The 57,671-nt window shown below is 54.0% G+C and carries 54 protein-coding genes and 1 pseudogene (1 of these 55 running past the window's edge); 12 read left to right on the forward strand and 43 right to left on the reverse strand.

The genetic code is table 11. The annotated features are described in order from the left end of the window. The 5 genes and pseudogenes from RO22_RS22455 to RO22_RS22475 all read right to left on the reverse strand — a co-directional run. A pseudogene (locus RO22_RS22455) lies at positions 1 to 757 on the reverse strand (electron transfer flavoprotein subunit beta/FixA family protein); the annotation flags it as partial. Between the two features lie 145 nt (positions 758 to 902). Next, the gene (locus RO22_RS22460) at positions 903 to 2,291 is read right to left on the reverse strand and encodes a hypothetical protein (RefSeq protein ID WP_022523329.1); all 1,389 of its coding nucleotides are present in this window, start codon (positions 2,289 to 2,291) and stop codon (positions 903 to 905) included. Then, complete coding sequence (locus tag RO22_RS22465; protein ID WP_022523328.1) at positions 2,288 to 2,758, reverse strand: PaaI family thioesterase; 471 nt, start codon at positions 2,756 to 2,758, stop codon at positions 2,288 to 2,290. The genes RO22_RS22460 and RO22_RS22465 overlap by 4 nt, the downstream gene beginning before the upstream one ends. Beyond that, positions 2,755 to 4,356, reverse strand: coding sequence for a class I adenylate-forming enzyme family protein (locus RO22_RS22470; protein ID WP_009287813.1), 1,602 nt, complete (start codon positions 4,354 to 4,356; stop codon positions 2,755 to 2,757). The genes RO22_RS22465 and RO22_RS22470 overlap by 4 nt, the downstream gene beginning before the upstream one ends. Then, on the reverse strand, positions 4,356 to 5,507 hold the full coding sequence (locus RO22_RS22475) for an acyl-CoA dehydrogenase family protein (protein ID WP_022523327.1): 1,152 nt from the start codon (positions 5,505 to 5,507) through the stop codon (positions 4,356 to 4,358). The genes RO22_RS22470 and RO22_RS22475 overlap by 1 nt, the downstream gene beginning before the upstream one ends. A 218-nt stretch (positions 5,508 to 5,725) precedes the next feature. On the opposite strand from RO22_RS22475, the gene RO22_RS22480 reads away from it, so the two are divergent. The 7 genes from RO22_RS22480 (at position 5,726) to RO22_RS22510 (ending at position 13,018) form a co-directional block, all read left to right on the forward strand. Continuing rightward, the gene (locus tag RO22_RS22480; protein ID WP_022523326.1) at positions 5,726 to 7,249 is read left to right on the forward strand and encodes a 3-hydroxyacyl-CoA dehydrogenase; all 1,524 of its coding nucleotides are present in this window, start codon (positions 5,726 to 5,728) and stop codon (positions 7,247 to 7,249) included. Positions 7,250 to 7,275: 26 nt separating this feature from the next. Next, positions 7,276 to 8,484, forward strand: a complete 1,209-nt coding sequence (locus tag RO22_RS22485) for a 3-oxoadipyl-CoA thiolase (RefSeq protein ID WP_009287810.1) — start codon at positions 7,276 to 7,278, stop codon at positions 8,482 to 8,484. A 102-nt stretch (positions 8,485 to 8,586) separates the two neighbouring features. Beyond that, the gene (locus tag RO22_RS22490; protein WP_027959572.1) at positions 8,587 to 9,408 is read left to right on the forward strand and encodes an IclR family transcriptional regulator; all 822 of its coding nucleotides are present in this window, start codon (positions 8,587 to 8,589) and stop codon (positions 9,406 to 9,408) included. 93 nt (positions 9,409 to 9,501) lie between these two features. Next, positions 9,502 to 10,632: an MlaE family ABC transporter permease gene (locus RO22_RS22495; RefSeq protein ID WP_022523323.1), complete on the forward strand. Its 1,131-nt coding sequence runs from the start codon at positions 9,502 to 9,504 to the stop codon at positions 10,630 to 10,632. Beyond that, positions 10,632 to 11,456 (forward strand): ABC transporter ATP-binding protein, encoded by an 825-nt coding sequence (locus RO22_RS22500; RefSeq protein ID WP_039859896.1) that lies wholly within the window; start codon positions 10,632 to 10,634, stop codon positions 11,454 to 11,456. Before RO22_RS22495 ends, RO22_RS22500 begins: the two co-directional genes overlap by 1 nt. A 6-nt stretch (positions 11,457 to 11,462) precedes the next feature. Continuing rightward, positions 11,463 to 12,404: an MlaD family protein gene (locus RO22_RS22505; RefSeq protein WP_041159455.1), complete on the forward strand. Its 942-nt coding sequence runs from the start codon at positions 11,463 to 11,465 to the stop codon at positions 12,402 to 12,404. After that, positions 12,401 to 13,018: an ABC-type transport auxiliary lipoprotein family protein gene (locus RO22_RS22510; RefSeq protein ID WP_041159456.1), complete on the forward strand. Its 618-nt coding sequence runs from the start codon at positions 12,401 to 12,403 to the stop codon at positions 13,016 to 13,018. Before RO22_RS22505 ends, RO22_RS22510 begins: the two co-directional genes overlap by 4 nt. A 39-nt stretch (positions 13,019 to 13,057) precedes the next feature. Here RO22_RS22510 and RO22_RS22515 read toward each other — a convergent pair whose 3' ends face one another. The 10 genes from RO22_RS22515 to RO22_RS22560 form a co-directional block, all read right to left on the reverse strand. Next, entirely contained in the window at positions 13,058 to 14,920 is a 1,863-nt protein-coding gene (locus RO22_RS22515; RefSeq protein ID WP_041159457.1) for a protein kinase domain-containing protein, read from the reverse strand. An 11-nt stretch (positions 14,921 to 14,931) separates the two neighbouring features. Continuing rightward, positions 14,932 to 16,194, reverse strand: coding sequence for a 2-oxo acid dehydrogenase subunit E2 (locus tag RO22_RS22520; protein ID WP_041159458.1), 1,263 nt, complete (start codon positions 16,192 to 16,194; stop codon positions 14,932 to 14,934). Positions 16,195 to 16,232: 38 nt separating this feature from the next. Then, positions 16,233 to 17,210 (reverse strand): alpha-ketoacid dehydrogenase subunit beta, encoded by a 978-nt coding sequence (locus RO22_RS22525; protein WP_041159459.1) that lies wholly within the window; start codon positions 17,208 to 17,210, stop codon positions 16,233 to 16,235. Between the two features lies 1 nt (position 17,211). Continuing rightward, positions 17,212 to 18,414 (reverse strand): thiamine pyrophosphate-dependent dehydrogenase E1 component subunit alpha, encoded by a 1,203-nt coding sequence (locus RO22_RS22530; RefSeq protein WP_041159460.1) that lies wholly within the window; start codon positions 18,412 to 18,414, stop codon positions 17,212 to 17,214. 182 nt (positions 18,415 to 18,596) lie between these two features. Then, on the reverse strand, positions 18,597 to 19,382 hold the full coding sequence (locus tag RO22_RS22535; RefSeq protein ID WP_041159461.1) for an ABC transporter permease: 786 nt from the start codon (positions 19,380 to 19,382) through the stop codon (positions 18,597 to 18,599). Continuing rightward, positions 19,363 to 20,325: an ABC transporter ATP-binding protein gene (locus tag RO22_RS22540; RefSeq protein ID WP_022523315.1), complete on the reverse strand. Its 963-nt coding sequence runs from the start codon at positions 20,323 to 20,325 to the stop codon at positions 19,363 to 19,365. The genes RO22_RS22535 and RO22_RS22540 overlap by 20 nt, the downstream gene beginning before the upstream one ends. After that, positions 20,322 to 21,521: an ABC transporter permease gene (locus RO22_RS22545; protein ID WP_041159462.1), complete on the reverse strand. Its 1,200-nt coding sequence runs from the start codon at positions 21,519 to 21,521 to the stop codon at positions 20,322 to 20,324. The genes RO22_RS22540 and RO22_RS22545 overlap by 4 nt, the downstream gene beginning before the upstream one ends. A gap of 48 nt (positions 21,522 to 21,569) precedes the next feature. Continuing rightward, on the reverse strand, positions 21,570 to 22,496 hold the full coding sequence (locus RO22_RS22550) for an ABC transporter substrate-binding protein (RefSeq protein ID WP_009287804.1): 927 nt from the start codon (positions 22,494 to 22,496) through the stop codon (positions 21,570 to 21,572). A gap of 115 nt (positions 22,497 to 22,611) precedes the next feature. Further along, on the reverse strand, positions 22,612 to 24,006 hold the full coding sequence (cysS, locus tag RO22_RS22555) for a cysteine--tRNA ligase (RefSeq protein WP_022523312.1): 1,395 nt from the start codon (positions 24,004 to 24,006) through the stop codon (positions 22,612 to 22,614). 19 nt (positions 24,007 to 24,025) lie between these two features. Further along, positions 24,026 to 25,705, reverse strand: coding sequence for a glutamine--tRNA ligase/YqeY domain fusion protein (locus RO22_RS22560; protein ID WP_041159463.1), 1,680 nt, complete (start codon positions 25,703 to 25,705; stop codon positions 24,026 to 24,028). A gap of 155 nt (positions 25,706 to 25,860) precedes the next feature. Between RO22_RS22560 and RO22_RS22565 the strand changes: the two genes are divergently transcribed. Together RO22_RS22565 and RO22_RS22570 are read left to right on the forward strand one after the other, a co-directional pair. Next, on the forward strand, positions 25,861 to 26,361 hold the full coding sequence (locus RO22_RS22565) for a peptidylprolyl isomerase (RefSeq protein WP_022523310.1): 501 nt from the start codon (positions 25,861 to 25,863) through the stop codon (positions 26,359 to 26,361). 13 nt (positions 26,362 to 26,374) lie between these two features. Beyond that, positions 26,375 to 27,148 carry a UDP-2,3-diacylglucosamine diphosphatase gene (locus tag RO22_RS22570; protein WP_022523309.1) on the forward strand — a complete coding sequence of 258 codons (774 nt, stop codon included), beginning with the start codon at positions 26,375 to 26,377 and terminating at the stop codon, positions 27,146 to 27,148. An 81-nt stretch (positions 27,149 to 27,229) separates the two neighbouring features. Here RO22_RS22570 and RO22_RS22575 read toward each other — a convergent pair whose 3' ends face one another. From RO22_RS22575 to RO22_RS22610, 8 genes are all read right to left on the reverse strand, one after another. Continuing rightward, positions 27,230 to 29,050, reverse strand: coding sequence for a SurA N-terminal domain-containing protein (locus RO22_RS22575; protein WP_039859817.1), 1,821 nt, complete (start codon positions 29,048 to 29,050; stop codon positions 27,230 to 27,232). 126 nt (positions 29,051 to 29,176) lie between these two features. After that, positions 29,177 to 29,449 carry an HU family DNA-binding protein gene (locus RO22_RS22580; RefSeq protein ID WP_007114333.1) on the reverse strand — a complete coding sequence of 91 codons (273 nt, stop codon included), beginning with the start codon at positions 29,447 to 29,449 and terminating at the stop codon, positions 29,177 to 29,179. A 194-nt stretch (positions 29,450 to 29,643) separates the two neighbouring features. Continuing rightward, positions 29,644 to 32,055: an endopeptidase La gene (gene lon, locus RO22_RS22585; RefSeq protein WP_027959583.1), complete on the reverse strand. Its 2,412-nt coding sequence runs from the start codon at positions 32,053 to 32,055 to the stop codon at positions 29,644 to 29,646. Between the two features lie 289 nt (positions 32,056 to 32,344). Further along, the gene (gene clpX, locus RO22_RS22590; protein ID WP_022523306.1) at positions 32,345 to 33,625 is read right to left on the reverse strand and encodes an ATP-dependent Clp protease ATP-binding subunit ClpX; all 1,281 of its coding nucleotides are present in this window, start codon (positions 33,623 to 33,625) and stop codon (positions 32,345 to 32,347) included. A 74-nt stretch (positions 33,626 to 33,699) separates the two neighbouring features. Continuing rightward, positions 33,700 to 34,317: an ATP-dependent Clp endopeptidase proteolytic subunit ClpP gene (gene clpP, locus RO22_RS22595; RefSeq protein ID WP_009287800.1), complete on the reverse strand. Its 618-nt coding sequence runs from the start codon at positions 34,315 to 34,317 to the stop codon at positions 33,700 to 33,702. A 69-nt stretch (positions 34,318 to 34,386) separates the two neighbouring features. Continuing rightward, positions 34,387 to 35,739 (reverse strand): trigger factor, encoded by a 1,353-nt coding sequence (tig, locus tag RO22_RS22600; protein ID WP_022523305.1) that lies wholly within the window; start codon positions 35,737 to 35,739, stop codon positions 34,387 to 34,389. A gap of 260 nt (positions 35,740 to 35,999) precedes the next feature. Then, a complete protein-coding gene (locus RO22_RS22605; protein WP_022523304.1) occupies positions 36,000 to 36,377 on the reverse strand; it encodes a hypothetical protein in 378 nt (125 codons plus the stop codon). Between the two features lie 3 nt (positions 36,378 to 36,380). Next, positions 36,381 to 36,845 carry a flavodoxin gene (locus RO22_RS22610; RefSeq protein WP_041159464.1) on the reverse strand — a complete coding sequence of 155 codons (465 nt, stop codon included), beginning with the start codon at positions 36,843 to 36,845 and terminating at the stop codon, positions 36,381 to 36,383. A gap of 142 nt (positions 36,846 to 36,987) precedes the next feature. Between RO22_RS22610 and RO22_RS22615 the strand changes: the two genes are divergently transcribed. Further along, entirely contained in the window at positions 36,988 to 37,200 is a 213-nt protein-coding gene (locus RO22_RS22615) for a DUF2788 domain-containing protein (protein WP_022523302.1), read from the forward strand. Positions 37,201 to 37,369: 169 nt separating this feature from the next. On the opposite strand, the gene RO22_RS22620 is transcribed toward RO22_RS22615, so the two are convergent. The 13 genes from RO22_RS22620 to RO22_RS22680 all read right to left on the reverse strand — a co-directional run bounded on the left by RO22_RS22620 (position 37,370) and on the right by RO22_RS22680 (position 49,822). After that, positions 37,370 to 37,669, reverse strand: a complete 300-nt coding sequence (locus tag RO22_RS22620; RefSeq protein ID WP_022523301.1) for an integration host factor subunit alpha — start codon at positions 37,667 to 37,669, stop codon at positions 37,370 to 37,372. 128 nt (positions 37,670 to 37,797) lie between these two features. Continuing rightward, positions 37,798 to 40,179 carry a phenylalanine--tRNA ligase subunit beta gene (pheT, locus tag RO22_RS22625; RefSeq protein ID WP_039859814.1) on the reverse strand — a complete coding sequence of 794 codons (2,382 nt, stop codon included), beginning with the start codon at positions 40,177 to 40,179 and terminating at the stop codon, positions 37,798 to 37,800. Between the two features lie 26 nt (positions 40,180 to 40,205). Further along, a complete protein-coding gene (gene pheS, locus RO22_RS22630) occupies positions 40,206 to 41,225 on the reverse strand; it encodes a phenylalanine--tRNA ligase subunit alpha (protein ID WP_022523299.1) in 1,020 nt (339 codons plus the stop codon). Positions 41,226 to 41,384: 159 nt separating this feature from the next. Then, a complete protein-coding gene (gene rplT / locus RO22_RS22635) occupies positions 41,385 to 41,738 on the reverse strand; it encodes a 50S ribosomal protein L20 (RefSeq protein ID WP_007114344.1) in 354 nt (117 codons plus the stop codon). Positions 41,739 to 41,802: 64 nt separating this feature from the next. After that, the gene (gene rpmI, locus RO22_RS22640) at positions 41,803 to 41,997 is read right to left on the reverse strand and encodes a 50S ribosomal protein L35 (protein ID WP_027959586.1); all 195 of its coding nucleotides are present in this window, start codon (positions 41,995 to 41,997) and stop codon (positions 41,803 to 41,805) included. 82 nt (positions 41,998 to 42,079) lie between these two features. Further along, positions 42,080 to 42,571: a translation initiation factor IF-3 gene (gene infC, locus RO22_RS22645; protein WP_009287797.1), complete on the reverse strand. Its 492-nt coding sequence runs from the start codon at positions 42,569 to 42,571 to the stop codon at positions 42,080 to 42,082. 60 nt (positions 42,572 to 42,631) lie between these two features. Next, positions 42,632 to 44,554: a threonine--tRNA ligase gene (thrS, locus tag RO22_RS22650; RefSeq protein ID WP_009287796.1), complete on the reverse strand. Its 1,923-nt coding sequence runs from the start codon at positions 44,552 to 44,554 to the stop codon at positions 42,632 to 42,634. A 221-nt stretch (positions 44,555 to 44,775) separates the two neighbouring features. Further along, positions 44,776 to 45,645 (reverse strand): OmpA family protein, encoded by an 870-nt coding sequence (locus tag RO22_RS22655; RefSeq protein WP_022523297.1) that lies wholly within the window; start codon positions 45,643 to 45,645, stop codon positions 44,776 to 44,778. Between the two features lie 334 nt (positions 45,646 to 45,979). Then, a complete protein-coding gene (locus tag RO22_RS22660; RefSeq protein ID WP_022523296.1) occupies positions 45,980 to 46,447 on the reverse strand; it encodes a DUF2489 domain-containing protein in 468 nt (155 codons plus the stop codon). 123 nt (positions 46,448 to 46,570) lie between these two features. After that, entirely contained in the window at positions 46,571 to 47,488 is a 918-nt protein-coding gene (gene cyoE, locus RO22_RS22665) for a heme o synthase (RefSeq protein WP_022523295.1), read from the reverse strand. Positions 47,489 to 47,502: 14 nt separating this feature from the next. Further along, positions 47,503 to 48,555: a COX15/CtaA family protein gene (locus RO22_RS22670; RefSeq protein ID WP_009287793.1), complete on the reverse strand. Its 1,053-nt coding sequence runs from the start codon at positions 48,553 to 48,555 to the stop codon at positions 47,503 to 47,505. A 32-nt stretch (positions 48,556 to 48,587) separates the two neighbouring features. After that, entirely contained in the window at positions 48,588 to 49,097 is a 510-nt protein-coding gene (locus tag RO22_RS22675; protein ID WP_041159465.1) for a hypothetical protein, read from the reverse strand. A gap of 5 nt (positions 49,098 to 49,102) precedes the next feature. Beyond that, positions 49,103 to 49,822, reverse strand: coding sequence for an SURF1 family protein (locus RO22_RS22680; RefSeq protein ID WP_041159466.1), 720 nt, complete (start codon positions 49,820 to 49,822; stop codon positions 49,103 to 49,105). On the opposite strand from RO22_RS22680, the gene RO22_RS22685 reads away from it, so the two are divergent. Beyond that, on the forward strand, positions 49,821 to 50,012 hold the full coding sequence (locus tag RO22_RS22685; protein ID WP_022523292.1) for a DUF2909 family protein: 192 nt from the start codon (positions 49,821 to 49,823) through the stop codon (positions 50,010 to 50,012). The two genes, RO22_RS22680 and RO22_RS22685, sit on opposite strands and share 2 nt — an antisense overlap. Before the next feature lie 5 nt (positions 50,013 to 50,017). Here the strand turns inward: RO22_RS22685 and RO22_RS22690 are convergent, their stop codons facing one another. The 5 genes from RO22_RS22690 to RO22_RS24355 all read right to left on the reverse strand — a co-directional run bounded on the left by RO22_RS22690 (position 50,018) and on the right by RO22_RS24355 (position 54,669). Next, complete coding sequence (locus RO22_RS22690) at positions 50,018 to 50,878, reverse strand: cytochrome c oxidase subunit 3 (protein WP_022523291.1); 861 nt, start codon at positions 50,876 to 50,878, stop codon at positions 50,018 to 50,020. Next, a complete protein-coding gene (locus tag RO22_RS22695; protein ID WP_022523290.1) occupies positions 50,875 to 51,534 on the reverse strand; it encodes a cytochrome c oxidase assembly protein in 660 nt (219 codons plus the stop codon). The genes RO22_RS22690 and RO22_RS22695 overlap by 4 nt, the downstream gene beginning before the upstream one ends. Positions 51,535 to 51,575: 41 nt before the next feature. Next, a complete protein-coding gene (gene ctaD / locus RO22_RS22700; RefSeq protein WP_009287788.1) occupies positions 51,576 to 53,210 on the reverse strand; it encodes a cytochrome c oxidase subunit I in 1,635 nt (544 codons plus the stop codon). 45 nt (positions 53,211 to 53,255) lie between these two features. Then, complete coding sequence (gene coxB, locus RO22_RS22705; protein ID WP_009287787.1) at positions 53,256 to 54,368, reverse strand: cytochrome c oxidase subunit II; 1,113 nt, start codon at positions 54,366 to 54,368, stop codon at positions 53,256 to 53,258. A 127-nt stretch (positions 54,369 to 54,495) separates the two neighbouring features. After that, positions 54,496 to 54,669: a DUF2970 domain-containing protein gene (locus tag RO22_RS24355; RefSeq protein WP_081742603.1), complete on the reverse strand. Its 174-nt coding sequence runs from the start codon at positions 54,667 to 54,669 to the stop codon at positions 54,496 to 54,498. 169 nt (positions 54,670 to 54,838) lie between these two features. Between RO22_RS24355 and RO22_RS22710 the strand changes: the two genes are divergently transcribed. Beyond that, a complete protein-coding gene (locus RO22_RS22710) occupies positions 54,839 to 55,051 on the forward strand; it encodes a hypothetical protein (protein WP_022523287.1) in 213 nt (70 codons plus the stop codon). A gap of 27 nt (positions 55,052 to 55,078) precedes the next feature. Here the strand turns inward: RO22_RS22710 and hrpB are convergent, their stop codons facing one another. Together hrpB and RO22_RS22720 are read right to left on the reverse strand one after the other, a co-directional pair. Continuing rightward, positions 55,079 to 57,517 (reverse strand): ATP-dependent helicase HrpB, encoded by a 2,439-nt coding sequence (gene hrpB / locus RO22_RS22715; RefSeq protein ID WP_041159467.1) that lies wholly within the window; start codon positions 57,515 to 57,517, stop codon positions 55,079 to 55,081. Between the two features lie 7 nt (positions 57,518 to 57,524). Beyond that, positions 57,525 to 57,671, reverse strand: the 3' end of a protein-coding gene (locus tag RO22_RS22720; RefSeq protein WP_041159468.1) for a TetR family transcriptional regulator C-terminal domain-containing protein. Its footprint extends 543 nt past the window's final position; only the last 147 of its 690 coding nucleotides appear in the window; its start codon lies off the right edge, out of view; it ends in the stop codon at positions 57,525 to 57,527.

The following is a 57,671-nucleotide window of genomic DNA, read 5'->3' on the forward strand; positions in this document are numbered from 1 at the left end:
CGACTCTACTTTGAGCAGACTGACCTTGGAGGCGACCTCGATGCCGTAGTCGGCGGGGGTTTTCACATCCAGCGGTTTTTTCTTGGCCTTCATGATGTCAGGCAGCTTGGCGTAGCGCGGCTCATTCAAACGCAGGTCGGTGGTGACAATCGCCGGCAGCGTCAGCGCGATGGTTTGCAGCCCCCCGTCGATTTCACGCGTCACATTAAGCTTTTTATCACTTCCGTCCCCGCTAATTTCCACTTCCGAGACAAAGGTGCCTTGCGGCAGGCCGGTCAGCGCGGCGAGCATTTGGCCGGTCTGGTTGTTGTCGGTGTCGATGGCCTGCTTGCCCAGCACCACCAACCCCGGCTGCTCCTCTTCGACCACTTTGGCCAGCAGCTTGGCCACGGCCAGGGATTCGGCGCTTGCCCAGCACCACCAACCCCGGCTGCTCCTCTTCGACCACTTTGGCCAGCAGCTTGGCCACGGCCAGGGATTCGGCGCGCTCGTCGGTTTCGATATGCAGGGCGCGGTCTGCCCCCAGCGCCAATGCCGTACGCAGCTGCTCTTGGGCGGCTTTGGGCCCTACCGTGACGGCGACGACTTCTGTCGCCACGCCCTTTTCTTTCAAGCGTACCGCCTCTTCCACGGCAATTTCGCAGAAGGGGTTCATGGCCATTTTGACGTTGGTAAGATCCACGTCCGAATGATCCGCCTTAACGCGGATTTTGACGTTGTAGTCGATGACGCGTTTCACCGCGACGAGTACTTTCATAAGGGGTGCTCCTGGCGATTAATAATATTTAATCTTGCTTTAATCATGTTTCAATTTTGCACAGCAGAATTCTGTTTCACTTTATAACAAGGACATTAAAAAAACACCGCACAAAGGTCAAGCGCTTCCGCATTCTTACCCCCCTTTAAAAGGGTGCCCATACAAACCACGCTGCCAATAGCGGAATCGAGGCGACCAGAAATTTGCCGTTCCAGCGGTAGCCGATACGCGTGGCGGGCACACCGGTAAATCGGGATAAAATCAGCATTGATGCCGTCATCGGCGACGACATTAGCGCCAGCGCCCAACCCACCATCAGCGATGCACCTATCAGTGCGGGTGTTAGTCCCTCAATAGCTAACTGCGGTAGCAGCCCCACCAGCAGCGTTACCGTCACGATAGGATTAACGCCTACCTGGGCCAGCCCTACCACCATCAGCATTGCCAGTACGGCATTGAAGGCGCCCCACTGGTTCAACACGGTTAGTAGCGGCGCCAACTGTTGAGTGTCCACCAGTCCAACGCATAAGTGCCCCAAATAGCCCGCCGCCCCTAGCACCACGATCTCATTGGCACTGGGCGAAAGCAGCCACGGCAACTGACGATGCACCGCGCTAACCGCGGCAGGCAGCCCACCGAAGCCAAGCCTACGCCGCTGCCAGGCAAGCCAAACCAGCGCCCCCGTGGGCGCACCTAAAAGCGCGGCAATGGGTAAGCGCAGTTCTAATAGCCAGGCAAGGCTAAACACCAGCGCCACAATCCCTAGCAGCAACACACTGAACTGGGCCAACGGGCGCAATGAAGGGGCAGCTACCAAGGCTTTATTGGCAGGGGGATGTGGCCCGGTGAGAAAATCCACGGCCCAACCCGCCAGAAAAATTAGCACTGCGGCACCCAAAATATACGGCGCAAGCGCCAGCCAGGTAACCTGAGGAAGGCTAGACAGCACCACCGCCACCCCAATACCCATAGGGGAGATCAGTGGCGCCAGGGAAAACCCGCGTAGCAACGCCAACATCATGCGCCGCTGGCGAGCTTCTCGCACCCAGGCACGCCCTTGGGCTGCGCCTAGGGTGTTACTCTTCTCAATCATGGCGGCAAATAAGTTAAGCACGCCGATATTGAGAATAATCCCAAACAGCGCAGAGCCGAGCGATAAAATCGGGTAGCGGCGGCTAGGCGGTTGAAGCAGCATACTTTGCCCACAGCGACGCACCAGGCGTGAACGGTAGGCCGGCAAACGTAGCATGCTCAACGCCACCACAAAGGTAGCAAAAAACGCAAAACGTCCACTGGCTTCAAACAGCAGTTGGCTTGGGTTTGGTGAACGCCAGAGCGCTAACAGCGACACTATCCCCGCGACTAGCAGTAACCCTTTGGCCATCCGCGTTAGCTTGCCAGCAAGCGTTAATAGATAGAGCGCCAGCGCGGCAATCCCGACGGCTTGCCAAAACAGGCTGCCGACCACCAGATGAAACAGCGTTGCCAAGGTGACCAGCAGTAACAGAGAAACCCGCAGGCGGGCTGGTTTCACTCAGCCTTCTCCCTGGGTGTTTTTTCCGGGAAGCCTTCAGACGATTCACTGCCACTGCGGCGCCGAAATGAACCTTCACCCATGGCCACTAAATTGCCTTTCTCATCAACGATCTCACCGCTGCTCATATAGATTTTCTGTCCGCCGCCGCGCACCGTGCCTATTGCCTTCAACACACCTTGCCGGGCGGGGCCCACAAAAGTCGTGGTTAATGAGAGCGTCATTCCCCGGCGTATATTGCCCGGTACGTCGCAGTGCAGACCGGCAAGGCTTAAAGCGCTATCCAGCATTGAAGCCAATACGCCGCCGTGAACATTACCGCTGCGGTTTAGATGTTTGGGCTCGATAGTGAGCTCCACCACGGCACGATCTTGCTGCCACTCAACCACCTGCATACCTAGCAACTCGTGATAGCCCATAAGTGCTTGTTGAGGCGTATCTGGCCTGTGTATTTGCGAAGAACTCATGAGGCGCTCTCCTGCTGGGCTAAATCCCGCAGCCGCCCTTTAAGAATTTTGCCGCTGGCAGTGGAAGGTAGCGTATCCATCAATACAATTTGAGTAGGTCGTTTGTAAGGCGCCAACCGTTCGGCGATAAACGCCTTTAGCTCCGCCACATCAACGTCAACGCCTGGCTCACACTGCACAAACGCCACGACTTCTTCATTACCGGCGATTTGACGCCCCACTACGGCGGTAAGCGTTACCGCAGGGTGCTCGTTAATCACCGCTTCCACATCCGGCGGGTAGATATTGAAGCCAGAGCGGATAATCAGCTCTTTGCTACGCCCTACAATATAGAGTTGGTCATGGTGATCGAGTTTGGCGATATCACCGGTATTGAGCCAACCATCTTCGGTTAGGGTGGCGCGGGTAGCTTCCGGCTGGCGGAAGTAACCCTTCATAATATTAGGCCCGCGCACCCATAGTTCACCCACTTCATCTCCAGGCTGCTCGGCAGTTCCGCTGTCGCTAAGCGGTTCCAGGCGGTACTCAAGTAAAGGCAATACCCGGCCAACGGTGCTAGTTGCATGGTGGTCATCGATGCGGGTCTGGCTGATGGTAGGGCTGGCCTCGGTTAAACCGTAGCCGTTATGCAGCGTCAGCCCAAAGGCTGCCTCTACCCGCACTTTGGTGTCGCTATCTAACGGTGAACCTCCTGCTGACATATAAATTAGATCAGGCGCTTCTAACGGGCGCTGTTCACGTTTTAAAAACTCTAACGCCCGGGCATACATCGCCGGCACTCCCTGGAGAACGGTAATGTGCTCCTGCTTTAGCGTCGCCAACATATGGGCGGCATCGAAGCGCGGCACGGTATACAGGCAGGCGCCGTTATAGAGCGACCCCATACATACCGAAGAGAGGCCAAACACATGAGACATGGGCAGCACGCCGTAGACCCGCTGCCCTTCGCTTAAATGACGCATGCCCCCAGAGATTGAGGCAATATACAGAATGCCACGATGGGTCAGCATGACGCCTTTAGGTGTGCCAGTGGTGCCTGAGGTGTAGATCATCGCCGCCACCTGCTCGGCCCCGCTCGCGCAGACCGGCTCGGGCTCACTGTCATACAGCGGCGAAATGGCCAGCCCACCCAACTGAGGGTGTTGGTAGCGGTCAGCCGCGTGGCGCTCGGCGTGCTGGCACGCCTCTGGGGATGCTTCACAGGTATAGAAGACTCGCCGGGGCAGGCAGTTGCCCTGAATCAGGTCAACTTCCTGTGCTGACAGGCGCGAGTTCACAATCGCTACCCAGACATCCAATTCACTGGCGGCCAGCAGCAGCACGACCAGAGCGCGACAGTTTTCACTCACCGTCATAATCCGGTCGCCAGGGCGAATGCCCAATGCGCTTAACCAGCCATAAGCGGCGTGTATTTCTTGACCAAGCTCCGCATAACTCCAGCGCACAGTGCCATCCACTATAGCCGGGTGCTCGCCAAGCAGCTTGGCATTTTCAAGCACGCGGGTACTGAGGCGCTCGGGAAGCTCGGCCACCAGCTCGCTGGCAAGGCGCCCAAAAATAGCCTCGTCCGGCGCTTGGTAGGAAACCGATAAAGCCATTAGGACGCCTCCCGCACCATGTTGCGAGCAATGACGATTTGTTGAATCTGGGTGGTGCCTTCGTAAATACGGAATAGCCGCACATCGCGGTAGAAACGCTCAACCGCGTATTCCGACATGTAACCCGCCCCACCGTGAACCTGCACCGCGCGGTCTGCGACACGGCCCACCATTTCGGCGCAGAACAGTTTGCAGCAGGAGGCCAGTGTCGAAACATTTTCGCCATTGTCTTTACGCCGTGCAGCGTCCATCACCATGGTTTTGCCTGCATAGGCTTCGGTTTTGCTATCCGCCAACATGGCTTGGATCAGCTGATGCTCGGCAAGCGCCGCGCCAAACTGCTTACGCTCCATGGTGTAGCGCAGCGACTCTTCCACTAAGCGCTCGGCCACGCCTACACAGACCGCCGAAATATGCAGCCGCCCACGATCCAGCACCTTCATCGCCGTTTTAAACCCTTGTCCCTCTTTCCCGCCAATAATATTTTCAGCGGGCACCCGGCAGTTGTCGAAAATAATATCGCAGGTATGGGCGCCCTTCTGGCCCATCTTGTTATCCGCAGGGCCGCGTACCAGCCCTGGCGTGTTACCTTCGACGATAAAGGCTGAGATCCCGCCCGCACCTTTATTCTCTGGGTCAGTACGCGCCATCACGGTAAACAGATCGGCTTCTGGGCCGTTGGTGATATAGCGCTTGGTGCCGTTCAAGATATAGTCATCGCCATCCCGCACCGCCGTCGTGCGCAGGCTGGCGGCGTCGGAGCCGGAATCGGGCTCGGTGAGACAAAACGAGCTAAGAATCTCGCCCGTGGCCAAGCGTGGCACATACTTGGCTTTCTGCTCATCAGTACCATCAATCAAAATACCCTGGGCGCCGATGCCATTATTAGTGCCAAACACCGAGCGAAAGGCAGGCGAGGTTTTACCAATCTCCATCGCCACCAGCGCTTCTTCCTCCATCGTCAGGCCTAGGCCGCCGTACTCTTCTGGAATCGATAGCCCGAAAAGCCCCATCTCTTTCATTTCCGCAAGAATTTCCGGGGGTACTGCATCCTCTTCGGCTAGGCGTGCCTCATTAGGAATTAAGCGCTCACGGACAAAGCGGGCGATGGTATCGACAAGCTGATTAATTAATTCGGGATCGCGAATCATGACGGCTCCTGGTGGCAACGGGTTTTATAGTTAGAGTTATCATTCGAAGTAGCGCTGGGCGTGGACAGTGCGTGCATTTTGCATAGCAAAACTATTGTCCACTATTCTTGTCAGGCACTTTTGCATAGCCTAGGATGGCAGTCAATAATTGAAACACTATTTTGCAATGCAGAATCACAATGCTAAATATGTACCCATTTGCAGAGAGGACTTAGCGTATGGCTAGCGAATCAACACCTCCCCCCTTTACCACGCTTGGCATCGTCGGCACCGGCGCCATGGGACGTGGCATCGCACAGTTGGCTGCCCAGGCCGGTCTAGACGTCATACTTTTTGACGTTAAAGAGGATGCCGCACAAGAAGCGAAAGCCTTTATTAATGGCTTATGGCAGAGAAGTGTCGAAAAGCAGCGCATTAACGCAGAACAGGCGCAGCACTATAGTGAACGGTTGATTGAAGCCAGCGAGCTTGCCGCGCTCGCTCCCTGCGATATTGTGGTGGAAGCCATTGTCGAGAAGCTGGAGGCCAAGCAGGGGCTGTTTAGCGATTTAGAAGCAATCCTCAGCCAGCAGGCTGTGTTGGCGACCAATACCTCTTCACTCTCCGTCACGGCCATTGCCGCCGCCTGCCAGCACCCTGAGCGGGTTATTGGCTTTCACTTCTTTAATCCCGTGCCGCTGATGAAGATTGCCGAGGTCATCCCGGGCTTGCGTACCACCGATGAGGTGACTCAGCAGGTCAATGCTCTAGGACAAGCCATGGGCCACTTTACGGCCCAAACCACCGATACACCTGGGTTTCTGGTTAACCATGCCGGGCGTGCCTTCGGTACTGAAGCGCTGCGACTGCTAGGCGAAAGCGTCGCTGACCCGGCCACCATTGACCGTATTATGGTTGATCAGGGCGGATTCCGGATGGGGCCCTTTACCCTGCTTGACCTTACCGGGCTGGACGTTTCCCACGCCGTGATGGAGTCGGTGTATCACCAGTATTATGAAGAAGCACGTTTTCGCCCTTCACCGTTAACCCGACAGCGCTTGGCCGCGGGCTTGCTGGGGCGTAAAACTGGCGAAGGTTTTTACCGCTACGAGGAAGGCAAGCAGCAGATGCCGGATGAGCCTGTCATCAAGCCTACCTCACCTTGCCCGGTATGGATTAGCCAGGATGACCCCGAGAGCGCCAAAGCACTCACCGGGCTGGTGAATGCGGCGGGCTGGCCGTTAGAAACCGGCACGCAGCCCACTGAACAGGCGCTCTGTCTGCTTACCCCTTTCGGCGAAGATGCCACCAGCTGTTCGCTGCGCCAGGGGTTAGATGCCAAGCAGTGTGTGGCGGTGGATATGCTCGCAGGACTCGATAAACGCCGTAGCCTCATGGCTACGCCTATTACCCACTCCACTTTCATTCAAGCAGCGCAAAACCTGCTCAATCATAACGGTACGCCGGTAAGCACTCTGCAGGACAGCAACGGCTTCGTTCTTCAGCGCATTATTGCCTGCATCGTCAACGTCGGTGCCGACATTGCCCAGCAAGGCGTGGCAGAACCCACGACGATCGACCGAGCGGTTGAGCTGGGTTTGGGCTACCCTTTCGGCCCGCTACGCATGGGCGACCATTACGGAGCCACGCGCATCATGACGATATTGACCAACCTGCTTGAGGCCACCGGCGACCCACGCTATCGGCCTAGCCCCTGGCTGCGCCGCCGCGCCGCGCTGCAAATGTCGTTAACCGCCGCTTAACCCTACCAATAACAAGGAGCATCACCATGCAAGACGCCTATATTTACGACGGTTTACGTACCCCTTTTGGTCGCCACGGTGGCAGCTTAGCGGCTATTCGCCCAGATGAGCTGTTGGGGCTGACGCTTAAAACACTGGTAGCCCGCAACCCATTCGCGCCAGCAAGCTATGAAGAGGTGCTGGCAGGCTGCACCAACCAAGCGGGGGAAGACTCCCGAAACGTAGCCCGTCACGGCGCACTGTTGGCAGGTCTGCCCATCGAAGTGGCAGGGCAAACCGTTAACCGGCTTTGCGGCAGTGGCTTGGCAGCGATGATGGATGCGGCCCGGGCGGCACGGCTAGGTGAAGGCGAGCTGTTTTTAGCAGGCGGCGTTGAGTCCATGTCCCGTGCACCTTATGTGTTGGGTAAAGCGGACTCCCCCTATGCCCGCAACCAGCCGCTGTACGACACGGTGATTGGCTCACGCTTTCCCAACCCCTGGATTGCTAAGGAGTACGGCAGCCACAGCATGCCGGAAACTGCTGATAACATTGCCCACGACCTGAATATTAGCCGCGATGAAAGCGACACCTTTGCCGCCCGCTCTCAGGCCCGCTACGCCCAAGCGCTGGCCTCAGGTTTCTACGACGGCGAGATGTTTGGCGTAGAGGTGCCCCAAGGGCGTAAACAGCCGCCACTGTTGGTGGAAAAAGACGAACACCCCCGCCCACAAAGCAGCGAAGACAAACTGGCCCGACTGGGCTCGCTATTCGAGGGTGGCGTGGTCACCGCCGGCAATGCCTCGGGCCTGAATGACGGCGCCGCTGCCATGATTGTCGGCACCAAGGCCGCCGGTGAACGTGTGGGCCTAGCGCCGCGCGCGCGCATTGTCGCCAGCGCCGTTGCCGGTGTGGCTCCGCGGGTTATGGGGTTAGGGCCAGTACCCGCTTCACAAAAGGCGTTGGCGCGTGCAGGGCTTACCCTTGAGCAGATGGATGTGATTGAAATCAACGAAGCGTTTGCCGTTCAGGTGCTTGGCTGCGTGCAGCAGTTGGGTCTCTCCGTTGATGATCCACGCTTGAACGCCAACGGCGGCGCTATCGCCATTGGTCATCCTCTGGGGGCATCAGGAGCACGCTTGGCGCTTACGGCTCTCCGACAGCTTGAAGCGACCGGTGGGCGCTATGCGTTGGTCACCATGTGCATCGGCGTCGGTCAGGGCATTGCCACGATTATCGAGCGTCTGGACAGCTGATTTAGTGTCAAACAGCCGCTATTTCGTTGAGAGGCATGAACGCTGCGTCTAAGTAGATATGCGATACTGGGCGCCATAAGCCACCTATTGTTGGGATATTGAATGCACCCCACCGACACTGATGCTGACGACCCGCAGTTGCCAGGAAAAGATCGTAACTTTGTGACTGCCCTCGCGCGCGGTTTAGAGTTACTGCGCGCCTTTGGCGCAGGTGAAGAGTATTTAGGCAATGCTGAGCTCTCCAACCGTACGAGTATCCCTCGCCCGACGGTGTCACGTTTAACCTATACCCTGACGCAGTTGGGCTATCTCCAACACAATACCCACCTGGAAAAGTACCGCCTTGGGCCAGGTGTCTTAGCCTTGGGATATCGCTTTCTCGCCAATATGGGCATTCGCGAAATTGCTCGCCCGCATCTGCAGAAATTTGCTGATGCCACCGACTGTAACGTTAGCCTGGGCGGGGCCGACCGCAGTGACATGGTTTATTTGGAAACCTGCCACGGCCATGGCCCGCTAATCATTCGCCTGGACACGGGCTCCCGCCTGCCCATTGCCACTTCCGCCATTGGTCGTGCCTGGCTATGCGGTTTGTCTGACGAACGGCGCCAGCAGGTGCTCCAAGAGTTGGCCAGCGAGTATGGTAGCGACTGGCCGCGTTATGAAGCGGGTATACAACAGAGTTTCAAAGACTATGCACAGTACGGTTTTTGTCTCTCTGAGCAGGATTGGCAGCGCGATATTAGCGCGGTGGCGATGCCGCTAATTTTAGAAGATGGCGCCGAGGTCATGGCGATTAACTGCGGCGGCTCCAGCCTGCGCTTGGATCATGACCGCTTGGTTAATAACTTAGGCCCACGTCTCAAAGAAGTCGCTAATCAGATTAAGCAGGAACTAGCGCCAAGAAACCGCTCGGCAAGGTAAATTCAAGCTAGGGAGACTTTAACTAACGCCCGTTTGAATGCATCATAGACTTCTAAACAAGCGCAGCGATACCAAGAGCGCCGAGGAGTGGGGATGCCAAGCGAGTGGATAGCGCGTCATGATCAAACAGTCACCCTTAAAGGCGAGTGGACACTTGCCAATTACCGCTATATCAAAGCGGCGCTTAATCACAGTGAAACTCGAACCGAACTTGGCAAGCCAACGGGTGCGACGGTTTCGTTAGACGCAATAACTCGCCTTGATACCGCCGGTGCCATACTCATTGTAGAGCTGATTGGCGTTGAGAAAGCACAGGCGGTAGCGGATTGGGCAGCAGAACTGCCGAAAGAGCAGCAGGCGCTGCTGGTGCGTATTGCCGAAGCCATGGAAGCGCCGCTTGACGTTGATCCCCCCTCCTATTCGCGTATTAGCCAAGCGCTTGCCAGCGTGGGCCAACACATGGCGGGGCTTTGGTCTCAGCAGCGCCAGCTGCTGGCCTTTATTGGTCTCGTCGTGGCTACCCTATTCCATCTGGCATTGCGGCCACGCCACTGGCGCCTAACGGCCACCGTTGCCCATATTCAGCAGAGCGGTCTTAATGCCGTACCCATCGTCGCGCTACTCACCTTTATGGTGGGTGCCGTTGTGGCTTTCCTTGGCGCTACCGTTTTGCAGGATTTTGGCGCCACGATTTATACCATCGATCTTGTTGCGTTCTCATTCTTACGAGAGTTCGGCGTTCTGCTTGCTGCAATTTTATTAGCGGGACGAACCGCCAGCGCCTTTACTGCCCAGATCGGCGCCATGAAATCCAATGAAGAGATTGATGCCCTGCAGGCCCAAGGGCTAGATCCTATCGAGCTTTTGGTGCTGCCACGGGTAATGGCGATGTTAATTAGCCTGCCCATGCTAGCGTTTGTGGGCATGCTCAGCGGCTTAGCGGGTGGTGCCATGGTCACCTCTTTGTCACTGGATATTTCACTTACCCAGTTCATGGCCACGCTGCAAAAAGACGTATCGGTGACACACTTTTTGGTAGGGCTTAGCAAAGCACCGGTGTTTGCCTTTGTGATCGCCGTTATCGGCTGCCTTGAAGGCTTTAAGGTCAGCGGCAGTGCGCAGTCGGTGGGAGAACACACTACGTCAAGCGTCGTTCAGTCGATTTTTATGGTGATTCTGATTGATGCCGTCGCCGCGCTATTCTTTATGGAGATGGGCTGGTGATCAATTCAGATAAACCGACAGAGCAAAACGACCTACCGGTCATTAAGGTTCGAGGCTTGGTGAACCACTTTGGCGCTCATGTGGTTCACGAAAATTTAGATCTGACCCTTGAACGCGGGGAAATCCTCGGCGTTGTAGGCGGTTCTGGTACCGGCAAATCAGTGCTGTTACGCAGCATCGTTGGTTTGAAGCGCCCCAATGACGGCACGGTTGAAGTCCTAGGCACAACCCTTAACGAGCTTAACGAGGCACAGCGCAGTCAAATAGAGCGGCGCTTTGGTGTACTGTTTCAACGCGGTGCGCTGTTCAGCTCGTTGAACCTGCAAGAAAATATTGCCCTACCGCTAATTGAACACGCCAGGCTACCCCGTGAAGACGCCGAGCATCTTGCCAGGGTAAAGCTAGCGTTGGTCGGGCTGCCGCCACAGGCCGCGCTGCAGTTTCCTGAGTCGCTGTCTGGCGGCATGGTCAAGCGCGCCGCCCTTGCCCGTGCCTTAGCGCTTGATCCTGACATCCTGTTTCTTGATGAGCCCACGGCGGGGCTTGACCCTATTGGCGCTGCGGCCTTCGATCAGTTGCTGGTCACCCTTCGCGATGCGCTGGGTTTCAGCGTATTCCTGGTCACCCATGACTTGGATACGCTCTACGCCGCCTGCGACCGGGTAGCGGTACTCTCACAAAAACGCGTATTAGTCGTAGATACCATTGATAAAGTGGCGGACACCGACGACGAGTGGATTCAAGACTACTTTCACGGCCCGCGTGGTCGAGCCGCTCAGCGTGCTCATACCGGCTCTTCAAATAATGCAAACGTCCAGGAGTGACTGCACATGGAAACACGGGCGCATCACGTTTTAATCGGTCTCTTCACGCTGGCCACTGCCGCTGGCGCGCTGCTGTTTGCACTTTGGATGAGCTATGCAGCGGGCGAACGTAGCTACCAGCCTTATCGTATTCTATTTGAGCGCAGCGTTAGCGGCTTATCGGTCGGCAGCCGAGTGCAGTATAACGGTATTGAGGTGGGGGACGTCACCGAGCTTAACCTTAATCCTGATGACCCTCGGCAAGTGATTGCCCATATCCGCGTCTACGATGACGCACCGATTAAGACAGACACCCGGGCAAAACTTGCCTTTGCCAGTATCACCGGCAGCATGTCCGTGCAACTTCACGGCGGCACCCCTGAAGCCCCACTGCTAATTGACCAAACCAATATCGAAGCACCGTTTATAAACGCAGACCCTTCGCCCATCGCTACGCTGTTTGATGAGGGCGAAGATATGATCGAAAACATCAATTCAATCCTGCAAAACGTCAACGAACTGTTTGACGATAATAACCGTGACCAGGCAGGCAGTATTTTAACCAACATTGCTCAGATCACCGAAATGATTGCCGCCCAGCAGAACGCCCTAGACCAGAATATGGCGCTTTTCGGCGAAGCCACTCGCCAGGCAACTAACACGCTTAGCAGCATCGACGAACTTAGCCAGGAAGCGACACAGCTACTGCGTCAAGATGGCCGGCTGGTAATGGAGAGCGCCGCTGATGCGAGTCGCGATGTGGCCCGGGCAGCTCAACGCATTGAGCAGTTAGTGGAAACTAACGCTGGTGCCATCGAAGGCAGCCTGCAGGGCGCGCAAGATATTGCCCCAGCGCTCTCTTCGCTACGCTCCACGCTCGATACATTGGATCGTATTACCCGCCAGCTAGAGGAGAGCCCAACAGACTTTTTCCTGGGCCGTGATCAGGTAGAGGAGTTCCGCCCATGACATTACGCTCCACCGCCATCGCTTTAGTTAGCGCTGCGCTGCTACTCAGCAGTGGCTGTTCGATTCTGCCCGAAAGTAAGCCAGCGACGCTGTATCGTCTGCCCAGTAGCGATATACAGCCCGTCACATCAGATTCTATGACCACCCGCCAACGCCTGGCGGTGGCGGCCCCACAGGCGGGGCATTTACTGAGTAGCAACCGCATTTTAGTCTACCCGGAGGGCAATATTGTTAATGTCTACGAAGGTGCCCGCTGGCAAGAGAATGCCCCTGCTTTACTCCAATCGCGCTTGATCACTGGGTTACAGCAGAGCCGCCTATTCGCCAGCGTGGGTAGCGATAGCCTGCCTTCCGAGCTATTGCTACTGAGTGAACTACGTCACTTTCAGAGCGACTACGCTACCCGTCCGCCCACGGTGAAGGTTCAGCTCGATGTTCAGCTCGTCAGCACTCAAAACCGCGCTTCAATCGCTACTCAGAGCTTTACCACCAGCGCACAATCTATAAGCACCAATATTCCTGATGTGGTTGATGCATTTGGTGCTGCTAGCGACGAACTTACTGAGCAGTTGGTCAACTGGCTGGCCAATCAGCAGGAAGCCACCATTGACTAAGCTAGAACTGACTAAACCAGACCTAACTAAGCCGTGTAATTAGGACGTTGTTGCCCTTCGGACATACTCCCGCGGGTCGCGGGGGTAGTAGCGCTCTGGCTGGCTTTCCAGGTGCGCAAAGTAGCGGGTATCCTTGTACGGCATTTTCATGTAGCCCGAGACGCCTAGGCCCTCGATTTGGTCTACCGAGGCGAGAATGCGCGCCAGCAGCGTGCGGAACTCGCCCTCTCGAGCCGGATCCAGCAGACGATAGTAGCTATGTATTTTGAGGTGTTGTGGCAGCGCTTCAAAAATGATCATGCCGGTATGGTGAATGTCATTGAGCTGCTGCAGCACATGCATAATCGCCTCGGGCAGCACCAATAGCTCTTCTGGGTCGGGGCCATCTTCGAAGTAGCTGTGCTGACGGGTGCGATCCTCAAGCTCCGGTACTGCGCTCAACTCGTAGCCTATCGCCATGCTGGGTTCGCTTACGAAGGCTTCATCCACGGAAGTACGTTCTAAGTGCAGTGTTTGCCGGGCATTAAACAAGCAGCTTTTAAACACGCCCTGACGATGAATCGCCCGCGCCAAGTGCACCATATTATTGACCGCTTCAATAAAGGCGGGCTTCAGCGTCGGGTCGTGTAAATTTAACGACGAGTCGATATACACACCTTCCCGCTCCCAGCGTACCGCCAAGCCCCCCACTACCGGATATTTTCCCAGGCGGCTCACCGACGCCAAAAAGGCCTTTTCGGTTTCCCCCATACCCTGCATAAACTGCTTGTAGTAGCGGTCTAACTGCACATCATTGACATCATTCAGGGTTTCTTGGGCATGCTCTTCCTGTGAAAAGACTTCGCGTAGAAAGGCTTTGCGCGAGCTATATACCACGGTATCGATCTCCTGATGCGCAGGACGCGCCCATACCGGTACCAGCGGGACACTGAGCGATGTGGGCAGATCGATCATTACTACCCTGGCCATTCGCGGCATGTTTTTTAAAAAGTAGTCGCCCGCTTTGCGCCGCACCTGAGGGTTAGGGTCGAGCATGCCATCCAGGGTGCGGGCAAACTCCATTGGCAACCCCAGCGAACTGGCGGGAATCGCCCGATGGCCAAATCGACACGACTGCGCCGACGCCAGCGCATACAGGGTACCCGCCGCGCCCTGCTCGTCGAATCGCGGCGATGACAGTGCGCCGTTCAACTGCTCTTCGCCGATAAAGTAAACATCACCCAGGCGGGCATTGGTTTGCTGCAAATTATCCGACATCAGCTCCATCACGTTGGCGCCCACAAACTGCAGCTGCGCGTCTAGTTGGGCAAATACCGATGAGCCCCAGTCGATTAGCGCAATAGACTCCTGCTCGGCGTCATACACCAAGTTAGAAGGCTTAATATCGCCATGCACCACCGGACGTGCCTGGGGGCCTGACTCCCGCCGCAAGGCAAGCAGGATGTCGGCCAACTGCTCCGCAATGCGCACAATCAAGCGTGGAGAGAGGCGCCCCTGCTTAAGCGATACCTGCTCTAAATTCCAGCCGGGGGCACGCTCCATTACCAGAATGGACTGCCCCCGGGAGCGCTGGTAAGCAATAAGACCTGGAATGCGTGGATGGGACACCTGTTCCAGCATAAACGCCTCTTCTTCGAGGCGCTCCTGCAAGTGCACAGGTAGGGTAATGCGGGAGAATTTAAAGACATAATGCGCTTTAGCGCCTTGGTGGACGGTGCTGCCGGCAAATACAAAACCGTAGGCGCCCTTGCCAATGAGCTCGATGCCCTGATAGCCCAACTGGGAGAGCTGCGCCTGGCATAGCGCCACCCAGTCTTTAAGCTTACGGGCATCGTGATGGCTCAGCAGATAGACCGACTGCTCTTCAGGTATATAAAACTGCTGAAGCGGTGCCTGGGACATAAGTCGCCTTGCTAGCCCAAGTGAAGCAGCATGGTTTCAGGGGCTTCGAGAAAGCCTTTCCAGACATTACAGAAACGCGCAATGGTACCACCGTCAATAAAGCGGTGATCGCCCGCCCAGGTGATAGTCATGATCGCCCGGCGCTGCACCGCACCCTGCTCATCAAAGCGCGGTAGCCACTGGGTTTTACCAATTGCCACAATGGCGGCCTCTGGCGCGTTAATGATCGGCGCGGCGTAGGTACCTCCCAACGCCCCAATATTGGAAATACTAATGGTGCCTCCTTTTAGATCCACCTGATCAACCCGCCCATCCCGCGCCGAGGTGGTTAGCCGGCCGACTTCCCGGGCAATTTCCAACAGGGTTAAGCGCTCAACGTTTTTAACATTGGGCACCATCAGGCCCGTCTTGCTATCCACCGCCATACCGATATTGCACTGAGGGTAGTAGTACAGCTCATCACCAGCCGCATTTAACTGGGCATTAACGATGGGCTCTTCAGCGACGGCTAGCGCCATGGCTTTCATAAAAAACGGCATTAGCGTCAGCCGTTCGCCCTGAGCCTCGGCTAGCGGCTTTAAGCGCTCCCGCAGCGCCAACAGTGCAGTAACGTCGATCTCTTCACCGTAGTGAAAATGGGGAATGGTGCTGGCTGCCTCGACCATGCGCTTGGCCATGACCGCCCGCACACCGCGGAGGGGCTCCACTCTGGGTGCCTGAGTTTCAGCTTGGTTCTTAACAGTTTGGTTGTTAACAACGGTTTGGCTAAATGAAGCTTGGGGTGCTTGGTCGAGATGCGCCAACACGTCCTCTTTTAGCACCCGACCGTCTTTGCCGCTGCCAGCGATCTCCGTGAGCTGTAGAGAGTGTTCACGCACTAGGCGTCTAACGGCGGGGCTGGCTGGCACCTTGTCATATAAGCGGCCAGCAGCCGGAATACCTGTAGGGTTGGACGATTCTGTCGTCTGTGCCATTGGCTTTTCACTGGCGGCCGATTGCGCACCGTCTGGTTCGGCCTCACTATTATTGTTACTAGCCCCATCCACTTGATAGGCATACAGCGGCGCATGCACTTTGGCAATTTGGCCCTGGGCCACATACAGTTTGGTCACCACACCGGCTTCGGGGGCGGTAATCTCCACCAGCGCCTTGTCGGTCATGACTTCAACGATAGGCTGATCTTCTTCAATTTGATCGCCTTCAGCGACGCGCCATTCGACGACTTCGCACTCGACAATACCCTCGCCAATATCAGGCAATAAAAAATCGCTCATTGTTTTTCTCCCCATGCGTACTTAGGCATTAATAGCCACTAAAAGTTGACGCTTTCGCGAATCGCTTCAAAAATCTTCAGATGATCAGGCAGATACTCTTTTTCCAGCACCAGTGGAAAAGGCGTATCCAGACCCGTCACCCGGGAAATGGGCGATTCCAGGTAGAGAAAACAACGCTCTTGAATAGTGGCAGCGATTTCACCGGCAAAGCCGCCGGTTAACGGGGCTTCATGGCTCACCACCAGTCGGCCGGTTTTTAACACCGATTCAGCCACCGTATCCGCATCCCAGGGCAGCAGTGAGCGCAGGTCGATCACTTCACAGGCGATGCCCTGCTCTTCGGCTAGCTCGACCGCTTTGCCGATCACCTCCATCTGCGCGCCCCAGCCTACCACGGTAATATCCGTGCCCTCCTTGGTGATTTCGGCTTCGCCAATGGGAAGCTGGTAATCCTCTTCGGGCACTTCACCGACTGAAGCACGATAAAGACGCTTAGGCTCCAGAAAAAGCACCGGATCCGGGTCGCGAATAGCGGCAAGCAGTAGCCCTTTAGCCTGATAGGGGTTGCGCGGCACCACCACCTTTAATCCAGGTGTATGGGTGAAATAAGCTTCCGGTGATTGAGAGTGATAAAGGCCACCAGCGATACCGCCACCGTAAGGAGTGCGAATGGTCAAACCACCAACGTTAAACAGATCGCCTGAGCGGTACCGGAACTTGGCGGTTTCGTTAACGATCTGGTCAAACGCCGGAAAGATATAGTCGGCAAACTGTATTTCTGCCACAGGCACCGAGCCCTGGGCCGCCAAGCCATTGGCAAAGCCGATAATGCCCTGTTCGACAAGTGGCGTATTGAAACAGCGCGCTTTGCCGTACTTCTCCTGCAGGTGACTGGTGGCCCGAAATACGCCGCCAAAAATACCCACATCTTCACCAAAGCAGATGACTTTTTCATCCTCTGCCATGGCGATATCCAGTGCATTATTAATTGCCTGGAGCATGTTCATGGTAGCCATGTTACGCCTCTCCCTGAGTATCAGTCTCGGTGCCCACGTCTAAATCCAACGACTGCGCCCCGCGGGGATAAGCCTCTGGGTAGCGACGGATATGGCGTTTTAACTGATCGAATTGGCGCTGCAGCGCTGGGGTTATATCGGCATAAACATCGCTGATCAGGCTCTCTAGCGGCGGCGATGAGCGCTTCTCAGCCCGCTTCATGGTTTCCAGTACTTCACGGCGCAGGGTTTCCTGCTGGGTAGCCTCCTCCTCTTCGCTCCACCACTGTTTCTTCAACAGCCATTTTTGCAGCCGCAGCAGTGGGTCTTTGGCACGCCACACCTCCTCCTCATCTTTCGAGCGATAGCCAGAGGGGTCGTCGGAAGAGGAGTGCGCGGCAAGGCGATAGCTCATGGCCTCGATCAATACCGGCTGATTTTTCTCAACGGCGATCTTGCGTGCCTGCCGCGTCGCTTCGTAGACCGCCAGCACATCGTTACCATCTACCCGGATGACGTGCATGTGGTAGCCAAAGGCTCGGGGGGCGATACCGTCGGCGGCAAACTGCTCGACGGCGGGTGTGGAAATAGCATAGCCATTGTTACGGCAGAAGAATATCACCGGCACCTGATGCACTGAGGCCATATTCAACGCGGCATGGAAATCTCCCTCGGAGGCGGCGCCTTCACCAAAAAACGTTAACGTGCAGTGACCGTTACCGGCAAGTTTTTGGCCGTAAGCGTAGCCCGTTGCCTGGGGAATTTGGGTAGCCAAGGGAGACGAGATGGTCATATAGTGCAGCTTACGCGACCCATAGTGAATCGGCATTTGGCGGCCTTTGCCGTAGTCCAGCTCGTTGCCGAACAGCTGATTCATGAATTCGTCGATGGAGAAGCCGCGATACATTAAAGCGCCCTGCTCGCGGTACTGCGCCATAATCATATCGGCGTCATTTAGCGCAGCAGTGGCGCCCACTACGGCGGCCTCTTCCCCGGTACACTGCATATAAAAGCTCAACCGCCCCTGGCGCTGAGCAGCCATCATACGTTCATCGAGAATACGCGTGGCCAGCATCGCCTGATAGATACGCCGGGCGTGATCACGCTCAAGCGCGGGCTCATCAGCGTCGCTATGCAGCTCACCTTCTGGGTTAAGCAGGCTGAAAGTAGGAATTGAAAATTCGTCGCCGGTCATGAAGTCCGGCTGGTGTACGTACTGTGTCATCATTATTGTCCTTGTTTTGCCCCTTTTGAGGGCAGTGTTGTTGGTATTGACCGTTTATGCCAGTGGATTTATCTGTCATAGGTCAACGCAACATCTATCTACCACAACATTTAGGACAATAACGCAGCGCAAGGACTTTAGGGATGCTACTTAAGATGCAGAGAGGTTAAAACGCAGAAAAATCAGTCATCAGAGATACGCGCACGTAGTTGACGCTGCAACACTTCGAACAAGCTATCAATCGTCAGGGCCAACAATGCAATGGTCAGCGCCCCTTGAACCACATAGGCCATATTGCCGTTCACGATGCCGGAGATAATCGGGTCACCCAGGTTACTCGCTCCCACGGTAGCCCCTAACGCGGCAGTGGCAATATTGATGGTCACCGAGGTTCGGATGCCCGCCAGAATGACCGGAGCTGCCAGAGGGAGCTCAACTTGACACAGGATTTGCGTTGGCTTCATGCCCATAGCGTGAGCAGCCGTTTTAATATCGCCTTCGACGCCCTGCAAACCAGCAAGAGTATTGCGCACGATAGGCAATAGCCCGTAGAGCATTAAAGCGACAATAATGGGCAAGGTGCCAAACCCCAGAACGGGTACCGCCAGCGCCAGAACCGCCACTGGAGGAAACGTTTGCCCTAGTGATGCCAACTGGGCCACCAGTGGTAGAAAATCACTCCCCCACCTGCGGGTAACGGCGATACCCGCCGCGACTCCCACGATAATGGTCACCACCGCTGCAATGCCGACTACAAAGAGGTGGCGGCCTAGCAAAGTGACAAAACCGGCGCGATCGTAGATGACTTGCCGGGCATCGGGCTCAATCCAGCGAAATAGGGGCTCGGCAGCCGACATGGCAAAGACGCTCATCATTAGCAGCGCCCCCCAAAGCAGTGGCCATAGCCATTGTGGGGCTTTTTTGTGGGGCTGGGCGACGCTTAGCGAGTTACTCACGCGGGTTTCCATTGTCCAGTTGAGCCTCCTTGATAATTCTCCGCAACGATAGCTCACCGACCGGCACATCATGTTGGTCAACAACGGTCAACCGGTCGCTATGATCGCGCAGCATCATGGAAAGCGCCTGACGTAGCGAGAAAGTCCCAGGGATGCGCGACTGCGCGGGCAAGGTAGGCCCCATAGAGGTCATATGATCTTTCACACGGGTTAACGCGGCTTGTTTAAGGCCTCTTTCCAGCCCACCTAAAAGCGACTCGACAAAAGGGTCGGCAGGGCTTTGTAATAGCGCCAGCGGTGAACCTTGTTGCACGATTCGACCTTCGCGCATCACCACTAAGTGATCCGCCAGCTTAAGCGCTTCATCCATATCATGGGTCACAAACACTACGGTTTTATGCAGCCGTGCTTGTAGCTTGGCCAGCTCATCCTGTAGCTTTTCACGGGTAATAGGATCAAGCGCGCCGAAGGGTTCATCCATCAACAAAATATCCGGGTCTGCCGCCAGGGCACGCGCAACACCCACTCGCTGCGCCTGCCCCCCTGAAAGCTGATGCGGGTATTTATGCCCAAACTCATCCACTGGCAAACCGAGCAAATGCATTAGCTCGGCCACCCGTGACTGGACGTCCGTTGCTGACCACTTCAATAACCGTGGCACCAGACCGATGTTGCGCGCAACGTTCCAGTGGGGAAACAGCCCGGTGTGCTGTATCACATAGCCAATCCGGCGACGTAGTTTTACAGGGTCATACGCGTCTATCGCCTGCCCATCGAGGATGATGTCGCCTTCGCTGTGCTCAATTAAGCGATTGATCATGCGCAAGGTGGTCGATTTACCACAGCCCGAGGTACCCACTAACGCACAGAATTTACCCTTCGCCACCCGTAGAGAAATATCGTCCACCGCGGTTTCATCCCCAAACCGCTTGGATACGTGGGATAGTTCGATCATCTTGTTCCTCCGGGGCGCAGCGCTTCTGCCAAGGCACCTAAGCCCGCATCCACCACCAGAGCCAGCATTAAAATAGGCAGTGCGCCAAGCAGCACCATATCCATGGCGGCCTGACCTAAGCCTTGAAAAATAAAAGTACCTAACCCGCCCGCACCAATCAGAGCGGCAACGGCGGTAAGCCCAATGGCCTGAACAGTGGTAATTCTCACCCCTTCCAACAGCACCGGCAGCGCCAGCGGTAACCGCACCTGCCAAAAACGCTGCCCGGCACGCATGCCCATGCCTTTGGCGGCTTCTAATGTATCGGGACTGACTTGTTCAAGCGCGGTATAGGTGTTGCGCACAATGGGCAGCAGGCTGTAGCCAATCAGTGCAATTAAGGCGGGCGTAGTGCCAATACCGCTAACGCCAAGCTGGGCTAAAAAAGGCACGTTGGTGGCAAGCCAGGCTAGCGGCGCCAGCAGTAGACCGAATAGCGCCAAACTGGGAATGGTTTGAAGAAAATTGAGCACAGCAAACGCGCCCTTCTGCAGCCGGGCATAGCGGCGCATCAGCATGGCAAGTGCCAGCCCAAGCACAATGCTGACACTGACGGCGATACTGACCAGCTTAATGTGCTGCGCGACGGCGCTTAGAAACTGTTGATCACGGGCTTTAAATTCTTGAACGAGGGCAAGCGTCTCCAGCCCAAAAGCTGCACAGAGCCACCACATCAGCGCGACACCACATAGCAATAGCGTGGGCCATACCCGCGTGAGGTTTAAGCGCAAGCGTAGTTCTACTAAACACAGCAGCAGTACAAACAGAACAACCCAATACGCCGCTCCCATGCCTAAACGCGCTTGAGGCATCTCAGGGTCAATCAGTAAATAGCTGCTCGCCATCAACCCCACTGGCATTAGCGCCATGATCACTATCACCGCCGCTAACAGCGCTCGGTAGTGACGATGGGTTGGCTGGCACGCGAGAATACCGATAAAGGAGAGCAATAGCGTTGCCAATAGCGCACCTGGCCAGCCAAAAGCCTCCAGTGCGCCATGCCCCGTCCCTAACACAATCCGGTTGGGGGTCATGCTGACCACATCAAGTAACCAGAATGCAGCCAGCATAATAAGGCTCAGGCTAACGAGCACAACGTTAGGGTGCCACCCTTCCCAACGAAGCCGCGGGGTGGGCAGTGCATCCATCAACGACATTAATTAGTTATCCCGAGCGTTAGCATTAAATTATAAGATTACCAGGCATTAATTATTAAGCGAATCGAGGTAGTCGCTGGCCACTTGGGATGGAGACAGCCCGTTAACGGCGACATCGGCATTGAGCGTTTGCAGAGTGACCAGATCAAGGCTAGTGAAAACCTCATTGAGCAGCGCTTCTATTTCTGGATAGGCTTCAAGTACGCTTTCACGCACCACGGGGGCAGGCTGATACACCGGTTGCACGCCCTTGGTATCTTCCAGCACGACCAGCCCCAGCGCACTTAAGCCACCGTCCGTGCCATAGGTCATGGCGCCATTAACGCCGCTGGTCTGTTGGGCGGCAGCACGCATGGTAGCAGCGGTATTACCACCAGAGAGCACCAACAGTTGATCATCACTCAACTCAAAACCGTAGGCTTCCTGAAATGCGGGCAGTGCTTGTGAAGACTCGACAAACTCAGCGCTTGCAGCAAATTTGAACTCGCCGCCGTCAGCCAAATAGGCGGCTAGATCTTCTAGACTCACCAGCTCATTTTCCTCGGCAACATCCTCGCGGACGCTCATTGCCCAAGTGTTATTAGCGCTGGCAGGCTGCAGCCATATCAAGCCTTGCTGCGCATCACGCTCGCGCACTGTTTCATAAGCCTGATCTGCATTATTCCATACTGAACTGTCGGTCATATCGAAAAAGAACGCGCCATTACCCGTGTATTCTGGATAAAGGTCAATCTCGCCCGCTTCAAGCGCAGTGCGGACAACGCTAGTGCCGCCCAGCTGTAAGCGGTTTTCGGTCGCAATGTCATTGCGCTCCAGGGTCTGAATAATCAGCTCGCCCAGAACAGAGCCTTCTGTATCGATTTTGGATGACACCACCACAGGCTCGTTAGCGCTGACTTGGGAGAATGCCGCGAGGGATACGGCACAAGCAGCGATTAAGGGCTTAGCAATGAAAGAATTGGCTGAAAAGCGCATCTTTGAATTCCTTTTGAAGTGGGCTTTAAACGACCGAGGCTCTTATAGTCATTATAAGAGCCATCAGCGTTTAAGTTAGCGCATAAGCCACCAACGAGAGATGAAGGTTTTTGGGTTAAGGTGCTTCTAATACCCAAGACGTGCCTTCTCGGGAGTCCTTGAGAATAATCCCTAAAGCGGCAAGCTCATCGCGGATCGCATCCGCTTGGGCGAAGTCTTTATTCGCCTTAGCCTCAATGCGCTGAGCAATTTTCGCTTCGATCTCGCTCTCGCTGAGCGGCATACCCTGCTGCTGCGTGCCTTTTAAGAACGTTTGTGGCTCTTGCTGAAGAAGCCCCAAAACTGACCCAAGCTGCTTTAACTCGCCCGCCAGCTTGGCAGCTTCATTAGGCTGTTCTTGCTTGGCGCGATTGACCTCGCGAGCCAGCTCAAACATCACCGCCAAAGCTTCGGGGGTATTGAAGTCATCATCCATTACCTGAGTAAAGCGCTCACGGTAAGCCGAAGCGTCATCACTATTTGCCGCGCCTAGCTCAAGACCTTCCAGCGCGGTGTACAAGCGCGTTAGCGATTTACGCGCCTCGGTCAGTGAATCAACCGAGTAGTTGATCGGGCTACGGTAGTGACTCGCCACCAGCAGAAAACGCACCACTTCTGGGTCGTGCTCGGCCAGCACGTCGCGAATGGTGAAAAAGTTGCCCAGGGATTTGGACATCTTTTCCTGATTCACCCGCACAGCGCCTGCGTGCATCCAGGTATTGACGTAGGTTTTGCCAGTGGCCGCCTCGGATTGAGCGATCTCATTTTCATGGTGTGGAAAGGTTAAATCCGGCCCGCCGCCATGAATATCGAAAGTGTCACCCAGGCAGCAGGTCGACATCGCCGAGCACTCGATGTGCCAGCCAGGCCGGCCGTTACCCCAGGGCGACGCCCAGTGCGCCTCCCCCGGTTTGGCTGCCTTCCAGAGCACGAAATCGAGCGGGTCTTCTTTATGAACATCCACATCAACCCGGCTGCCTGCACGCATATCGTCTAACTGGCGGTTATTGAGCTTGCCGTAATCAGCGAATTTGCGCACCCGATAGTAGACATCACCGTTATCGGCCGCGTAGGCAAAGCCTTTTTCAATCAGCGTTTCAATCATTGCCACGATATCGTCGATATGGCCGGTGGCGCGGGGCTCATGGCTGGGCGGCAATACAAATAGGCGCGCCTCGTCTTCGTGCATGGCATCAATCATGCGCTCTGTCAGCGCAGTGATACTTTCGCCATTTTCGTCCGCGCGCTTGAGGATCTTATCGTCGATATCGGTAATGTTGCGCACGTAGTTAACGTCATAGCCGCGTTCTCGAAGATAGCGGGTGATGACATCAAAGGCGACCATGACGCGAGCGTGCCCTAGGTGGCAGTAGTCATACACCGTCATGCCGCAGACATACATGCTCACTTTACCCGCTTCCAGTGGGGTGAAAGGTTCTTTGCGGCGCGTCAGCGTATTGTAAATATGCATATGGCTATCCATGTTTGTTTTAGCCCTTCTGCTTGATTTTAGCCCAGCTATCTTTCAACCCCACGGTACGGTTAAACACCAAATGCTCTGGCGTAGAGTCGTGACGGTCAGCGCAGAAGTAGCCGACGCGCTCGAACTGGAAGCGTGACTCGGGCGTTGCGAAGGCTAAGCTTGGCTCTCCGATGGCTTGGCAAACGACCAGCGACTCCGGATTAAGATGCTCTAGAAAATCGACATCTTTATCGCGATCCGGCTGTTCAACGGTGAACAGATTGTCGTAAAGACGCACTTCCATCGGCACGCCGTGTGCAGCGCTAACCCAGTGAATAACACCTTTGACCTTACGTCCTTCGGGATTTTTACCCAGCGTATCGAAATCCACCGAACAGTGCAGCTCGCTGATCTCACCGGCGGCGTCTTTGATCACTTCGTCACAACGAATCACGTAGCTATTGCGTAGGCGTACTTCTTTACCTGGTGCCAAGCGGAAGAACTTTTTAGGCGCGTCTTCCATAAAGTCGTCTTGGTCGATATACAGCTCGCGGCTGAACGGCACCTGACGCACCGTCATATCTTCACGGGCGGGGTGACCAGGGACTTCGTACACCTCCTGGTGACCTTCCGGCACGTTGGTGAGCACGACTTTCAGCGGCTTTAACACACACATGGCGCGCGGGGCATTGTCTTCAAGATCCGAGCGAATGGCGTGGGTCAACATGGCGATATCCACCAAGCCACCGTCGGCACGAGTAACGCCAATCATCTCGCAGAATTTACGAATTGACGCTGGCGTATAGCCACGGCGACGCATGCCGGAGATCGTCGGCATACGCGGATCGTCCCAGCCATCGACAATTTTTTCGTCAACCAGCAGTTTCAGCTTGCGCTTGGAGGTCAGGGTGTAGTCGAGATTCAGCCGTGCAAACTCGATCTGGCGCGGTTTCGTGGGAACCGGCAGATTATTTAAAAACCACTCGTACAGTGGTCGGTGATCTTCAAATTCCAGGGTGCAGATCGAGTGGGTAATACCTTCAATAGCATCCGACTGACCATGGGTGAAGTCGTAAGAGGGATAGATTTTCCACTTGTCGCCAGTCTGGTGATGGCTGGCATGACGAATACGGTAAATAATCGGGTCGCGTAGATTGATATTGGGTGAGGCCATGTCAATCTTGGCGCGCACGACCTTTTCACTTTCGCCAAACTCACCTTCACGCATACGCGCGAGCAAATCCAGATTCTCTTCGGCACTGCGTTCGCGATAAGGGCTAGGCTTACCCGGCGCTGTCAGGGTGCCGCGATACTCGCGGATTTCATCCGGCGACAGGTCGTCAACGTAGGCTTTGCCTTCTCGCATTAAGTGCTGCGCCCAGGCATAGAGCTGATCGAAGTAGTCAGACGCAAAACGCACCGGGCCTGCCCATTCAAAGCCTAGCCAGCTGACGTCCTCTTTGATCGCATCGATGTAAGCCTGCTCTTCTTTGGCAGGGTTGGTGTCGTCAAAACGTAGATGACACTCGCCACCCAGTTGCTCCGCCAACCCGAAATTTAGACAGATCGACTTCGCATGGCCGATATGCAGGAAGCCATTGGGCTCCGGGGGGAAGCGCGTCACGATTTTAGTGACCTGGCCGCCCTCGATTTCGTCGCGTACTTGGTTGCGAATGAAGTTCGGCGCTGGGGTGGTCTCGTTGGTCATGATGGTGTTGATAACCTCGTGGTGGATGGCGTGCTGCGCCGTGAGGACATAGGATACTCCTATGGCCCTTCGCGGTGCAGGGCAAAACCGCTATTATAACGTGACGCCGATGCACAGCGCCAAGGCGAACGCCTTTATTGAACAGGAATTTATCTATGATCGTATTACAAACGAACCACGGTGACATCACCATCGCTCTTAACCACGAAAAAGCGCCAATTAGTGCGGCGAATTTTGAACAGTATGTGCGCGACGGGTTTTATGATGGCACCCTGTTCCATCGCGTCATTGACGGCTTCATGGTGCAAGGGGGTGGTTTCGATAAGGAGTTCAACCAAAAGCCGACCCGCGACCCTATCGACAACGAAGCCGACAACGGCTTGAAAAATACCGTTGGCACCCTGGCCATGGCACGCACCCAGGATCCCCACTCTGCCACTGCGCAGTTTTTTATCAATGTGGGCGATAATAGTTTTCTTGATCACAGCGGTAAAAGCCTTCAAGGCTGGGGCTATGCGGTATTTGGCGAAGTCGTTGACGGGATGGATGTGGTCAATGAGATTAAAAACGTAGCCACGTCTCGCCGCGGCATGCACGCCGACGTCCCCTCCGAAGATGTCATTATCGAGCGCGCGTACGTCAAAGACGCGGAATAACGCCGGGAGCCTTATGCGCACACTGCTTGTTGCCGACCTTCATCTAAGTAGCGATACCCCCGAGATCAATCAGGGGTTTTACCGCTACCTAGAGCACACTGCTCCAGGAGCCGACGCGCTTTATATTCTTGGGGATCTTTTCGATGCCTGGATTGGCGATGATCTACTGGACGCCAATACACATCCGCTTAGCGTTGTTGCACATGAAGTAATTCGCCATTTGCGCAGACTTAGCAGCGACGGTACTGCGGTGTACCTAATGCACGGCAACCGAGACTTTCTGCTGGGCGAACGCTTTATAAATGCGTGCCAGGCATTTCTGCTACCGGATATTGAGGAAGTGGAAATCCAAGGCATTCCCGTTTTACTGCTACATGGCGATAGTTTGTGTACTCAGGATGAAGCGTATATGGCTTTCCGCAAGCAGTCGCGCAATCCAGAGTGGCAGGCGCAGATGCTTGCGCTACCTTTGGAACAACGTGTAGCACTTGCGCAAAGCTTGCGTACTCAATCTGGCGAAGCCAATGCTAATAAAGCTGAAGCGATTATGGATGTGACGCCACAAGAAGTCATTGCGCTGATGGAGCACCATGGCTTGACTACCATGATCCACGGTCACACCCACCGCCCCAGAGTACATGACTTGACGGTTGAAGACGTGCCTGCCAAGCGCTATGTACTAGGCGACTGGGATGCCCAGCACGGCTGGGATATTATCATTGAGCGCGCCGACCATACTGCGCCCCGACTACGTCAGTTCTCTTTAACGGAATTACCTGATTCCTGACCGCAATTTACGAGTATAAAAAAGCCGATCATGTGATCGGCTTTTTTGCTCTTGCTGTTTTTAACTTGGGCTTAAGCGACTCTAGCGCTCTATATCGGCATCGCTGCGCAGGTCATCAATCAATCCCTGCAATACCGATTGGGCACGCAACTGCTCGGCCATTTGCGCAACAAATGTCTCCATCTGCTCATCGACCTCACCTACACTGACGCTATCAAGCGCTACCACAGCCACTCCTTGCGGCAGTTCAACCGTGCGATAGACGCTCTCACCCTCTTCAGGGCGCTCCATGCGGAAGGCTTCCTGAACAATCAGCTGAGGCACAGTGCTATCGGCTTGGCGGCTTACGCTGTTGGCTTCTAGCCAATCAACATCTGCCGACTGACCGTCTCGCAAACTTGCAACCAGTGCCTGTGCCTCTTCACGCAGCGCCTCTTGCTGCTGTTCTGCGGCCACTGACATTTCAACGTCCTCGCGCACTTCATCAAGCGGCAGCAGAGTCGCATCACGCTGCTCAGCAACCCGCAGTACCAGGCGACGATCCTGATCCAGCTCAATCACTTCGCTGTTGTAGCCCTCTTCAAATACGTCGTTGCTAAAGGCCGCCGACATTACCCCAGGCTCAGATAGCACTCCGTCAGCCTCATCATCACGAGCAAGCCAATCGCTCTCCTGCAGCGTTAGACCGAGCTCATCGGCAACGCTCTGCAAGTCGTCGGCAGCGAAGCTCTCGTCGATCAGTTGTTGAACCCGCTGGTTAAACTCATCATCAATGTCACGTAGTGCCACTTCCCGCGCTAGCTCATCGCGCTGCTCTTCAAAAGTAGGGCCCTGAATATCCGTCACCTGGATAATGTGGAAAGCGTTATCCAACTCAACAGGCTGGGATACATCACCCTCTTCGAGACCAAAGGCCGCTTCATCAAAGGCCTCACCAAAGAAGCCACGGCTGATCACACCAAGATCACCGCCCTCTTCTGCGCTGGCCGTGTCGTCAGAATAGCGCAAGGCGGTATCTGTAAACGAATCACCGCTGTCCAGTGCTTCCCGAGCGGTCTCGGCTAATTGCTGCGCTTCATCGCGGGTGCGCTCATTACCAAAGGTGATCATGATATGCGACACACGGCGGTCAGCATTGCGATTTTTCTCGCGCCAGGCGTCACGCAGGGCCTCTTCATCCACGTCACGACCCTCTGCCATGGCCTGACGGTCAATCAGCACATACTCAAGACGCACCTGTTCCGGGCGTTCATAGCGCTCCTGGTGGGCATCGTAATATGCTTGGAGATCGTCATCGCTAACGCTGATATCAGCGTCCACATCGTCGCCATCCAAGACTATATAGCGGAAACTACGCTGCTGGCGCTGTAATTCGGCCAGGCGCTCTTGCTCGTTCGGCAGGCTAAAATCACTGAAGGCTAAGCCTTGCTGTAAATGCTGGCGCTGGATATCGACGCGCAACTCTTCACGAAAGGAGATCGGCGTATAGCCAGCACCGGCGAGACGATTTCGGAACACCTCTGCAGAGAAACGGCCATCCTGATCATGAAATTCCGGCAGGCTGACAATTAACTGATCCAACTGCTGTTCAGAAACGGCAAAACCACCCTCTTCTGCATACTGGGACAGCAGTTGCTGCGTGATAAGCTGGTCAAGTATATCGTTGCGCAAGGCACGCTCTTGCTCAGGCGGCACTTGTCCTGAACGCAGCGCGCGCTGAACCTCTAGCTCAACTTGCTGACGCATAATCGGCTGTCCGTTGACGCTCGCCACTTCGTCCGGATCGCTGCCAAAAAGCCCAAACAGTGACTCAATCCCGAAAAGTGCCATGGCCGCGACCATGACACCGATAATAATTTTGGCACCCCAGCTCCTGGAGCCATCTCGAATACTTTGCAGCATGCTAGCCTCAGATAGTCACAGCCAAACAGATCGGCCCGCTCAACCCAAATAAAAAGTGGGCCAGAAAATAACATGGGCGCATCGCCAATGCGATGCGCCCATTAGGTTACAGCAAACGCGGTCAAATTAGTTGACGGCGTCTTTCAGCGCTTTACCTGCTTTGAAGCTGGGTACTTTGGCGGCACTGATCTGGATTGGCTGACCCGTTTGTGGGTTACGGCCAGTACGAGCAGCACGCTCTTTGATCGCGAAGGTACCAAAACCTACCAGAGATACGCTTTCGCCTTTCTTAAGGCTATCGGTGACAGACTCCACCATGGCATCCAATGCGCGGGTTGCCGCTGCTTTCGGAATATCTGCAGACGCGGCAATGGCTTCAATCAGCTCGGACTTATTCACTCTTCACCCCTTGACTGTTTCAAAAAATGGCTCTGAACGGCATGGTCACCGATGGATACGACGATCAAAGCATAGCTGCGTTTTATAGCAATGCCTTGAAACATCTGTCAAGCAACCATGCCGCGAGATACCCGCTACCCAAAGCAGCGGGCACATATTAAGTAAAATTAAAGACCAGCGAGGACTTTAACAGCTTAATGGGTACTAGCAACAACGGTATTACTAAACGATGCTTCGGTACTTTTCAATGGCGCACCGTCTTCTACCTTATCAGCTAGCGCTACGGCTAAGACATCATCTATCCAACGTACCGGACGAATATCCAATGCACCTTTGATATTGTCAGGTACTTCCTTGAGATCACGGCGGTTTTCCTCAGGAATTAGCACTGTCTTTATACCACCGCGGCGGGCTGCCAGCAATTTCTCCTTCAATCCGCCTATCGGTAATACCTCACCGCGCAGATTGACTTCACCGGTCATTGCCACGTCGCAGCGTACCGCACGCTGGGTGTATGCGGAAACAATCGCCGTCACCATGGCAATACCTGCACTGGGCCCATCTTTAGGTGTTGCCCCTTCAGGAACGTGGATATGCAGGTCCTCTTTTTCGAACCGTTCGGGGTCAATGCCATACGCTTCTGCCCTGGCGCGCACTACCGTATGAGCGGCACTCACCGACTCTTTCATTACATCGCCAAGTGAACCGGTCTTGTTAATTCGCCCTTTACCCGGCGTCACGACAGACTCGATGTTGAGTAACTCGCCGCCCACCGATGTCCAGGCAAGGCCTGTCACTCGGCCGATCTGGTCGTCTTGCTCTGCCAAACCGTAACTATAGCGACGTACGCCCGCGTAGTGCTCAATTTGCTCAGCCGTTAAGCTCTGCCCTGTTTGGGCGGCTTGCGGGTCACGCTCTTTCTCAAGCCGCTCACGCAGTACCTTCCGCGACACTTTGGCAATCTGCCGCTCCAGCTCACGCACACCCGCTTCGCGGGTATAGTAGCGAATAAGCTCTAAAAGCGCGCTGTCTTCGAGCGTTAACTCATCGCCTTTTAAACCGTTCGCGGCTAGTTGCTTAGGCAATAAGTAGCGCTTAGCGATCGCCAGCTTCTCATCCTCGGTGTAACCCGGCAGACGAATAATCTCCATACGGTCAAGCAAGGCGCTAGGGATATTCATCGAGTTAGCGGTACAGATGAACAGCGTCTCGGAGAGATCGTAGTCAAGCTCCAGATAGTGATCGCTAAAGCTGTTGTTCTGCTCAGGATCAAGCACTTCGAGCAGCGCAGAGGCAGGGTCACCGCGATGATCCATGCCCAGTTTGTCGACCTCATCCAAAAGAAATAACGGGTTTTTAACCCCTGCTCTGCTCATCCGCTGCATCAACTTGCCTGGCAATGAACCAATATAGGTGCGCCGATGGCCGCGAATTTCCGACTCATCGCGTACCCCACCCAGGGCCAAACGCACATATTTGCGATTGGTGGCACGGGCAATGGACTGGCCAAGCGAGGTCTTGCCCACCCCGGGCGGCCCAACGAGACATAGCACTGGGCCTTTCATCTTGCGCACGCGCTTCTGTACGGCAAGATATTCCAGGATGCGCGCCTTAACCTCCTCCAGGCCGTAATGATCTTCATCGAGCACCTGCTGCGCTTTGACGAGATCATGCTTTACCCGGGTACGCTTTTTCCATGGAACAGCGACTAACCAATCCAGGTAGGAGCGCACTACGGTCGCTTCAGCGGAGTTTGAGGCCATCATTTTAAGCTTATTGAGCTCTTGAGTCGCTTTCTCGGACGCCTCTTTCGGCATACCGGACTCTTTAATCGCCAGCTCATACTTCTCAGCCTCGTTGGGCACATTATCCAGCTCACCCATCTCTTTCTGGATAGCTTTCATCTGCTCATTGAGGTAGTACTCGCGCTGAGTCTTCTCCATCTGCTCTTTGACCCGCGAGCGGATGCGCTTCTCTACTTGCAGTAGGTCGATTTCAGATTCGATCAGCGCCATCAGGTGCTCAATACGATCGCGCACCCGATCCATCTCAAGCAGCTCTTGCTTGTCGCCAATTTTAAGCGACAGGTGGGCACAAATGGTGTCCACCAAGCGGCTTGGATCTTCAATCCCCGACAGCGAATTAAGCACTTCGTTGGGGACTTTTTTGGAGAGTTTGACGTACTGCTCGAACTGATTGAGCAACACGCGTACCAGTGCTTCCTGCTCACGACTGGTCAGCGGTTCACTCTCTCGGGGCGTTAAATACGCCTGGGTGTAGCCTGCGGCATTCTCTTCGACATTGAGAACATCCGCTCGGAAATTCCCCTCAATGAGTACCTTGACCGTGCCATCAGGCAACTTAAGCAGTTGCATGATATCGGCCACGGTGCCCATAGCGTAAAGATCCGCATTGTCAGGCTCATCTTGAGACGCTTCACGCTGAGCCACCAGTAGCACACGTTTATCAGCCTCCATCGCCGCTTCGAGCGCCTGGATAGACTTTTCACGACCTACAAAAAGGGGGATGACCATTTGCGGATAAACAACCACATCGCGCAATGGCAAAAGGGGTAGACATTGTGTCTGTTCGGCGTTCTGCTGCATCGCAGACGTTCCTCGACAAATCGGATGAGTACTTAAAAGAGTACTTAGAAAAGTACTGCACACTTTTCAAAATGCTGGCGTTTAGACGTTAGCATTGAATAGGCTAGGCAGTAACACTTCACGAATTAGGCTTTATAACTCTCTCGCTAGATAACCAGGCTTCACAACACGCTTTATAAGGGCTCTCTACAGCAGAGCCCTAGAACATCTACAACAACAAGGGGTCGCCTTGGCGACCCCTTGATTTAGCGCAAGCGGTTGAAGCTGGGCCGCGATACTCGACTAGCCACTAACCATCAGTGCCGTCGACACGTGCATCTTCCTGCTGAGAGTAGATCAACAGAGGTTCGCTTTCTCCGGCTATCACAGATCCGTCGATGACGACCTTGCTAACACCTTCAAGCGAAGGAATTTCGTACATGGTATCCAACAGTACCGACTCTAGAATAGAGCGCAGTCCGCGAGCACCTGTCTTACGCTCCATGGCTTTTTCAGCCACTGCACGTAACGCTTCATCTCTGAACTCTAGCGTTACATCTTCCATTTCAAACAGCTTGGCGTACTGCTTAACTAGCGAATTCTTCGGTTCTGTAAGAATCTGCACCAGGGCGTCTTCAGTGAGCTCCATCAGTGTTGCGATGATGGGCAAACGACCCACAAACTCTGGAATCAAGCCAAATTTAACCAGATCATCAGGCTCTACGTCGGCCAGCAGTTCACCCACCCCACGGGAAGACTCTTTGCTTTTCACCGCCGCATTGAAGCCGATGCCGCCTTTCTCAGCACGGTCACGGATAACTTTATCCAGCCCTGCAAAAGCACCGCCTACGATAAACAGAATGTTGCCCGTATTGACTTGGACAAACTCCTGCTGGGGGTGTTTGCGTCCGCCTTGAGGCGGCACGGAAGCCGTCGTACCTTCAATAAGCTTCAGCAGTGCTTGCTGAACGCCTTCACCCGAGACATCACGGGTAATAGAAGGGTTATCCGACTTGCGTGAAATCTTGTCGATTTCATCGATGTAAACAATGCCACGCTCGGCTTTCTCGACGTCGTAGTCGCACTTCTGCAACAGCTTCTGGATGATGTTTTCGACATCTTCACCGACATAGCCGGCTTCCGTCAGCGTGGTTGCATCCGCAATGGTAAAAGGTACATTCAGTAACCGTGCCATGGTTTCCGCAAGCAGCGTTTTACCGCTACCGGTGGGGCCAATCAGCAGAATGTTTGATTTACCTAGCTCTACATCGCCGTCGCGTACATCTGTTTTCAAACGCTTGTAGTGGTTATATACCGCTACGGAAAGCACCATCTTGGCGCGATCCTGTCCGATAACGTAGTCATCAAGCGTATGACGTATTTCGCGTGGCGTAGGTAAACGCTCCTCATCGCTCTCGGCATCGGCTTCGAGAACTTCCTCGCGAATGATGTCATTACACAAGTCGACACACTCATCGCAGATATAGACGGATGGGCCCGCAATCAGCTTACGTACTTCGTTTTGGTTTTTGCCGCAAAACGAGCAGTAGAGCAGTTTGCCACCTTCGTCTTTGCCTTTGCCGTCGGCCATTCGCATACCTCTATCACTGCGGCGGCTTTCGCCGCCGGAAAAGCTCGTTAGAAAAGCAGAATCCTATCACGCTATCAGGATGTAGGCCGCTTATCCAGCACTGCATCAATCAGGCCATACTCTTTGGCTTGATTGGCGCTCATGAAATTATCCCGATCAGTATCACGTGAGACAGCTTCAATTTCCTGACCCGTGTGGTGGGCAAGAATTTGGTTCAGTTTCTCGCGAATACCCAGAATCTCACGGGTATGAATTTCAATGTCAGACGCTTGGCCTTGGTAACCACCCAGCGGCTGGTGAATCATGACGCGTGAGTTGGGAAGGCAATAACGCTTGCCAGCAGCACCCGCTGTCAATAACAGCGCACCCATGCTGGCCGCCTGACCAATACACACCGTAGAGACATCTGGTTTCACAAACTGCATAGTGTCATAAATCGACATACCCGCAGTGACCGATCCACCTGGCGAGTTAATATACAGGTGAATATCTTTATCGGGGTTTTCCGATTCCAGGAACAGCAGTTGGGCAACAACCAAATTAGCCATGTAGTCTTCTACAGGGCCTACCAAAAAGATCACACGCTCTTTTAACAGGCGTGAGTAAATGTCGTAGGCTCTTTCCCCTTTGGCGCTCTGCTCAACCACCATGGGCACTAAACCGCCGGCGTTTTGAATATCAAACTCACTCATTCAGGTGATTCCTTGCGTCCGGGAAGGGAAAGGCGCACCGACATATTAGGTGCGCCGCGTTCCAGGGTGTTAGGCGCTCGCTTGCTCGCCCTCTTCAGCACCCTCATCTTGCTCTGCCTGCTGTTGCGCAGCGGCAAGGGCTTGCTGATAAGACATTTCAACGTCTTTAATGTTCGTTTGTTCGAGCAGCTTAGCTACCGCTTTCTCTTCGAGAATGGCAGATTTTACTTGGGTTTTCATCTGCTCGTTACCCATGTAGTAGCTAACCACCTCATCAGGATCTTGGTACTGCTCAGCAAGCTCGGTCACTTTTGCTTTGATAGCATCATCGTCAGCATCGAGTTCGTTAGCTTTGATTACTTCAGCCAGCAACAAGCCGACCTGAACGCGGCCTTTGGCCTGCTCTTCAAAGAGTTCGTTGGGCAACTGGCTGACATCAAAATCTTCGCCTAGACCAAACTGCTGCGCCGCTTGGCGCTTCATGCCGTCAGTCTCTTGCTGAACGAGCGCGCTAGGCACAGGAATTTCGTTAACCTTTTTCAGCGCATCGAGCACTTGCTGCTTAACCCGGTTATCAACGGCTTGCGACGCTTCACGGGTCATGTTCTTCTTGATTTCAGCGCGGAATTTTTCCTGATCGCCGCCTTCAACGCCAAAACGCTCGATAAACTCAGCGTCTACTTCGGGCAACTTCTGGCTGCTGACCTTATGTACGGTTACCTTGAAGGTGGCTTCTTTACCGGCTAAATGCTCGGCCTGGTAATCCTCAGGGAAGGTGACGTTAAGGGTCTTCTCTTCGCCCGCTTTGGCGCCAATTAACTGCTCTTCAAAACCAGGAATAAAGCTATTGGAACCAATGACCAGCGTGTGGCCTTCGGCGCTACCGCCTTCAAACGGCTCATCACCAATATAACCCTGGAAGTCAATAGTGACCTGATCGCCGTCAGCTGCAGCAGCGTCCACTTCTTCCCAGGCTGCATTTTGCTTACGCAGCGTATCGATCATCTCATCGACATCCGCATCACTCACCGAAACCACCGGGCGCTCAATCTCTGTACCTTCGATAGAGTTAAGCTCAACCTGCGGGTAGATCTCCATAACCGCAACGAACTCTAGGTCTTTACCAGACTCATTGACCGATGGCTCAATTTGCGGGAAGCCAGCAGGGTTCAACCCTTCTTCGGTAATAGCGCGCACATAACGCTCACGCATTACTTCGCTGACAACCTCGTTACGTACGTCTTGGCCGTAGCGCTGCTGGACTACTGCCATTGGCACCCGGCCCTGGCGAAAACCATTCAAGCGAACGTTCTTCGCAGTGTCTTTCAAGCGAGCGCTAACGGCCCCGTCAATTTCGGCCGCCGGCACTTGAATGGTAATGCGGCGTTCGATCTGGGAGGTCGTCTCGACAGAAACTTGCATGAATTGTCCTCTAACGGCTGGGCGTTGTGTTGATTGCATATAATAAGTTCAAGGGGGCAATTTTAAGAACCCCAACGCATAGTGGCAAGCGCCATGCTCGCAACATGGGGGCAGTGATTTTAAAAACAAGGCAATAAGCGAGCAATTAACCACTTTAAGGCGTGTTTAGCTTCATTATTCGCCCCACGTTGCGTAATTTTTACCATTCTACTGCTTTGTGCGTCTTGCAGCGACTTTTTCAATCACTACCGCAAAAAAAGCTAACCTGCATGACGCTCACCCGACCACCATAAGCTCAGCGCATGAAGAAGCACCCCAAGCGTAGCACCATGAGAAATGAATACCTGCCAACTGATCCAGTCCGTAAACAGCGCATGCCAGCCACCCATCACCACCATTCCCAGCAGCAGCATAACGACTAACCGTTTACATAGTTGTGGCAGACGACGACGCGCCTCCACGGCCAGTAAGCGCCACTGAACAATAGCCGCAAAAGCCACCAGCGCTAAGGCGAAGATAATCAGCGTCTGGCGGGTTTCATGCCCTCCCGCCATGTAGCGCGGCAAAGTTGCCAGCATAACGACACATAAGCCCAGCGCAACGCTGATGCGCTCAGGCGAGGTGGGGGCTCGCTGCATCGCTCAAGCCACCTCTAATTGCTGGGCAACGATCCACTCTTCCACCCAGGGCACAGCAGCATCGTCGGCCATAAAGGTCTCCATGGCATCGATCTCTAGGCACTCCCCTAAACGCGTCGCGCCATGATCCGCCAGCAGCTCATCAAGCGCGCGGCCAGCGCCACAAAATGTATCACCATACGAGCTATCACCGAGTGCAATGAGTCCGTAGCGAAGTGTGGTAAGCGCAGGACTTTGGTCACGCAACTGCCGGACAAAGGGCACAAAGCTGCCGGGAAAATCACCACTACCAGTGGTCGATACACAAAAAAGCGCCAAATCGGTGTCACCGCTGACAATATCATCAACAGATGGCTGTTCAATAATCTCCACAGCGTAACCGGCCTGTTCAAATAGGGGTTTCACCTGCTCTGCCACATCAAGGGCACCGCCATACATGGTACCCACCAAAATATTTAGCTTCGGCATCGTCACTCCCCTGTCAAAGTGTCACAGTGCCAACCGTCAAGTCGACAAATACCTGATGAATTTGCTCAAATATTAACATGGCTGGTTAGAATGAGACACATCGCCCAAACGGGTGACCCACACGCAGCGCACAGGAGTGGCTATGCAGCAAACCTTCGAGGCTTGGATCACCCCGCTAATGATTAGCGGCCTGATCATATTTATGTGTTTTATTATCTGGGATTTGGCCAAAAAATCGAACGCAGGCAAATTTGGTACCATCATGCTGTTTGTGGTGCTCGGCGCAGGCATGCTGGGTTACGTCATTAAGGTGGTGATTACCTGGCTAATCGAAGGTGGCGGCATGCAGGGGTAGCAAAAGCCATCACTCCACAGGCGCGCTTATCACTATACTCATCACAACAACGCCCATCATAAAAGAGAAAAGGAGCGCCCGAAGGCACTCCTTTTTTATGAAGGGGAGTCTTGCATGACACGAGAGCAGCTACTGAACTGAGAGTACCAGCATTTCTCAAACCAAAAGACTATTCACCGCCTTCATAGTGTTCAACCTGCTGCTTAAGCTTTTGCCCTGGGCGAAACGTCACGACTCTTCGAGCAGAAATGGGAATTTCTTCACCGGTTTTGGGGTTACGCCCTGGTCGCTCGCGCTTATCTCTCAGATCAAAGTTACCAAAACCCGATAGTTTTACCTGTTCGTTCTCACGAAGGCAGGCTCTAATCTCTTCAAAAAAAGCTTCGACCATAGCCTTCGCTTCTCGTTTGGACAGGGCTAGCTCTGCATGCAAATGTTCGGCTAGCTCTGCTTTGGTCAACGCACCCATAAGGCTTCTCCTTATCCTTGAAGCAAACACAGCAACAAACGCTCTGTACCAAACGTACAGTAGCAAACGCATTGCCAAGAACGTGATAAGCATCGTGGCGTAGCCCAGGCACTCACATAGCTACTTAATTAGCCGCGCAGCTCAGCATCTAACTTGACACGCACTTGTGTCACAATTGAATCAACCAACTGATTGATTTCCTCGTCGTTTAGCGTGCGCGATGGATGCTGCCAGGTCAAGCCCAAAGCAATACTCTTGTGCTCTTCGGCCACACCTTTACCTGAATAGACGTCAAATAGCTTGATATCTTGCAGATACTCACCTGCTTGCTGCTTGGCGCAATCCAACAGCGCCTGCACAGGAGTCGCCTCTTTGAGTATAAACGCCAAATCACGGCGCACCTCAGGAAAGCGTGATAACGGTTCAAAGGCAGGAATACGGCCTTGGCTAAGCGCATCCAGACGCACTTCGAAGAGCACCGCATCCATCTTCAAGCCAAGCGTTGCGCGCACCTGAGGGTGCAGGGTACCGATCCAACCCGCAGGCTCTCCACGATGCAGCAGCTGCGCACACTGCCCCGGATGAAGGGCCGGGTGCTCTGCAGGCTCAAAGCGCCATGCGTCAGCGTCACCGCCCAAGGCCAGGACACTCTCCAAATCGCCCTTTAGATCGTAGAAATCCACCCGCCCTTTCGCATCACTCCAGCCCTCTGCTTCCCGCGCACCACAGACCAGAGCACCAAGCATCGGGACTTGTGACAACTCATCCAGTTCGCCGTTGAAAACCAGCCCGGTTTCAAACAGCCGCACGCGGGTTTGCTGACGGTTAAGATTATACTCCATGGCGCGCACCAAGCCGGGAAACAAACTAGCACGCATCACCGACAAATCAGCCGAGATAGGGTTAGCTAGCGCGGGGCTTACAGCATCGGGCAGCATGGTCGCTTGCAGCTCAGGAGCCACAAAGCTGTAGGTAATCGCCTCTTGGAAGCCGCGGGCAACCATCTGGCGGCGCAGCCGTGCCTGGGTAAGCGTTGCCTCGTCTGCTGAACGGAGCGCCAAGCGTGCCGCCGGCCGGCGCACCGGCAAATTATTGTAGCCATGGATACGCGCTACTTCTTCGATGAGATCCTCTTCGATGGCCAGATCAAAACGCCAACTCGGCGCAGTGACTGCCCAGCCGGCATCCTGCACGCTGACTTCAAGCCCTAGGCGTTGCAAGATATCAGTTACATCATCACTATCGAGAGCCTTGGAAAGCGCTTTTTCTAACCGTTCACTGCGCAAGAAAATAGCGCGCTCAGCAGGCATACGCTCAGCACTTTGCGCTTCAACAAGAGGCCCTGCTTGGCCGCCGCAGATATCAATCAAAAGCTGTGTGGCGCGCTCAACGGCAACTGGTGTCAATTGCGGATCGACGCCGCGCTCAAAACGGTGCGATGCATCTGTGTGTAGCCCGTAGGAGCGCGCCTGCCCCGCAATGGCAAGCGGAGTGAAGAACGCTGATTCAAGGAAAATAGTCTGGGTATTTTCATTAACGCCGGAGTTTTCCCCACCCATCACACCTGCCATGGCTAGCGGGCCTGAGCTGTCGGCAATGATCAACGTTTCGGGGCGCAGCGCCATATCACTACCATCAAGCAGTGTTAGCCGTTCGCCCGGCTTGGCCATGCGAACCACTATGCCCTCTTGCAGGTTGTGGCGGTCAAAGGCGTGCATCGGCTGGCCCAATTCCAGCATGACGTAGTTGGTAATATCCACCACTGGGTCAATCGAGCGCACGCCACTGCGGCGAAGACGTTCTACCATCCACAGCGGTGTTTCAGCCTTAACATTAACGCCCTTGATTACGCGACCAATATAGCGCGGGCACTGCTCTGGTGCCTCTACGCTCACCGCGAAGCTATCCTCAACCTCCGCGGCCACCGGTGCGATTACGGGCCCGTTAACCGGCAAACGGTTAAGCACGCCGACCTCTCGCGCCATCCCCTTAATACTCAGGCAGTCTCCCCGGTTGGGCGTCAGATCGACCTCAATCGTCATGTCATTAAGATGCATGAACTCTCTGAAATCGCCCCCCACCGGCGCAGATGACGACAGCACCAGGATGCCGGGCGAGGTCTCTTCTTCAAGCCCCAGCTCCGATGCAGAACAAATCATCCCGCGCGATTCAACGCCGCGTAGCTTGGCTTTTTTGATTTTAAAATCACCTGGCAGCACGCCACCCACCTGGGCAAAGGGGATCTTCTGACCAACATCAACATTGGGTGCACCGCAGACAACCTGCACAGGCTCGCCACTACCGTCATCAACGGTGCACACATTGAGCTTATCCGCGTCAGGGTGCTTCTCTTTACTCAGCACCTCAGCCACCACTACACCGCTGAATGCGGCGGCTACCGGCTCAATAGCGTCGACTTCCAAGCCCGCCATGGTGATTTGGTCGGCCATTGCCTGCGTTTCAAGCTGCGGCGAAACCCACTCACGCAGCCACTGTTCTGAAAATTTCATCGTTGATCCTGTATTCGGCGGCGGTCTTAAGCGAATTGACGTAAAAAACGCAGATCGTTTTCAAAGAACAGGCGTAAATCATTCACGCCGTAGCGCAGCATTGCCAAACGCTCAGCCCCCATTCCGAAGGCAAAACCGGTATAGCGCTCGGTATCAATACCCGAGTGACGAAAGACTTCAGGATGCACCATGCCGCATCCCATCACTTCCAGCCAGCCGCTGTGGGAACAGACACGACAACCTGATCCACTACACATCACACACTGAATATCCACTTCGGCGGAGGGCTCAGTGAATGGAAAGTAGGATGGACGGAAACGCACCGAAAGGTCGTCGCGCTCAAAAAATGCCTGCAGAAAGTCTTCGATCGTTCCTTTAAGGTCGGCAAAGCTAACCCCCTCATCGACCAGCAAGCCCTCCACTTGGTGGAACATGGGGGTGTGAGTCAAATCTGAATCGCTGCGATAGACCCGCCCCGGGCAAACGATACGGATAGGTGGCTCACTACTTTTCATAGTACGCACTTGCACCGGCGAGGTGTGAGTACGCAGCAAGCGCGTGGCGTCAAAATAGAAGGTATCAGCCATACCGCGAGCGGGATGGTGCGCGGGAATGTTGAGGGCTTCGAAGTTGTGATAATCGTCTTCAATTTCAGGCCCTACCGCCACGTCATAACCAATACGTGTGAACAGCCCCTCTATGCGCTCAAGCGTACGCGTGACGGGATGCAACCCACCGCTGGCCTGACCACGCCCTGGCAATGTGACATCGATACTTTCAGCGGCCAAACGGGCATTCAGCGCCTCACTTTCAAGCTGTTCGCGCTTAGCATCAATTTCGTCGGCCAGCGTTTGCTTGGCTTGATTAATACGCTCGCCTGCTGCCGGGCGTTCTTCGGCTGACAGCTTCCCCAGGCCCTTCAGCAAGGCAGTTACCTCACCTTTCTTACCTAAGTAGCGTACTCGTAACTCGTCTAGTGCGGCGACACTCTGCGCAGCCTGAATGGCGTCGCGAGCCTCAGATACCAGAGTAGGAAGGTGATCCATCCGTTTCACTCCGAATTAAGCGGTGTCCATCCGTGAAGATGGCGTGGCACGTTGAAGGTGACAAAAAAACAGGGGAAGAGCGGCTGCTCTTCCCCTGGATGGGTCACTCTGAAATGACCTCAGGCACGTAACACGGGCACAAGCCCTATGCATATTACCTTATTGGGCAGCCTTGGCTTTTTCCACGATGGCAGCAAATGCAGCCTTCTCGTGTACTGCCAAATCGGCCAATACTTTACGGTCGATTTCGATACCGGCTTTCTTAAGACCGCCAACAAAGCGGCTGTAAGACATACCGTTAACACGCGCACCAGCGTTAATACGCTGGATCCATAGCGCGCGGAACTGGCGCTTACGATTGCGACGGTCACGGTAAGCGTACTGACCAGCTTTGATTACAGCTTGCTTGGCAACACGGAAAACGCGTGAACGGGCACCGTAGTAACCTTTGGCAAGCTTCAATACTTTTTTATGGCGACGACGCGCTACTACGCCACGTTTAACTCGAGTCATAACACACTCCTGACTTTAAGGCTGAGGCAAAAAAATTGTGCACTCAGAAAAACGAAAACCCGACTTATAGATTCGGCAGCATACGCTGGATGAGCGCTTTATCAGACGCGTGGATCTGCTTCATTCCACGCAATTGACGCTTACGCTTGGTCGATTTCTTGGTCAAGATGTGGCTACGGTGAGACTGCTTGTGCTTAAAGCCATTAGCAGTCTTCTTGAAGCGCTTGGCAGCGCCGCTGTTGCTTTTGATTTTCGGCATGAGGAAAACTCCGCTCGATATTTTTTAGAAAACCCAGGGCCGACCACCGGTTTAACGGTGGCCCGTTGACATCGCCGTTGGATCACTTCTTTTTCGGGGCAATAATCATGATCATCTGGCGGCCTTCCATTTTAGGAAAGGCCTCTACCACTCCGATCTCTTCCAGGTCTGCCGCGATCCTTTCCATCAGCTTACGGCCGATATCCTGGTGCGCCATTTCACGACCACGGAAGCGCAGTGTGACTTTGCCCTTGTCACCACCTTCCAAAAAGCGCGTCAGGTTTTTAAGCTTGACCTGATAATCGCCTTCATCGGTGCCAGGACGGAATTTGACTTCCTTAACCTGGATTTGCTTCTGCTTCTTCTTTTGAGCCGCTTTCTGCTTCTTGGTCTCAAAAACGAATTTGCCGTAATCCATAATCTTACAGACGATGGGATCGGCATTCGAAATTTGCACGAGATCTAAGCTTTCAGATTCAGCACGCTCTAGCGCTTCGGTGGTGGGCACAACGCCCAACTGCTCACCGTCGCTACCAATAAGGCGTACTTCTTCTTCGACAATTCGCTCGTTCATTGGTGGGCGTTTGTCTGCTGGACGCCCGCGCTGGTTGCTTCTCTTGATCGTTCCGTCTCCTTAGGCCATTGACGATGTCGCCAGGGCTGCTCTCTCGGCAGTATGGCGTTCAATAAATTCATCGACCGTCATTGTACCGAGGTTTTCGCCGCTGCGTGTTCGCACGGCCACTGAGTCAGCTTCGACTTCCTTATCTCCCACCACAAGGAGATAGGGAACTTTCTGTAATGTATGCTCACGGATTTTAAAGCCGATCTTCTCGTTCCTCAAGTCCGCTTTAACACGCAAGCCACTTTTTTGCAGACGTTTCTCCAATTCAAGCGCATATTCACGCTGCGAATCGGTGATAGTCATGACAACCGCCTGCTGAGGCGCAAGCCATAATGGCATAGCGCCCGCATAATGTTCAATCAAGATGCCAATGAAGCGCTCCATGGAGCCTACAATAGCACGATGCAGCATTACCGGCGACTTACGCTGACCTTCTTCAGTCACATACTGAGCCCCAAGCCGCTCTGGCATCATAAAATCGACCTGCATAGTGCCGACCTGCCATTCACGCCCCAGACAGTCTTTCATATGATATTCAATCTTGGGGCCGTAGAACGCGCCTTCGCCAGGAAGTTCCTGCCACTCGACGCCACAAGTTTTCAATGCGCTACGCAGCGCATCTTCTGCCCGATCCCAAACCTCATCACTTCCAATGCGCTTTTCCGGGCGAAGAGCAATTTTAATAGCTATATCTTCAAAGCCGAAATCACTATACACCTTTAGCGCTTGGCGATGAAAATCAGTCACTTCAGGCTCAACTTGAGCTTCAGTACAGAAAACATGGCCATCATCTTGCGTAAATGCCCGCACACGCATAATGCCGTGTAAAGCACCTGAAGGCTCGTTACGGTGGCATCCACCAAACTCACCAAAACGAACGGGCAATTCGCGATAGCTACGCAAACCAGAATTAAACACCTGAACATGTCCAGGGCAGTTCATCGGCTTAAGAGCATACTCACGCTTTTCGGATTCAGTAAAGAACATGCCGTCCGCGTAGTTATCCCAGTGCCCTGATTTTTTCCAAAGCGATACGTCCATAATCTGAGGACAGCGTATTTCTTGATAACCACCCTCTTTATAGACGCCCCGCATATATTGTTCGATCTGCTGCCATAGCGCCCAGCCGTTTGGATGCCAGAATATCATCCCCGGCGCCTCTTCCTGCATGTGGAAGAGATCCAACCGACGCGCCAACTTACGGTGATCGCGTTTCTCCGCCTCTTCGAGACGTTTGACGTAAGCCTTCAGCTGTTTTTTATCACCCCACGCGGTGCCGTAGATACGCGTCAACATAGTATTTGCAGCGTCACCGCGCCAATAAGCACCGGCCAACTTGGTCAACTTAAAGGCTTTTAAGTGGCGGGTATTTGGCACATGAGGCCCGCGGCACATATCGGTGTATTCTTCGTGATGATAAAGCCGGATGGTCGCGTCATCGGGAATATCGCGAACAATTTCCTGCTTATAAGGTTCATCGCGGTGTAAAAAAGTCAGCATTGCCTGGTCACGATCAACATACTCGCGTACCACATCGTACTCACGCTCTATCAGTGACTGCATACGCGCTTCGATGGCTTCCAGGTCTTCCGGTGTGACAGATTGACCAAACTCAATATCGTAGTAGAAACCATCTTCAATAACTGGCCCGATGGCCATTTTGGCCTCGGGGTACATCTGCTTAACCGCATGACCAATGAGGTGAGCGCAGGAGTGGCGAATAATTTCCAGCCCTTCAGCGTCACGGGCAGTAATTATCGCCACCGTTGCGTCTTGCTCGATCAGGTCAGCGGCATCTACCAGCACACCATCGATCTTTCCAGCGATACAGGCCTTAGCCAAACCAGGGCCAATGGATTCTGCGAGCTGCATAATGGTTAGCGGTGCTTCAAACGTCTTTTGACTGCCGTCAGGCAGAGTAACAATAGGCATTCAGATTCCTTGAGCGCAGTGGTGATCCATACCAAGGATCACATATCGCTATCAATGGTCTTGGGAGAGGTGTAAATGTACCAACATAAAACAGCAGCAAGACTAGCAGACTTGCCGACCGCTTAAAATAAAAACGGGAGGCATAAGCCTCCCGTTTCTTTACCTGTGGATTGCCGCTAGCACTTTATAACCAAACCGCAAACCTCAGATGATAAGTGAACTTAGTTCCACTCATCCAGTTCAACGCGACGGTTCTGGAAGCGACCTTCTTCAGTCTCGTTAGAGGCGACCGGACGCTCTTCACCGTAACCTACCGCACGCATGCGGTTAGCTTCTACGCCACGGCTCGCCAAGTAGTTAGCAACAGATTGAGCACGCTCTTGTGACAAGTTTTTGTTGTACTCGTCAGAACCGCGTGAATCAGTGTGGCCTTCGATGCTTACGCGAACATCAGGGTTGCTGACCAAGCGCTCTGCAACACCGTTAAGCACGCTCTGAGCGTTAGAGGTTAACTGAGCAGAATCAAACTCGAAGTTAACATCTTCCAGAACTACGCTATCCGGGCAACCCAGGGCGTTCACTTCTACACCAGCAGGAGTGTTCGGGCACTGATCACGGTAATCGGGCACACCGTCGTTATCGGAGTCAAGCGGGCAACCGTTGGCATTAACTTCAACGCCAGCGGGAGTGCCTGGGCACTGATCGCGGTAGTCCGGCACGCCATCACCGTCAGAATCTAACGGGCATCCCTCGGCGTCAACTGCGACACCAGCAGGCACTTCGCCATAGCTCGGGCACTGAGGTGCAACCGGCTCAGGCGTACGATCAGCACATAGCAGACCGCCGATAGCAGCACCAGCTGCGGCACCAGTAGCAGCACCGCTCTCTTCATCAGAACTACTGCTGGTGGCGTAGCCAATGCTGCCACCGATAACGCCGCCTGCCAGACCACATACCGCAGGGTGCTGGTACCAGCTGCGGTCGCTGCTAGCGCTTGCTTGGCCGGAAGACTGTGAGGCCGAGCTGGCACAGCCAGATAGACCTACTACCAGTGCGGAACCGATGAGCAAGCCAGTCGTTGATTTTTTCATGCAAGACTCCTTCTTGATCCAATGCTGAAATGGCCATAAGTGACCAAATCTATCCAATGCTTCTTATTGCGAGAGCATCCATTTTTCGCCTGCTCCATATCGCTGTTGATAGTATCAAGCTACCAGTACCAATAATCACGTACTAATTACTCAACACCCAGTCGATATAGAGCGATGTGCCTATCATTCACGCTTAAGCGCAGGAAGGCAACAATGCCAAGATATCAACTTCTTGCCAATACCGACATCCTTCAGCATAGCAAAATTGCCGCAATGGGCACTAAAAATTAGCTTGCTATGCTTTTGGGCGGTTTAAACCGCTCAAAACCTGTCATTAATGCAGCGCTTTTCTGCCTTGGGCACGCCATTTCAGCACTGCCCGAGCTGCCTCCAATACGGCATCGCGCATATCATTTTCTACCATCAGCCGCTCTTTGTCTTCCTGCATACGCTCTCGGGGGGACAACTGTTGACGAGCGGTATGGGTATTCAGGTGTTGAGTGCGGCTGTAGTGCTCGGCAAATGCCTTAAATTCAGTTCGTTCCGTTAAACTAGGATCAATGATTTCCAGTAACACCTTGCACCGCCAGGCGCCTTCGGTAATATCGACCTGCTCCTGAACCAGTGCGCTTGCTACATAATCGAGGTTTTCTAAGCTATTTTGTTGGGCGCGAGCGTCTTCATCGCGACGATAAGCTTCTCGACGACTCACCTCTTTGCGTAACGACCATGCGTAGAAACACAACCCTACAATGACTGCAATCGCCACGGCGAGTAATACCAGCGCTACCGTTGAGCTCATGAAACTCCTCATTCAGCGGATAAATTGCTTGACGAAAATTGTACACCCTTATACCACTATTCTGCCAATAGCATCTAGGCTTGCTTCTCTTCTGACTGCATAGCTGTCCAACTCTTGTTTGGATCACCAAGCAAGCGCCGCAGCGTAGTGATCAAGTAATAGCGCCCCAAAAACACCTAATAAATAGCGAATTGAGAACCAGAATGCGCCGATAGGAGCAGCAGGATCCTGACCACGCCACACTCGCCAATTCCACACCATGAAGCGCGCATTCAGGCACAGCACGACCACTAGGTAGAGCGCGCCGCTCATGCCTATCATCACCGGCAGTAAGGTGGCTAACACCGTTAACCACCCATACAGCCAAATTTGCAGCCGCGTAAAAGGAATGCCGTGGGTAACGGGCAGCATGGGGATACCAGCCCGGGCATAATCATCGCGCTTGTGAATGGCCAGCGCCCAAAAATGGGGCGGCGTCCAGGCAAAAATAATCAGCATTAAAAGCAAAGGCTCGGGGGTAATTTGCCCAGTAATAGCGACCCACCCCAGCAGTGGCGGCGCAGCGCCAGCAACGCCTCCAATGACGATATTTTGTGGTGTCGCCCGCTTTAAAAAAGCGGTATAAATCAGCGCATAACCAATTAGGGAGGCAAAGGTTAGCGCAGCCGTTAAATGGTTAACCTGCCACACCAATAGCGCCACACCCGCGACTGAAAGCAAGCACGCCCAACCTAGAGCGATTGCCACGGGTAGACGTTTACTTGCCAAAGGACGACGAGACGTTCGTGTCATTACCGCGTCCAAGTGGCGGTCGATGACATGGTTAAAAGCCGCCGCACCGCAAGAGGCCAAGCCGATACCGGCTAGCCCAAGGACTACGTTCGTCAATGGTGGTAGGCCCGGGGTTGCTAACGCCATTCCTACGGCAGCACACACCAACATAACGGCAACAACTTTCATCTTGCACAGACCAAGGAGCTCTTTCCAGCCCCACACCATAGAAGGCACTGCCGTGGGTAGCGTCATTGTTATATTTCGCATGGCATGCTTCCCTTTTATTGAACGATAACGTTGTTATAAGGTGAATGAGTCGTCGTTGAGTAAACGCCAGCCTCATGATAGCGCCAACGCCACCAGGCCCAAACGAGCCCAACGGCCAACGCAATGGCGCCCGCTGTGTGCAGTAGCGCCAGCCAAAGCGGCAACCAAAGCACCACATTGGCCACCCCCAATGCAGCCTGCAGCACATACAAACCGACGACAATCGCTAGCGGCCTTACCACATTCTGCCACTGTCGATAACGCCACCAGAGCACTATTAGCCCGACACCAAGCAACAATGCCCCCAGGCGATGTACCACTTGAATCGCGGTACGTGCATCGGCATGTAAATGCCCATGTAGGTAATTGGGCCCCACGGTCTGGGTAAGATGGAAGCCCTCGCTGATATCCATCGCGGGCATCCACTGGCCATTACAAGTAGGAAAACCTTGGCAGGCAATACCGGCATAATTGCTGGACACCCACCCACCTAGAGCCAATTGCACTACCAGCAAACATGCCGCAATACCCCACCACGCATTCACTCGCCGAGGCTCACTTGTTGGCTTTGGCGCCACAGCGAGGCGTAAGCGAAGATGCAGCCAAAAGAGCAGCAGCAGCACACTCAACCCGCCCAGGAGGTGAAGGGTAACGACTTGAGGCCATAACTTGAGCGTAACGGTGAAGGCACCAAAGGCGCCCTGGAGCAAAATAACCACCAGCAGCATCAAGCTTAGGTGCCATGGGTAATCGCGACGATGACGCAACGGCCAGCCCAAGGCTACAACGCTAACGATCACCAATCCCAGCAGCGTCGCGATATAGCGATGTACCATTTCTACCCACGCTTTAAAGGGCTCCAACGGGACATCGGGATGATGAAGCGTGGCAAGATCATTATCAGGAACTAATAGCTTGCCGTAGCAACCCGGCCAGTCAGGGCAGCCTAAACCAGCATCGACTAAACGCGTCCAGGCGCCTACCAGCATCACTACGGCAGTAAATAGAGTACCTACCAGCGTTAATCGCACTAACCAGCGCAAGCGGCGCTCAAATGAATCGTGCATGGCGTTTCCTTAACAGCAGAGGCTAGCGCGCTTTATTGAGGATTCACTTTAAGTAGATGCTGGATATCCTCGAGCACATCCTCAGTGGCTACGTTGGCCTCAAAGGCCAGTGCTGGTCGCCCCATTGGATCAAGCAGCCAAGCCGAGTTGGCTTGACGCCACGGAGGTAAGTGCTGCCATTCGCTGGTCATTTCTCCTGGCAGCGATTCGGGATCCCCACCAATCCGTAAGCGAGTTAACCTCGGCGCTTCGCGCCCTAAAGCACGGTGTAAACGCCACAACTCATCCTTACGCTGCTCACACTGCTGAGAGCAGTCAAAGGCCAAGACCCACTCCTCTTGGCTATTGACCGCAGCTATTGTTAAAGGCCACTCGTCAAGCATGGGCAATTCCAGCTCCACATTTCCGTGAGCAGTATAGCGATCGGGAATACCGATGCGTAACTCGACCATTCCCCAAGCAGCGACCATGGGCGCCGCAAAAACGACAAAAATAAGGATTAACTTGAGCCGCTGACGGCGAATATGTCTGGCGTCCTGCATACTTTTCACCTCTGTTTATTTTTATTAACTAAAGCTTTTTTATCAGCGCCATCGCGACGCAGTTTATATCCGCCAATAAACATCACCATCAAGGCCGCCAGTGCCAGCCCCCACCATTGAAAGGCATAGCCCATATGCCGACTGGGCGGCATCACATTGGCTTCCCACCATGGGATTAAGACCCCATCGCCTTCGCTGGCGTGCAACCAGCCTGGGTAACTAAACGCGCCTAGCGAAGCGTGCCAGGGTTCAAGGCTAAGCTGCTGCAGCCTTGCCCCTTCTCTATTTTCCCCATATAGCGGCCCGCCAGACTGTACCTCCTGCCACTCGCCAATCACTTCGACCGTACCGCTGGGTGTGGTTGTCTGCGGCGTTTCGCGACGCGGCCCGGTGGCTAAAAAGCCACGCTGTACCAGCCAAAGCTGCCCGAAACTATCACGCAGCGGGGTTAGTACGGCCACCCCCACTCTTCCGTCTACAACGCGATTATCCAAATAGAGCGTTTGCTCCGCCAAATACTGCCCACGCAACGTTACCTGGGCGCCTTGCGCTGGCTGCTCGGTAGGCTGCACTAAGGTAGGGGCTGCATCGCGAACGGCGATGGCCAACCGCTTGTCATCTGCCCGTTCCCACTGCCATAGTCCTAAACTAATACCTAACGCCACCAGCAAACTCCAAAACAGATACCAACTATAAAAACGCCATTGCCGAGAGGGATTCATCATGTGGTTACAACTACTCATTGCCGCCGTGTTTATTGCGATGGTTATCAGCTTGGCCGTAGGCGCCATTTTCCTGATTAGAGATAACGTCTCTTCCCGCCGCCTACTACTCTCTCTCAAATGGAGAATTGGATTAGCCTGTCTGCTCATGGCCCTCATTATTTTCGGCTATTGGTCGGGCCAGTTAGGCTAATGCGGTTATAAGACGTAGACAAAAATAAACAGCCCAACCCACACCACATCAACAAAGTGCCAGTACCAGCAAGAGGCTTCAAAACCAAAATGGTTTTCGTCGCCAAAGTGGCCCTTGATAATGCGTACCAGCATGGTGGCTAAAATCAGCGTGCCGATAATCACGTGCACACCATGAAAGCCGGTCAAAATAAAGAATGTTGCCCCGAAAATTCCGGCTTCCAAGGTAATGCCATAATGGGCGTAGGCCTCGTAGTATTCGACACCCTGGATCATGATAAAGCAGCAACCCAATAGCACCGTTCCCGTTAGCCAGTTGCGGCAAGTCTTCCGGTCACCCACTTTTAAAGCTTCGTGAGCAACGGTGAGCGTGATGCTGGAAGTTATCAAAATCAGCGTGTTGACGAGAGGCAGTTGCCACGGGCTAAAGACTTGTTCAGGGCCGGCAATGGATGAGTCCGGTGGATTCAACAACGGCCAAGTGGCGACAAAGTCAGGCCATAGTAATGCGGAAACACCTTTTGCCCCCTCTCCCCCTAACCATGGAATAGCAAACATGCGTACGTAAAACAGCGCGCCAAAAAAGGCGGCAAAAAACATTACTTCCGAAAAAATGAACCAGCCCATCCCCCAACGAAATGAGCGATCCATCTGCTCATCATAAAGCCCTCCCCGAGACTCACTAATGACGTCACGGAACCAGAGCCCCATCACCGCAAGAATGCCTACCACACCGATTAACACCAGCGGTAACCCGGTGTCATAAACGAGTTTAATGCCCGTGCCGACCATCATGGCGCCTAGGGCAACCGAGCCGAGAACAGGCCATCGGCTACTCGCCGGAACATAATAGCTACCACTGCTCATATCGCTTCTCCCGCCGCTTTATTGTTTTTAGGCGTGTTACTGAGATTGTTTATAGGGTCGTTTACAAGCTCGTTGTTAGCGCTGCTCTTAAGCGTATTATCCAATGCAGCATTTTGAATCACATGCTCTATCGGGTAGAGGGTATACACCAGTGTAATAGTATTAATATCGTCGGGCAGATCACGCGCTAGCTGGAATACCAACGGTATGGTTAACCGCTCATTACCCTGCAACTGCTGCTCCTGAAAGCAGAAACAGCTGATTTTACGTAGATGCGTCGTGGCAGTAGAGGGAGACACACTGGGCACTGCTCTCCCCCAGCTTTCGCTACTGCTATTATTGGTGAAGGTAAAATCGACTTCCGCCATTTGCCCGGGGTGCACACTCATCTGGCGCATTTCAACGCTCATTTGCCACGGCAGGCCCGGGCTACCACGCGTGATAAATTGCACATTTATATAGCGCGACTCATCGACTTCTTCGTGCACGACGCTCTTCGCAGTGGCGTCCACCTTGCCGTTAATACCAGTAATGCTACAAAAAACGTCATAAAGCGGCACTAGTGCAAAGGCAAAGCCAAACATGCCTATCAATACGGCGATTGTTCTAATAACCGTGCGGCGCACACCTACCTTTGCCTGCTCTTGGCTATCCATAACACCTCTTAGGCCAGTGACCCATGTGCTTTATGTCATTGCTAGTGGGACGTACGATGAAACACTGGCGGCGTTTCAAACGTATGCAGTGGTGCTGGACTAGGCACCGTCCATTCTAAATCCTCGGCCCCCTCCCAGGCTTTTGCTGGCGCTTTTTTGCCACCGCGCACGCACAGTATGACGCCCAATACAAAGAGCAGTTGAGATGCGCCAAAGAAGAAGGCACCGATGCTTGAGAGTAAATTAAAGTCCGCAAACTGAAGGGCGTAGTCAGGGATCCGCCGCGGCATTCCCGCCAAGCCTGCGAAGTGCATGGGGAAGAAGGTTAGATTGACACCAATAATCGAGAACCAGAAGTGCCACTGGGCCAGCTTCTCATTGGGGTAATGCCCGGTCCATTTAGGCAGCCAGTAATAGACCCCCGCCATAATCGCAAAGATTGCCCCCGGGACTAGCACATAGTGAAAGTGGGCAACGACGAAGTAGGTATCGTGATACTGAAAATCCGCCGGTGCAATCGCCAACATAAGCCCTGAAAAACCACCAATGGTAAACAGCACCACGAAAGCCAGAGCAAACAGCATCGGCGATTCAAAACTAATCGAGCCGCGAAACAGTGTGGTTACCCAGTTAAATACCTTCACGCCGGTTGGCACGGCGATCAGCATGGTGGAATACATAAAGAACAACTCTGCCACCAAAGGTAGACCCACTATAAACATATGGTGGGCCCAGACTAAAAATGACAGCAGTGCAATGGCCGCAGTGGCGTACACCATGGAAGCGTAACCAAACAAAGGCTTACGCGCGAAGGTGGGGATAATCGCTGAGACAATACCAAAAGCTGGCAGAATCATAATGTATACTTCGGGATGCCCAAAGAACCAGAATAGATGCTGGAACAACACCGGATCCCCACCACCTGCCGCATCAAAGAAGCTGGTGCCAAAGTTGATATCCATCAACATCATCGTGATGACACCCGCTAGCACCGGCATTACCGCAATTAATAGGAAAGCGGTAATCAGCCATGTCCATACGAATAGCGGCATATCCATTAAACGCATACCCGGCGCACGCATATTTAAAATGGTCGCGATGATGTTGATGGCACCGAGAATAGAACTAATACCGGCAATATGTAGCGCAAGAATAAAGAAAGTTGTCGAAGGTGGAGCAAAATTCGTCGACAGCGGTGCATAAAACGTCCAACCAAAATTAGGGCCGCCGCCGGGCATGAGTAGCGTTGAAAGTAGCAGTGTGAATGACACAGGAAGAAGCCAAAAACTGAAGTTATTCAACCGAGGTAACGCCATATCTGGCGCGCCAATCTGTAGCGGTATCATCCAGTTGGCTAAGCCGGTAAAAGCAGGCATTACCGCACCAAACACCATGATCAAGCCATGCATGGTGGTCATCTGATTGAAAAATTCAGGCTCGACCAGCTGCAGGCCGGGCTGGAAAAGCTCGGCCCTGACCACCAGGGCAAATATCCCTCCGATGAAAAACATCGTCAGCGAAAAAATCAAATAAAGGGAGCCAATCTCTTTATGATTGGTGGTCAGTAGCCAGCGAAAAATGCCTTTCGGCGGCGCAGCATGACCATGGGACTGCCCATCGGCGACGGCCGTGGTGCTATGTTGCAGCGGTGGCTGAGGAGGTAGTTTGGGCGCCATGTGTCTCTCCGAAATATTGTTGTCTAATTGAGTGGCAAACCAACATCACTGGGCAATTAACTCAGCTACTGCAGAGGGCTGCACGACATCACCCGTATCATTACCCCAGGCGTTACGCGTATAGGTGACCACAGCCGCTATCTCAACAGGGTTTAAGGTGCTACGGAAAGCAGGCATAGCAGCACCCGATACACCGTTGACGACCCTATCTAGATGCCAATCCACATCATTGATGAGCTGTTCGTTATTTGCCAACGCGGGAAAGGCGGGTGGAGAACCTTGGCCTTCGGCCTGATGACAAGAGGAGCAGATCGATTGATACACTGATTCGCCGCGCTCAACTAGCTCATCCATTGCCCATTCACGGTCAACCCCCATGGCTTCCTGCTCAGCAGCCTCTTTGCGCTCAGCTAGCCAGCCATCAAACTCCTCCTCCTCCACAGCGTGCACCACCACAGGCATAAAGCCGTGGTCGATACCGCACAGCTCAGCGCACTGCCCGCGGTAAATACCCGGCTCGTTGATCTTCACCCAATTCTCATTGATAAAGCCGGGAATCGTATCCTGCTTAACCGCTAAATCCGGCACCCACCAAGAGTGAATAACGTCATCTGAGGTCATTAGAAAGCGTACTTTACGATTTATCGGCAGCACCAGCGGCTCATCAACCTCTAATAGGTAGTGCTCTCCGCGAGTTTCTTCTCCGCTGATTTGCGTTCTCGGCGTACTCATATTAGAGGTGAATGCCACATCTTCCCCCAGGTATTCATAGCGCCAACGCCACTGCTGGCCGGTAATCATTACATCCAACTCGGCGTCTGATGAGTCATACATGTTTTTTAAAGTTGCGGTGGCGGGCACCGCCATACCTACCAGGATCAAGATAGGGATAGCTGTCCATAACACTTCCACACTAGTGTGCTCATGAAAGTGGGCGGCCTTTGCACCTTTGGAATGGCGATAGCGAAACAGGGAGTAGAACATTGCCCCAAATACCACCAATCCAATCACGACACATATCCAGAATATGGTCATGTGCAGGCCGTAAATATCGCTACTCACATCGGTAACGCCGACAGGCATGTTCCAACCGTTCGTTTGAGCCTGCGATCCACTTGCAGCAAGGGATACGGCCATTAGCCACCACCGTGAACGCATAGAGACCTCCAGTTTTATTGTTGTTATTTCTTATCGTTAGATTAGGGTAGGATGAAATTAGATATTAGCAGTATAGAAAATATGTGCGATTCGTCACGCTTTGCTTATTTAACGCTATCAACGCTTTTCAGCGGGCCGCAAACATGGCCAAAAAAACAAGCATCAAAACGAACAGTAGCGTGATCACCACCCCCGTAACGAGGTAGGCTGCGGGCCTGCCACTGCTAAAGTCCTCTTCCCGCTTTTGATTACTTTGAACGCCTAGTAGGGCTGCTAACACTGACTTGACTACAGACCACATACCACCTCCGGTTTTCTTTGGCTCTCGTATCAGTCTAAGGCTGAAGGGTTAGCCACTATTATCATAGACCTACATAAGCATTTACAGCCACGTAAATGACCACCTATAGTTTCTCAATGTGAGATACTCAGCCAATTCTCAGGATCAGCGCCACCCAATGGAGTGCCTTATGCTCAAGCGCCACCTCGCCTTACCCATCACACTGTTTTTGATCATTCCACTGCTGCTGGCAGGCTGCACGACTTACACTTGGCCGGATGGGTCTAAGGAAACCGTCATCGGCGTAGTACCTGAAGAAGAGAATCAACGCTATGAGGAAGAACGCGTAGATGGCGTGCGCTATCGCATTCCCGATGAAATCCCGGAAAAGCGCAGCGAGTAATTATCGGAGTCGAAGCAGCGAAACCGGTCACGCCTTTCGCTTGGTATGCGCAGTGGCGGGTGCTGTCAGTGGGTCTTCAGGCCAGGGATGCTTTGGATAGCGACCGCGCATCTCTTTGCGTACTTCAGGATAACCCTTCTGCCAAAAGCTAACCAAGTCCTGGGTGACTTGCAACGGCCGACGCGCGGGAGAAAGCAGGTGAATCATTACGGCAACGGCACCATCGACAACGGTGGGCGTTACCCGCCAGCCAAAGGCCTCTTGCAGTTTCAACGCTAACACAGGTGGCCGCTGGGAAAGGCACGGCAGGTAGTCTAAGCCAACCTGTTTGCCGCTAGGAACCTCAAGCGCTAATGGGGTTAACTGCTCGAATTCACGTTGTGCTTCCCAGCTCAGTGAATTGAGCAAATAGCGCTCTAGCGGCAATTTCTCAATTTGACTCAACCGTTTAATACCGATTAGGTAAGGGGTTAGCCAGTTCTCTAATGAGGCTAATAGCGCTGGCTCGGACCAGTCGGGCCACTCGTCCCCCTGGTACTCGCGAAGTAGCGCCATTCGCCCGCACAACTGCTGTAAATTATCGCCAAATAACTGCTCGGGCCGCTGGCGTAGTGCATTCAATAGCGCCTCTTTCACCGCCTCCTCGGGTAAGTGTGCTAGAGGTCGTTTGGCAATGACGAGGCTGCCGTGAGCTTGCACCTCTTCACCAATTAAACGGCCCTGTTCTTGCGACCACGCCACTCGTGGCTGCCATTGGCGAATACCAGGATATAGCGAAAGCAGCGACTCAAGTGATAGCGGTTCGCCTGAGATGATCCGCGCCTGGTCGCCAGCCGCACTATTTAATGCGACAGCGACAACGTAGTCTTGATGCGCCAACGTATCGTTTAACGGCAGCGTAGCGGTTTTGCCATTGGCAAGCCGAAACTTACCCGGCTCAATTGACTGGCCAAGGCGCTCAGGGTACGCCAGCGCTAAGAGCGGCCCAAGCGGTACTAGCACGGCGTCATTAAGTGCCACTCCTGCTCGCTTAGCCAGCCTAAGCGCTTCGCGATGCCAACTGGGGAAGCGTTTAGGCTGACGAAGACGCAGTGCTAACGCATCATGCAGGGATCGCTCGTTGCTGTCGCGCTCTTCAAGGAGTGCCGCTATTCCACAGGCTAGTGGTACAGTATTAAACTCTGAAGCCCGCTCCAGCATCACGGCAACTCTCGGTTCAACTGGCCATTTGGCACAGCGGCTACCTAGAGGGGTAAGCTTATGCTCATGATCTAACACGCCTAGTTGCTGGAGCAGCGATTGGCCACTGCGCCAGGCTCCCTCCGGCGGCGGCGTTACCCAGCTTAGCGATTGGGGTGATGCGATGCCCCAGCACGCCAGTTCGAGCACTAGCGATGAGAGATCCGCTTGCTGAATTTCAGGCTCACCATAAGGCGCCAACGTCTGCTCCTGGGCCCAGAGCCGAAAACAACTGCCTTCCCGCTGACGCCCTGCACGCCCCCGACGCTGATCGGCACTGGCGCGATTGATCCGCCGGGTCGTTAAACGGGTTAGCCCGGTACGCGGCTGAAAAAGTGGCACCCGCTCCAGGCCACCGTCAATCACCACATTCACACCATCCACGGTAATGCTCGATTCGGTGATGGCGGTGGAGACGATAATGCGCTGTTTCGATGTATTCGCCGCCAAGGCTGCCTGCTGTTCAGCAATACTCATTCTGCCGTGCAGCGGCCGAATCGCCAGATGGGGCAGCTTTTTTTCCAGCGCCTGAACCAAGCGATTAATTTCGGCGACACCGGGCAAGATTACCAGTATGCCTTGAGTACCAGGCAGTGATAGCGCTTCCTCAACCACCCGAAGTGCGTGGCTAATGCTCTCCTCACCACTCAGGGAAGGACGATAAGCCGTCGCCACAGGATACTGACGCCCATGGCACTCAATAACAGGTACTTGCTCGCCCAACACCCGCTTGAGCGCTTCGACATCCAAGGTTGCCGACATCACCAGTAGGCGCAAATCATCGCGAATACTGGTCTGCACATCCAGCGTTAGCGCCAATCCCACATCAGCTTCTAAACTGCGTTCATGGAACTCATCAAAAATGATCCCGGCAACGCCTTCTAACAGCGGGTCATCTTGCAGCATGCGAGTGAGTACGCCCTGGGTGACTACTTCCAAGCGGGTTTGCGCGCTCACACAGCTATCACCGCGCATGCGATACCCCACCGTTTGGCCAACGTCTTCACCCAATTGCCGGGCCATAAAGCTGGCTGCCAAACGCGCAGCTACACGACGAGGCTCAAGTAACAGTAGTTTTTGCCCTTTGACCCACTCTTCTTCAAGTAAACAGAGCGGCACGCGGGTGGTTTTACCCGCCCCCGGCTGGGCAATCAGCATCAGCCGATTATGGGTAGTCAAGATGGTTTTAAGCGGATCAAGATACTGATCAATAGGCAAAGCGCTCATGTGAAGGTCACTTTTCCACACTGTGAGCGTCTGCACTGCTTTTAGGTGCAGAATTATTGGGCGCGGGTGAAGTAACGCCGCAGCCTTTTAGAATAACGTGCTCAAGAAAGCTGGAGATGGATTCAAGGTCATCCTCGGTTAACGCATCGCGGCC

The organism is Halomonas sp. KHS3, assembly GCF_000830495.1.
Classification (GTDB): Bacteria; Pseudomonadota; Gammaproteobacteria; order Pseudomonadales; family Halomonadaceae; genus Vreelandella; species Vreelandella titanicae.

Coding starts and splice junctions, on each gene's coding strand:
- clpP (WP_009287800.1), bottom strand. CDS start 34,317: ATGAGTGAGTTTGATATTCAAAACGCCGGCGGTTTAGTGCCCATGGTG.
- RO22_RS22655 (WP_022523297.1), bottom strand. CDS start 45,645: ATGAAAAAATCAACGACTGGCTTGCTCATCGGTTCCGCACTGGTAGTA.
- RO22_RS22560 (WP_041159463.1), bottom strand. CDS start 25,705: ATGACCAACGAGACCACCCCAGCGCCGAACTTCATTCGCAACCAAGTA.
- RO22_RS22680 (WP_041159466.1), bottom strand. CDS start 49,822: ATGATGAATCCCTCTCGGCAATGGCGTTTTTATAGTTGGTATCTGTTT.
- cysS (WP_022523312.1), bottom strand. CDS start 24,006: ATGCATATTTACAATACGCTGACGCGCCGCAAAGAACCTTTCACCCCA.
- RO22_RS22475 (WP_022523327.1), bottom strand. CDS start 5,507: ATGATTCGCGATCCCGAATTAATTAATCAGCTTGTCGATACCATCGCC.
- RO22_RS22565 (WP_022523310.1), top strand. CDS start 25,861: ATGATCGTATTACAAACGAACCACGGTGACATCACCATCGCTCTTAAC.
- RO22_RS22550 (WP_009287804.1), bottom strand. CDS start 22,496: ATGCGCTTTTCAGCCAATTCTTTCATTGCTAAGCCCTTAATCGCTGCT.
- lon (WP_027959583.1), bottom strand. CDS start 32,055: ATGCAGCAGAACGCCGAACAGACACAATGTCTACCCCTTTTGCCATTG.
- rplT (WP_007114344.1), bottom strand. CDS start 41,738: ATGACTCGAGTTAAACGTGGCGTAGTAGCGCGTCGTCGCCATAAAAAA.
- RO22_RS22615 (WP_022523302.1), top strand. CDS start 36,988: ATGCAGCAAACCTTCGAGGCTTGGATCACCCCGCTAATGATTAGCGGC.
- RO22_RS22685 (WP_022523292.1), top strand. CDS start 49,821: ATGTGGTTACAACTACTCATTGCCGCCGTGTTTATTGCGATGGTTATC.
- RO22_RS22525 (WP_041159459.1), bottom strand. CDS start 17,210: ATGGCTACCATGAACATGCTCCAGGCAATTAATAATGCACTGGATATC.
- tig (WP_022523305.1), bottom strand. CDS start 35,739: ATGCAAGTTTCTGTCGAGACGACCTCCCAGATCGAACGCCGCATTACC.
- RO22_RS22690 (WP_022523291.1), bottom strand. CDS start 50,878: ATGAGCAGTGGTAGCTATTATGTTCCGGCGAGTAGCCGATGGCCTGTT.
- cyoE (WP_022523295.1), bottom strand. CDS start 47,488: ATGCGAAATATAACAATGACGCTACCCACGGCAGTGCCTTCTATGGTG.
- RO22_RS24355 (WP_081742603.1), bottom strand. CDS start 54,669: ATGTGGTCTGTAGTCAAGTCAGTGTTAGCAGCCCTACTAGGCGTTCAA.
- rpmI (WP_027959586.1), bottom strand. CDS start 41,997: ATGCCGAAAATCAAAAGCAACAGCGGCGCTGCCAAGCGCTTCAAGAAG.
- RO22_RS22470 (WP_009287813.1), bottom strand. CDS start 4,356: ATGGCTTTATCGGTTTCCTACCAAGCGCCGGACGAGGCTATTTTTGGG.
- RO22_RS22610 (WP_041159464.1), bottom strand. CDS start 36,845: ATGCCGAAGCTAAATATTTTGGTGGGTACCATGTATGGCGGTGCCCTT.
- RO22_RS22675 (WP_041159465.1), bottom strand. CDS start 49,097: ATGCAGGACGCCAGACATATTCGCCGTCAGCGGCTCAAGTTAATCCTT.
- clpX (WP_022523306.1), bottom strand. CDS start 33,625: ATGGCCGACGGCAAAGGCAAAGACGAAGGTGGCAAACTGCTCTACTGC.
- RO22_RS22545 (WP_041159462.1), bottom strand. CDS start 21,521: ATGTCGTTGATGGATGCACTGCCCACCCCGCGGCTTCGTTGGGAAGGG.
- pheS (WP_022523299.1), bottom strand. CDS start 41,225: ATGGATCACCTTCCTACTCTGGTATCTGAGGCTCGCGACGCCATTCAG.
- RO22_RS22530 (WP_041159460.1), bottom strand. CDS start 18,414: ATGACACAGTACGTACACCAGCCGGACTTCATGACCGGCGACGAATTT.
- pheT (WP_039859814.1), bottom strand. CDS start 40,179: ATGAAATTTTCAGAACAGTGGCTGCGTGAGTGGGTTTCGCCGCAGCTT.
- RO22_RS22485 (WP_009287810.1), top strand. CDS start 7,276: ATGCAAGACGCCTATATTTACGACGGTTTACGTACCCCTTTTGGTCGC.
- RO22_RS22535 (WP_041159461.1), bottom strand. CDS start 19,382: ATGGAAACCCGCGTGAGTAACTCGCTAAGCGTCGCCCAGCCCCACAAA.
- RO22_RS22620 (WP_022523301.1), bottom strand. CDS start 37,669: ATGGGTGCGTTGACCAAAGCAGAGCTAGCCGAACATTTGCATGCAGAG.
- RO22_RS22710 (WP_022523287.1), top strand. CDS start 54,839: ATGCTCAAGCGCCACCTCGCCTTACCCATCACACTGTTTTTGATCATT.
- RO22_RS22510 (WP_041159456.1), top strand. CDS start 12,401: ATGACATTACGCTCCACCGCCATCGCTTTAGTTAGCGCTGCGCTGCTA.
- RO22_RS22575 (WP_039859817.1), bottom strand. CDS start 29,050: ATGCTGCAAAGTATTCGAGATGGCTCCAGGAGCTGGGGTGCCAAAATT.
- RO22_RS22495 (WP_022523323.1), top strand. CDS start 9,502: ATGCCAAGCGAGTGGATAGCGCGTCATGATCAAACAGTCACCCTTAAA.
- RO22_RS22540 (WP_022523315.1), bottom strand. CDS start 20,325: ATGATCGAACTATCCCACGTATCCAAGCGGTTTGGGGATGAAACCGCG.
- coxB (WP_009287787.1), bottom strand. CDS start 54,368: ATGCGTTCACGGTGGTGGCTAATGGCCGTATCCCTTGCTGCAAGTGGA.
- RO22_RS22515 (WP_041159457.1), bottom strand. CDS start 14,920: ATGTCCCAGGCACCGCTTCAGCAGTTTTATATACCTGAAGAGCAGTCG.
- RO22_RS22670 (WP_009287793.1), bottom strand. CDS start 48,555: ATGCACGATTCATTTGAGCGCCGCTTGCGCTGGTTAGTGCGATTAACG.
- RO22_RS22490 (WP_027959572.1), top strand. CDS start 8,587: ATGCACCCCACCGACACTGATGCTGACGACCCGCAGTTGCCAGGAAAA.
- ctaD (WP_009287788.1), bottom strand. CDS start 53,210: ATGGCGCCCAAACTACCTCCTCAGCCACCGCTGCAACATAGCACCACG.
- RO22_RS22505 (WP_041159455.1), top strand. CDS start 11,463: ATGGAAACACGGGCGCATCACGTTTTAATCGGTCTCTTCACGCTGGCC.
- RO22_RS22465 (WP_022523328.1), bottom strand. CDS start 2,758: ATGAGTTCTTCGCAAATACACAGGCCAGATACGCCTCAACAAGCACTT.
- RO22_RS22570 (WP_022523309.1), top strand. CDS start 26,375: ATGCGCACACTGCTTGTTGCCGACCTTCATCTAAGTAGCGATACCCCC.
- RO22_RS22695 (WP_022523290.1), bottom strand. CDS start 51,534: ATGGATAGCCAAGAGCAGGCAAAGGTAGGTGTGCGCCGCACGGTTATT.
- thrS (WP_009287796.1), bottom strand. CDS start 44,554: ATGCCTATTGTTACTCTGCCTGACGGCAGTCAAAAGACGTTTGAAGCA.
- hrpB (WP_041159467.1), bottom strand. CDS start 57,517: ATGAGCGCTTTGCCTATTGATCAGTATCTTGATCCGCTTAAAACCATC.
- RO22_RS22480 (WP_022523326.1), top strand. CDS start 5,726: ATGGCTAGCGAATCAACACCTCCCCCCTTTACCACGCTTGGCATCGTC.
- RO22_RS22660 (WP_022523296.1), bottom strand. CDS start 46,447: ATGAGCTCAACGGTAGCGCTGGTATTACTCGCCGTGGCGATTGCAGTC.
- infC (WP_009287797.1), bottom strand. CDS start 42,571: ATGAACGAGCGAATTGTCGAAGAAGAAGTACGCCTTATTGGTAGCGAC.
- RO22_RS22520 (WP_041159458.1), bottom strand. CDS start 16,194: ATGAGCGATTTTTTATTGCCTGATATTGGCGAGGGTATTGTCGAGTGC.
- RO22_RS22605 (WP_022523304.1), bottom strand. CDS start 36,377: ATGCAGCGAGCCCCCACCTCGCCTGAGCGCATCAGCGTTGCGCTGGGC.